The following is a 57,300-nucleotide window of genomic DNA, read 5'->3' as shown; positions in this document are numbered from 1 at the left end:
GCGCCAGGTCGTCGTTATTGAAGAAGATCGCATCGATGCCTGGCTGCTGGGCCAGTAGCCTGTTCAGCAGTTCGGCGCCAAGGCCGATGGAGGACACCTCCGGCGTCAGCAGTTCTAGCGCGGGGTCATAGCGGGACGCCTCGCGCATCACCTGCCGATAACCTTCGGCACGCTGCAGGGTACGCGGGTCGAGCTGCGCAGCGGCGAAGGCGATGGTGCGGTAACCGCGATCAAGCAGTTTGCGGGTCATGGCGGCGCCTGCCTCGAATTGCGAAAAACCGACGCAGTAGTCCTCTTGTGCATCGCTCAGCTCCATCAGCGTGACGATGGGGCTGGTGTAGCTGCCTAGCACTTCGCGCGCGGCATCGCTGCGCTGGAAGCCGGTGACCAGAAGCCCTGCCGGCTGATGGGCCAGATAGGCACGCAACAGACGCTCGTCTTCCTCCGGACGGTAGTGACTGACGCCGATCATCAGCTCATACCCGGCCGGCATCAGGACTCGCTGAACCGCCTCGACGGTATCGACGAATACGGCGTTCGACAGTGAAGGGATGATCACAGCTACGAGATTCGACCTTGCACTGGCAAGGCTTCGCGCCGCGGTATGCGGCACGTAGCCCAGCGCTTTGACCGCAGCCATGACACGCTCGCGCAGCGCATCGGACACCCGCTCCGGTTGCGACAGCGCACGCGAAGCGGACATCAAGGAACAACCAGCACTGCGAGCCACATCAGACAATGTGACCCGCTCCAGAGAGCGGCGACGGCGAGAGCTCATAGCGGGATCCAGCGGCGAGGGGCGGAAATTCTATACGGGAGGCGCCCCCGAATGGGGCGCGCCCGATCACTTCGGTGCTTTCGCTATTTCCGCCTGAACTTCGTTGAACAGCGGTTCGCCGACCGTATCAATCACGGTCTGAATCGCCGGCTTGGCCTGCTCGCGCATACGTTGGATTTCTTCAGGGCTGACCTTGTTGATCTCCATGCCGTGCTCTTCGATTTGCGCCAAGGCTTCGCGGGCTTCGGCACGAGTATCTTCGCGCTCCGAATCACGTGACTTCTTCGCCGCGTCCATGATGATGTTCTGCTCGGTCTCGGACAGGCCATCCCACCAGCGCTTGGATGCCGTAACGATCCATGGGCTGTAGACGTGATTGGTCACACTCAGGTACTTCTGCACCTCATAGAATTTCGAGGAGAGGATGGTGTTGTAGGGGTTTTCCTGACCGTCGACGGCCTTGGTCTCCAGCGCAGTGAACAGCTCGGAGAACGGCAGCGGAACCGCGTTGGCGCCCATTTGCTTGAAGGTGTCAATGAACACCGGGTTGGGCATCACGCGCAGCTTGATGCCATTGAAATCCTCCATTTTCTCAACCGCCCGCACGTTGTTGGTGAGGTTGCGGAAGCCGTTCTCCCAGTAGACCAGCCCAACCAGCCCTTTCTCTTCCAGCGCATCCATGACCTTCTGCCCGACCGGGCCATCGAGCACGTAATCCGCCTGCTTTTCGCTTTCGAAGAGGAACGGTGTATCCCATACCGCCATTTCCTCGGCGACGCCCACCAGGGTGGCGGTCGAGCCGACCATCATTTCCTGCGCCCCGCCCATCAGCGCGTTCTGCATCTGGTCGTCCGATCCCAGGCTGGCGGAGGCAAACGTCCGCATCTTGAGCTTGCCGTCGGACGCCTTGGCGATTTCTTCGGCAAGCAGCTTCGCCGCCCTGCCCTGGTTGCTGTCTTCGTTGAGGCCATAACCGAAGCGGATCATTCGTGAACGAACGTCGTCAGCCGCCTGCGCGCTGACCGCGGTGATGGCGCTACCGAGCGTGGTGGCCGCCAGAGCCGCTATGAGAAACCGTTTCATGCTGTCTTACCTTTTGTTGTTGTGGATGGAATGAAGATGAAGCTTTTCTCGCCAAGGCGAAACCTGAATGCCGCTGCGGTCAATTCGAGCGAGTTCCTGCCCCGATCAGCGCAACCATTGCAGCGGCACGGTGATGATCGACGGCACGGCAACCAGCAGTGCGACGATCAGCAAATAAATAACGAAGAATGGGATCACTCCGCGCACCAGTGTCTCCATGCGCAACCTGCCGATACCTCCGACAACGTTCAGCACAGTGCCCACTGGCGGCGTAATCAGACCGATGGAGCCGATCAATACGAACATCACGCCGAAGTACACCGGGTCGATACCGGCCTTGACCGCGATAGGCGCCAGCACAGGGCCAAGGATCAGAATGGTTGGTGTCAGATCGAGCACCATGCCGATCGCGATCATCAACACCATGATGGCAACCATCAGTAGCTTCGGATCTTGCGCCAGCGGGCCGAGCATCATGGCGATCTCGTCCGGCAACTGCGCCAGCGTGATCATGTAGCCGGAAACGATTGCCGCGGCGCAGAGAAACATCACTGACGCCGTGGTACGGCTCGCGCGAGTCAGCACTTCAATCACGCCGCGCCAGTTGAGTTCGCGATACAGCAAGGTCGAAACGGCAAGCGCATAAACCGCTGCCACTACTGCTGCCTCGGTTGGCGTGAACAACCCGCCACGCAAGCCGCCGACGATGATTACCGGGAGCATCAAGGCGGCTGCTCCGTCGACCAGCGCCTTGCGCCGCTCGGCACGGGTGGCTTTTTCCTGAGGGGGCTCTTCGATCTTGCGTGCGATCAGCGTCCAGGCCACCACAAGTCCAGCCCCCATGATCAAACCGGGCACCATACCGGCGAGGAACAGCTGACTGATTGATGTATTGGTCACCACGCCATAAATCACGAAAGGCATCGAGGGCGGAATGATCGGAGCGATAATGCCGCCAGCTGCTACCAGACCCGATGACGAACTCAGTGGATAACCGCGCTCGCGCATCATCGGCAGCAATAGCGTGGCCAGCGCCGCGGTGTCCGCCAGTGCCGAGCCGGACATACTTGCCAGCAGCACCGACGCAGCAATCGCAACATACCCAAGCCCACCGCGCTTGTGGCCGAAATAGGCCTGCGCCATGTTAATGATCCGGCGAGAAATGCCGCCAGCATTCATCAATTCACCGGCAAGAATGAAGAACGGCACGGCCAACAGTGGAAAGCTGTCAGCGCCGGCCTGAAGGTTCTGGGCCAGCAATTGCACATCCCAGAAATCCAGATACCACATCAACACCGCACCAGTGAGAATCAGCGCGAATGCGATCGGCATGCCGAAGGCCATGAAGCCAAACAGTGAAGAAAGGAAGACGACGACAGTCATGTACGGTCCTCAGGCGGGCATTGCCCATGTTGTTATCGAAAAGTCAGTCGGCCGTTACATTGGCGTCGGCGGCATGCGGCTGGGGCTGTCCGCGCCATACGTTGACGAGTTGCAAAAGCGCCAGGACCGTCAGTGCGATCATGCTGGCCATCACCGGTAGCATCGCTACTGCCAGCGGATAGCCCACTACCGGGCTATTGATGTTCCAGCCGAACTGCATCTGGTTCCATCCGCCCATAGCAGCCATGCCGCTGGCAACGGCCACCATCAGCCAGCTGACCGAATCGACCAAGCGGCGAAACAACTTTGGAAAACGATCACGGATCATGCTGAAAGCCATCAGCTCTCCGCGGCGCATGCTCGACGCGACGCCAACGAAGACCAGCCAGACGAAGGCCAATCGCGAAAGCTCCTCGGCGCCAGTCCAACCGGTACCGAAGGCATAACGCAGCACCACGCTGCTAAACACCACGATCACCATAAAAGCGAGCAAGCCCGCCATCAGCCAATCGGTGATCCGATCGAAGCTCTGCGCCATTTTTCCGCTGTATATGGGTGCGCTGGTCAACTCAGCGCCGCGCTCCAGCTCTGTGTTAGCGCTATCAAGCGGACGTGCGGAAAGATCCTCGCGATCGGCGATTTCAAGTCCAAAATCACGCTGCATCCAGCTGACGATTTCTCCGAGGACCTGCTCGCGCGACTGGCTGGCATCGACTACCAGCACACCGGGTTCGCCTTCCGGCGACTCGAGTGTGGCGAACTGGCTGTCCACCAAAGAAATCGGCATGAAATGCCCAGCACGGCCACCCACGCGCTGAACGGCCGTGTCGTAATCGATGGACAGATGCGCGAAACGCAAGGCCGGCACCGCGTCGCGTAATAGATCACGGTAGCGGCGCTTGAGCGCTGAACAGGCCAGCACGAAGCCGACGTCGTCTTCGATTGCCTTTTGCATCTCGATGATGAGCTTCTGCAGCCACTCGACACGATCAGCGTCGGATAGCGGCATGCCCGCGCGCATACGGGCAACGTTCTCTTCGGGATGGAAATTATCGGCTTCGATATGGCGAAAACCCAGTGCATCGGCAACGGCATGGCTGGTGTCGGTCTTACCCGAACCGCTGACACCCATAACTACCAGCGCGCGGCTGGCGAGGGGGATGTCGCTATTGGAGTGGAAATCCACTATCGGCTCTCCAGCAGCATCAATGTGCCGCGTTATGATTGTTGAGCCGGATGGTAGCGCTAACATACTTTTTACTATAACTACCGTTCGTCGCTTTTCGATTCAGCCGAACGGTAGTCTTGTTTGGTCTCGGTGCTTCGGTTTTTCCGACGAGCTAACTACAATCGCCGCCGCAACCCAGGAGACCTGTAATGCCCAAAGCCATGGCACGCCACATTCTGGTAAAAACCGAAGCGGAGGCCGCACAGCTGAAAAAGCGCATCGCCAATGGCGAAGCCTTCGACGTGCTGGCGAAAAAGTATTCGACCTGCCCGTCCGGCAAGAAAGGTGGCGACCTGGGCGAGGTGCGCCCCGGCCAGATGGTACGCAGCATCGATCAGGTGATTTTCAAGAAGCCGTTGCGTGAAGTGCATGGGCCAGTGAAAAGTCAGTTCGGCTATCACTTGGTGCAGGTCTTCTATCGCGACTGAGGCTCGTCAGCTCACGATGCCGAAGCGCTGCAGCTGCATCTCCCGCAGCCGGCTCAGCGTGCGGCGAACGAGAGATAGCACTGAATGTAAAGCTCTTTTCGGTGCGCTGGGTGGCGAGCTGACACAACGCACAGGCGAAACGGCCGCGCCAGCTGGTGCCCGTGACGCCGCCGCGTTGGCATTCTCTAATGACCATCCATATTACCCGCCTCGCTTTTATCTTCTCGCCGCGCGGCCTTGATGGCTGTTACGCAGGCGACCAAACGGACATGCGAAGCCCTGTCGAATCGCGGCCATCCGCACTACAATGCACGCCCTTTTACGCACCTCGTCTCTCGCACCGGTCGGATCGACCGGGCTTGGTCGCGTCTGTGCCGCACCCCGGCCCTTCTGAAACCCAGGACACCGCTTTGATCTCCACCGCTAACATCACCATGCAATTCGGCGCTAAACCGCTGTTCGAGAACGTTTCCGTCAAGTTCGGCAACGGCAATCGCTACGGCCTGATCGGCGCCAACGGCTGCGGCAAGTCGACGTTCATGAAAATCCTCGGCGGCGATCTGGAGCCTTCCGGCGGCCAGGTGATGCTCGAACCCAACGTGCGCCTCGGCAAGTTGCGTCAGGATCAGTTCGCCTACGAGGACTTCAATGTCATCGACACCGTGATCATGGGTCACGAGGAGCTGTGGAAGGTCAAGGCCGAGCGCGAGCGCATCTATTCGCTGCCGGAGATGAGCGAAGAAGACGGCATGGCCGTGGCCGAGCTGGAAACCGAGTTCGCCGAGCTGGACGGCTACACCGCCGAATCCCGCGCGGGTGAATTGCTGCTGGGCCTGGGCATTCCGCTGGAACAGCACTTCGGCCCGATGAGCGAAGTAGCACCCGGCTGGAAGCTGCGCGTGCTGCTGGCCCAGGCGCTGTTTTCCGACCCGGAAGTCCTGTTGCTGGACGAGCCGACCAACCACCTGGATATCAACACCATCCGCTGGCTGGAAGATGTTCTCAAGGTCCGCAACAGCACCATGATCATCATTTCCCACGACCGACACTTCCTCAACAGCGTGTGCACGCACATGGCCGACCTGGATTACGGTGAGCTGCGTCTATTCCCCGGCAACTACGACGAATACATGACCGCGGCCACCCAGAGCCGCGAGCGCCTGCTGTCAGACAACGCCAAGAAGAAAGCGCAGATTGCTGAACTGCAAACCTTCGTCAGCCGCTTCTCGGCAAACGCCTCAAAAGCCAAGCAGGCCACCTCGCGCGCCAAGCTGATCGACAAAATCCAGCTCGACGAAGTCAAGCCGTCCAGCCGCGTCAGCCCGTTCATCCGCTTCGAGCAAACCAAGAAGCTGCACCGTCAAGCCGTGACGGTGGAAAGCCTGGCGAAGGGCTTCGACGGCAAGCCGCTATTCAAGAACTTCAGTTTCACCGTCGAGGCTGGCGAACGCGTCGCTATCATCGGCCCCAACGGCATCGGCAAGACCACGCTGCTGCGTACTCTGGTCGGCGATCTGCAGCCGGATGCCGGTTCGGTGAAATGGACCGAAAGCGCTGACGTCGGTTATTACGCTCAAGATCATGCCGAGGATTTCGAAGATGACGCGACCCTGTTCGACTGGATGGGCCAGTGGACTCAGGGCGGCGAACAGCTGGTACGCGGCACCCTTGGCCGCATGCTGTTCTCCAACGATGAAATCCTGAAATCGGTGCGTGTAATTTCCGGTGGCGAGCAGGGCCGCATGCTGTTCGGCAAGCTGATCCTGCAAAAGCCCAACGTGCTGGTGATGGACGAACCGACTAACCACCTGGACATGGAATCCATCGAGGCGCTGAACCTGGCGCTAGAGAACTATCCGGGAACGCTAATCTTCGTCAGCCATGACCGCGAGTTCGTAGGCTCGCTGGCCACGCGCATCATCGAGCTGTCCGAGTCGGGCGTAACCGACTTCAGCGGCACCTATGACGATTACCTGCGCAGCCTCGGCGTGATCTAGGATCGCGCAGCGATAGAAGACGCCCCGCTAGTACGGGGCGTTTTTGCAACTACCCCCAGCTGACGCCTCCGACTTCGCCTGAGCCTGGATCAGATCTGCGGCAACAATCGATAGAGGCGCTGGAGATACAGATAGTCGAACCACGCAACCTGATGCGCGCTAACGATCAGCCAGAACACCAATTGGAACGAAAGCTTTCTGGTTTTGTGTCGCAACCATTGCTGGGCGATTAATGCGCCCGGCCAACCACCGAGCAATTCAACCAGATGCAGCCGCGCCTCGGGTATGCGCCAGCCACTGCGCAACGCGCTGCGTTTGTCATGCAGATACAGCCCAAATGCCAGCAAACTAGCCAGTACGTAAGCGAACAGCGGCCAGTTGCTGCCGTGTTCCGCCAATCGAAGGCTACCGAGCGCAGGCAGCAGACAGAGCAGGAAGAACCCTAGCGCTTTCAATAGCGGCTGCTGCAACGGACCGTTACGGCGTGCGCGCGGCGCGGGCTTCACAGACTGCGCGGGGCGGGATTTCGGCACGGACGGTTTGCGGCGTATGGCTGGTTCGTCGAGGGACAGCGGCGCATCAAGCCGGATATGCGTAGCACGCAGGCGCCCGGCCTTGTCGGGTTCGCTCAGATACAGCACCCGGTCGCCTTGCATAGGCCGACGCGCGCCACGCATGGCCGAGATATGGGCGAAGACATCACCACGACCCTGCTCCGGCCGGATGAAGCCAAATCCTTTTTGGTCATCCCAGCTTTTAAGCTGACCGCGTAATTCCATGACGGGTGATCCGGTTGGCAGGGACCGGGATTCTAATGCGTCGCTCGGTTCATGACGAGCCGCCCCAACCGCTTATCTAGGTGATGCGTAGCGGCGCTCAAGGAAGTCCAGCAACAGTCGGTTGACCTGTGCGGGCTGCTCGCTCTGTACCCAGTGGCCACAATCGCTGAGCACGTGCTGCTCGAGGTCTGGTACCCAGGAAGGCATCTTCTGCAGCGTATGCGCTTCGAGCGTGCCTACCGGGTCCTTGTCGCCCAGCAGGAAAAGTGCCGGTTGCTCGACCTTGCGCTCGGCCAGCGGCGCAGTTCGCTCCCAGTTACGTTCGAAATTCCGATACCAGTTCAGTGCACCGCGAAATCCGCGCCCCTCGAAGGTCCGTACGTAGACGGCAAAGGCTTCCGGATCACACCAGGCCGGCGGCGAGCTTGGGTCCTGCATGCCTAGATAGAGCGTGCTGTTGGCAGGTTTGTCTTGCAGGAAAAAGTCCTTCGGGACGGCCGCCGAGGTGTTATGCATCATCATTCGCAAGGTACGGGGGATGTCCTGATCCAGCTCGACCTCGGCAACGCCCGGCTGCTGAAAATAAAGGATGTAGTGGAAGCGATCGGAGAACTGGCTGCGGATAATGTCGATGGCAGGCTTCTTCGGACGGCCTCCATAGGGTACGGCCATGGCAGCGACGGCGCGGACACGCTCCGGCTCGAGGAGTGCCAGGTGCCATGCAACCGGTGCGCCCCAGTCATGCCCTATCACGGCCACCGAGCGGTGCCCGAGCTGGTCCATCGCTGCCTGGATATCGCTACATACGGTGATCAGGTCGTAACCCGCGACATCATTCGGAGCGCTGCTTTGGCCGTAGCCGCGCATCTCCGGAGCCACCACTCGATAGCCTGCGTCGGCCAACGCCTGAATCTGATGCCGCCACGAATACCAACTTTCCGGAAAGCCGTGCAGCAACCAGACCACGGCGCCCTCTACCGGCCCGGCGCTATAGACGCTAAGCGTAATGCCATTGACCGACAGCAGCTGGTGTTCGTATTCGTGCACGGGGCGCTCCTTCAACAATGGCCTCAAGGCGCTCAACCCGCCGCGGTGCTCCAGTCGATCAGGTTGAACTGCCAAGTCGCCAGAATGATGATGCCGAAGACGATTCGGTACCAGGCAAATGCCGCATAGCTATGGTTGCCTATGAATTTCAGCAATGCCCGTACCGCCAGCATCGCGAAGATGAATGATGTGACGAAGCCTATCGCGAACACCAGAAAGTCGCTCGGCTGGAACAGGTCGCGGTATTTATAGCCCGAGTACGCTGCGGCGCCAACCATGGTCGGCATCGCCAGAAAGAAAGAGAACTCGGTAGCTGCCTTGCGCGAAAGTCCGAAGAGCAGGCCACCGATGATGGTGGCGCCAGAGCGCGAGGTACCCGGAACCAGCGCAAGGCATTGAGCGAAACCGACCTTCAACGCATGGGTCCAGCGCATGTCGTCTACGGTTTCGGCTTGCACCTCGTGCTGGCGCTTTTCCGCCCAGAGCATCACCACGCCACCGATGACCAGCGCGGCTGCCACGGTGATCGGGTTGAACAGGTATTCGTGAATCAGGTCAGCGAAGGCCACACCCAGTACCACAGCCGGCATGAATGCCACCAGCAGATTGGCGGTGAACTTTTGCGCTTGCCGCTCTTTAGGCAAGCCGACCACGACGTCGATGATCTTTCGGCGGTATTCCCAAACCACAGCCAGAATCGCGCCCAGCTGAATGATGATGTTGAAAGCAAGCGCCCGTTCGCCACCAAACCCGATCAGGTCGGCAACGATGATCTGGTGTCCGGTACTGGAGACCGGCAGAAACTCCGTGATGCCCTCAACCACCCCTAGAAGCAACGCCTGAAAGGCAACCCAAAGATCCATCTACTCCTCAATAGCGGTGCAGACCACCGCGCTTGAATATGCAACGAAGGTATATGTCAATTAGCCACTCAGGGCGCTGTTCTGACTCGTTAGTGCCAAGTAAATTCAACACATCGACATGCGGCGCTCATCTTTTTTTTAGAGCAGCCGAAAAGCTATTCGATAGCCCAGCATCAGACGCTGGGTCTCGCGACCTCAACAGGCAGGCACGGCGCCAAGCTCCCTGCGAAGCAATACACGAATAATAATTAAGAAAAGTCTTCAACAGGAGCGTACAAGCCCATGAATCTGCTAAGAAATTTCCCGATCAGCAAACGCCTTTGGCTGATCCTGGTGTTAGCAATCGCCATGCTGTTCATCCTTGGCCTATTGATGATTCAGCAAGTGCGCACCGACCTGTACAAAGGCAAGCAGGTCATGACGCAAAACATCGTCGAGACCGCCAACGGCATTCTCAGCCATTACCAGCAACTCGAAGCGAACGGCTCGCTGAGTACTGCCGAGGCGCAAAAGGCGGCGATGGACCAGATTCGCCTGCTCCGCTATGGGCAGGACGATTACTTCTGGATCAACGACATGAAGCCGACAATGCTCATGCATCCGATGAAACCAGAGCTCGATGGCCAAGACCTGTCCAAGACCAAGGATCCGAACGGCAAGGAACTATTCAACGAAATGGTTCGGGTTGCACAGCGTCAGGGCGCGGGTCTGGTGGACTATCAATGGGCGAAGCCGGGAGAGGTAGATCCAGTACCGAAGATTTCCTATGTCGAACTGTTCAAGCCCTGGGGTTGGATCATCGGCACAGGCATTTATGTCGACGATGTCGAAGCAGAGTTCCAACGTTATGTGGTTCGTTTTTCGATCATTGGCCTAGTGATCGCCTCGTTGATGGCCGTGCTGGTCGCCATTCTGATTCGCAGCATCACCAAACCGCTGCGCGACTCCATGCAAGCCATGGCCAACATAGCCAGTGGCGAAGCCGACCTCACGCGTAGCCTCGACGTCTCGGGCAATGACGAGTTGACGACCTTGAGTCGTGACTTCAACAGCTTTACCCAAAAGCTCCGTACGGTCATAACCCAACTGTTCGAAACGTCGGGCTCGCTAGACCAGTCGTCCAACGCCCTCGGTGGGCTGGCCGGCCAGGCCCACAAACAAAGCCAACAGCAAGCCCAGCAGATGGAGCTGGTCGCCACGGCCATCAACGAAGTGACTTACGCTGTACAGGAAGTAGCAAAGAATGCCGAGCATGCGTCGAACGAGGTGAACGACGCAGAAAAGCAGGCCGATCTAGGGCAGCGCAATATCGACGCCAGCCTGCAACAAATCGATCAACTGTCGACGACGATCAACGAGGCGGTTGGGGTGATTCAATCGCTGGCCGAGGAAACCACCCAGATCGGCTCGGTTCTCGAAGTCATCGGATCGATTGCCGAACAAACCAATCTCCTCGCGCTGAACGCCGCAATCGAGGCGGCACGTGCCGGCGAACAGGGACGCGGTTTTGCCGTTGTGGCTGACGAGGTCCGCCTGTTGGCGCAGCGCACCCAGACATCGACGGCGGAAATCCACACGATGATCGAACGCCTGCAGAAGAATTCGGGAGCTGCGGTCACCGTCATCATGAATAGCAGCCGCGCCTCACAGGCTACAGTCGAACAAGCCAGTCAAGCCGGTGAGAGCCTTGGCCAGATTGCTCAGGCACTGCGCAATCTGTCAGGTCTGAATGCTTCGATTGCCAGTGCGACGTTACAGCAGAGCCACGTCGTCGAGGACATCAATCAGAACGTCACTCAGGCAGCAGGACTGGCACAGGAAAGCACCCTGGCTGCCGAGCAATCGAGCGCGGCAGGCAAACAACTTGGTGATTTGGCAGAACATTTGAATAGATTACTCAAGCAATTCAAAGTCTGACCGTAGATTTACCTCCGATTGTTCGTATAAGAATGGTCAGGTCCAAAAAAGGAGCTGGCCTTTTATTTCGTCCATCGACTGCGACTTTTCGCCACGCTCTCAAGTACTCAAAACGGATCGCCAAGCGTAAGGATGACTGCCCTTGAACGCTGCAGGCCAGGCAGCATCAGGCTTTCATGGCCGATTAATCCAAACCTCGCGCCCGCAACTAATCCTATACCTTCGGCTAATTGCAAAAATCCCCCACAATTACGAACTGTCCATGTGACTTATCAGTCCTCTGTGTACATCAATGGATATGTAAGCCAATGCCGGCAGCCTGGCGGCAGGCTCAATCCGAATTTTGGTATCACCTAGAGAGACATGCCCCCATGAACAGCCCCCTTCGTTTCAACGACGCCCTTCTTATTACTGACCGCGCCTTCAAGCCGTTCCAGTGCGTCGCCTGGACGCTGCTCGAAGGTAACGGCGACCTCAGTATCACCGTCGTGGATGGCAGCGAGTCTCGCGCTGTTGGTCATTGCAAACTTTCCAGCACTGTCTATTCCGATCCCGTCAAGCTTGGCGAATCCTTAGAGCAGGCACGGGCCGACCTGAGCCGTCAGGGCGTTCACTTCGCCCCCTGGCACATGCCCGAATAAGCATCGGTTTCGAAAGCAAAAGGCCCGGTTGCGCAAGCACCGGGTCTTTTGCGTTGTGTTCGCGGTACCGCCACGCATCGCCGCCCCGCTTGTTCGACTGATCCATTCGCCTGTTTCACGGTCCCAGCAATAAGTGAATCCAAAGGAGCGAGCCATGAAAGGTGCAGAAGCCTACGTCAATGATCAGTGGCATAGCAGCGGGTTGGCGAATCTGCCAGAAGGGCCCGAGGCGCATTGCATCACCTTGAAGTTCATCATTCCCCGCGATGCTCAATTCACCGGACTGATCAATCATGTATGCGAAGTCGCGCAGCAGCGACTTAGCGAAGTCTATGAAGGCCGCCAGGTGACGCACAAACCAGTGGTGGGCTCGGTCGTCGGGGACGGTAGCGGCGATGGCGTAGACCTCGTTTTCGACGTAGCCCCAGCAAACTGAGCATCTATCACGAGGGAGCGGAACCATGACCAGTCAACAGCTCACACTCGACGAAGCCATGCGGATCAGCGAGATGGCTTTTTTACCCTGCCATGTCACCACCGTGGCGGATAACGAGGACGTTAGCTTTTCGCTGCGAGTAACCAACGCGGCGGGCGATGTAGTTCTTTCCATTGCGCATATTGCGCGCTCCCAATACACGACCCCGCTGCACCTTGCCGGGCTGCTGGAACATGCGCGTCTGCAGCTCAGCAAGGACGGGATATCGCTGAGCCCATGGTCCATGCCTGAGCAACCGGGTATCGCCGGATGACCACCCTCACCTGCCGAGACTCTGAATGACTCCTTTCGATTGGCAGCGCATGCTGCTGGATAGCTTTCCTCCGATGTTTATCGCTGAAGTGGCGCTACGGGCGCTTTTTGCCTTCTGTGCAGTTTTTCTGTTTTTGAAGATCAGCGGGCGTCGCGGGATCAGGCAGCTGTCGCTGTTCGAACTGGTAGTGATCTTGACCCTCGGTTCCGCCGCTGGTGATGTGTCGTTTTATGAGGATGTACCGCTACTGCCCGTTGCCGCGGTGTTCGTTACTCTGCTGGGGCTTTACCGGCTCACGGTATGGGCGTCGGGCCACAGCGAGCGATTCTCAAACTGGATGGAAGGCAAGCCGGTAACGATCATCAAAGACGGGCTGTATGAGCTGAACAGCCTGGAAGGATTGAACATTTCGTCCGATGAATTCTTCATGGAGTTGCGCCAGCAAGGCGTCGAGCACCTGGGGCAGGTTCGCCTGGGCATTCTTGAAACCGACGGCGACGTGAGCCTTTTTTTCAACGACGACGACTCGATACGTCCCGGGTTATCGGTTCTACCCGCCGAGTACCGGCCTGCATATCAGCAGGCGCCCTCCAGCGGTCTATATGCCTGCACGCGCTGCGGATACCCGCAAGTAATCGGCGAACAGCAGCACGCGACTTGTCCTCGTTGCCAGAACCAGCACTGGTGCATTGCGCTTAGCAATCCGCGCTTGCGCTGACATGCGGCGCGAACCCCCTCCGCCCACATCGGTCACTTATAGAGACGGTCAGCGCGATGGGCCACCTCAGCGCGACTGCGCCTTTCACTCGCTATTCAGGAGCACACTTATGCTAGGCGACTATTCCTCGATAAATGAACATCTCGAAACCGCACGAAAGCACGCTGACCATGCTGAGACAAGCGCTGATCCGGCGATTTATCGCGAAGCGATCGACGAGCTAGTGGCCGCGATTCGGTTGTTGATGCGCAATAGTGAGGAAAAAGAAAGCTGATCAGACTACGCGCCGGCTTTCGCCGGCTACACCGCCGCCCCTGCCCCGACTGACGATTGCCGACCCCGCCGTCCGGGGCCAAATGACGTTTGAAGAGGAGTATCGAATGCTGGTCGATCAGAGCAGTGAGGCTCCTCTAGGCTCGGCGGAAGGCGTGCGTCCGGTGCCCGCGGACGAGCAACTCGATACGGGCACCGCCCTGTGCCCGCCGCTGCCTGCCGATCTTCATTACGTCGACGACCGCAGCCCCGGCATCAGTCGCCGCGTGTTGAGGGGCAAATTCGCGTACTTTTTGCCGAGCGGAGAACGTATACGTGATCCGGCAGAAATTTCGCGAATCAACAAGCTGGCTATCCCTCCGGCCTATGTTGATGTCTGGATCTGCCCAGACCCGCAAGGCCACATGCAGGCCACCGGGCGAGACGCACGCGGTCGCAAGCAATATCGCTATCACGTCCGCTGGCGAGAAATTCGCGACAGCGACAAGTACGAACGCATCCTGGCGTTCGGCGCGGCCCTGCCCAGGCTGCGGGCTCGCCTGGAGCAACACTTGGCACTGCGCGGCATGCCGCGGGAGAAGGTCATGGCACTTGTCGTGCAGTTGCTCGAATCGACTTTGATTCGTGTCGGCAACTCACGATACGCGCGTGAAAACCGATCCTACGGTCTGACGACATTGCGCACGCGCCATGTGGATGTACGAGGCGCGGCGATTCGCTTTCAATTTCGCGGCAAGAGTGGCGTGGAGCATCAGGTCACGCTGAAGAATCAGCGGCTGGCGCGCATCATGCGCCGTTGCATGGAGCTGCCCGGCCAGCATCTGTTCCAGTATCTGGATGAAGAAGGTCAGCGCCACCCGGTCAGTTCAGGCGACGTGAATCTGTTCCTTCAGGATATGACTGGCGGCGACTTCACGGCCAAGGACTATCGCACCTGGGCAGGCAGCGCGCTGGCCCTCGAATATTTGCGCAAATGTGATTGGCAACCGGAAGCGGTTGCGCGCAGCAACCTGGTCGAAACGGTCAAGAATGTGTCCCAGCAGCTCGGTAACACGCCGGCGGTCTGTCGCCAGTGCTACATCCATCCCGACGTGCTCGATGCCTTCGCAGCCGGTGAACTCGCGCGGCTGCCAAAGGCGCGAAAACGTAAATGGCTAAGCAGCGCGGAGGTCACGCTTTTGAATTTTCTTGCCGAACGCAATCCGCAGTAATGCCCACTTTCTGGTAAACCGTTACCCGGTTGCGCCCCGCCGATTTGGAGGCATACAGCGCGTTGTCGGCCCGTTCTATCAATTGTGCATAGCCGCTGATGGGCTGGCTGAGATCGGCGATGCCAAGGCTGACGGTGAAGCGAATGCTATGACCTTCGTAGTTGACTTCATGCGCCTCGATAGACTGACGAAGCCGTTCTGCGACTGATAGCGCACCCTCACTATCGGTATCAGGCAGCAACACCACGAATTCTTCGCCGCCGTAGCGCCCGGCGGTATCGGCGTCTCGCATACTCGTACGAATGATTTCAGCCGTCTGCTGGATGACGGCATCGCCAGCCTGATGGCCGTAGGTGTCGTTGATTTTCTTGAAATGGTCAATGTCGAACATCACCAGCGCCGCGTTGCGTTCGTAGCGGCAATGCCGTGCATATTCCTGACGCAGCATCTCTTCCCAATGGCCCCGGTTGAACAGACCTGTCAGACGGTCAGTGCTGGATAACCGTTGCAGCTCCTGGTTTGCCGCTTGCAGCTGACGGCGGTTGGTTGCGACATCGGTCACGTCGTAAATGATCAGGCAAATCTGCTCGATGCAGCCGCCGAGCCCCTTCAACGGCAGCAGTGTGGTGTTCTGATACATGAAGTCTTCCAGCCCGGTGATGGGCTGGTAATTCTTGAACCGTAACAGGTACGGACGCTGCTCCCAAACAGTGAATGAAGGCGTGCCGAGCGTTGCGACGTTTTCCACCTTGCGCCGGAACCACTGCTCGTCCACTTCCGGAAACAGCTCGAAGAACGATTTCTTTCGCGCTTCTTCAGGTAACCGCCCGGATCGGTTCTCCATGAACGTATTCCACACATCGATACGGTATTGGCGGTCCATTACTACGACACCGACATCAATGCTCTGAACGATCGCCAGCAGCCAGTGAAGTTCGCTCAGATTGTTCGAGTCGGACATTGCTTAGTCCATCAGGTACGCGAGTTTACGGGACAGCAGCTCAACCGAATCTTCGGTGAACAGCAACAGCAGGTCGAAATGTACATCGTGGGCTTCGATGCTGTAGCTGATTTCTACCGCAAGGGTATTTTTCCAGCGTTGGCGATTAACACGGATGAGCTCGTCGATCGATGCGTGCTGGCCAAGCACTTGCGGGTGTCCTTGGGAAAACACCAAGTCGATTTGTTCGGCGATGCCGCTGAGGCATGCACTGATCAACAGACTCGACAGATCGAGCAGCATCTCGAGTTCGCGGTAATCCTCAGCGCCCATTAAGACCGCCATATCGGCCATTTCCGAGTCATGAAAGATCAGCAGCGCCTCGCCTGCTATACCGCCACCAATATAGCCCTGGCAGACCGCTGTAAGCTTGTCGCCCTGGGCCGCATCGGCTAGTGCCATGTGCAGCTCGCCGACTTCGAAAATGTTCACATTGGGAATGGGCAGCTGAACAAAAACGCCGAGCACTCTCGCCAAGAGCGCTGCTGCACGCCCCATCGCGACGTTCACCACCTCGCGAAACGCGTCGCGAAACGGGATTTGTCCGGTATTCCGCTGACCAAGCAACGGCAATTCATCGCCTAATAACCCGAAGCTTGCCAGGGTCTGTTGCAAATGCACCGGATCGGCGGGTTTGCGAATGAATGCAAGCGCACCCAACTCCAGCACGCGTCGCACGGCCTCATCCTGGACGTCTGCCGAGATGACGATGACTTTGCATTCAAGGCATTCGTCACGCAGCGCGCCGAGCACCTGATAGCCGTCCATGTCCGGCATCGTCAGGTCGAGCAGTAGCACATCGACGACGCCCTCACGAATGCGTTCGAGTGCCTCACGGCCACTTGCCGCCTGGTGAATATCCAATGGCCAGGCAGCCGGAAGCGCGCGCAGCAACTGCTTGCGCGCCAGGCTCGAATCATCGCAAATCAATAGGGAAACGATAGACATGCAGCGCTCGCTCACGTGGTCAGCCTCCGGAATGTGGACAGCTTATCTCAGCAAACGAGCGCCGTGGAGGCGACACATAACGATAATGGCATTTCGCCATGAGGCTGGCGGGAATGCCTATTTTTAAGGCAGTTACGTCTTAATAGTAGGCGTTATCCCGATTGGTATGGTCAGTTACGTCACGCACGCCCTTGAGTTCGGGGATCCGCTCTAACAGCGTCTTCTCGATACCTTCCTTGAGCGTAACGTCAGCCTGTCCGCACCCTTGGCAACCACCACCGAACTGCAGCACAGCCACTCCTTCGTCGACTACATCGATCAAGGTGACCTGCCCACCATGGCTGGCAAGCCCCGGGTTGATTTCGGTTTGCAGGTAATAATTGATGCGCTCGTTTAGCGGGCTGTCTTCGTTAACCATGGGGACCTTGGCATTGGGTGCCTTGATGGTCAGCTGACCGCCCATGCGATCGGTGGCGTAATCCACCAAAGCATCTTCAAGAAAGGGCTCGCTGACGCCATCGATCCAGGCCGTGAAACGCTTTAGCGCAATCGCAACGTCATCCGGCTTTTCTTCCCCGGGCTTGCAATAAGCGATGCAGGTTTCGGCGTATGGCGTACCGGGCTGAGTAATGAAAACCCGGATGCCAATCCCGGTGGTGTTCTGCTTCTCGAGCAGCTCGGCCAGGTAATCGTGTGCAGCTTCGGTAATGGTAATGGCGCTCATGGGAACTCCTCTCATACATGGCCGGCAGTGTACGCCAACCAATGCGCGGGATAAAGTCCTAGTGTTTTAGTAGGAAATAGCATTTTCTGATTTCAGAATTCTGGTGTCTCCCAGTCCCTGGCAAACCAGTGGATTGCATTCCTATTTTTTGCGCAATCATTGCTCCGATTTCAGGCGCCTCGGTGACTTCGGCCGGCCCAACGTTTGTGCCCGCTCCGAACGAACATGAGCAAAACTCATTCAAACCGGCGAACGATCAAACAGCGTGCAGCTTTGTTATCATTCCCGGTCACGTAATCAACTCCCAGGTAGTCCCCCATGCTCGACCGCAACGCCCGTCTCCAGGCACTCCAGCAGGCGCTAAAAGAGCGCATCCTGATTCTCGACGGCGGCATGGGCACCATGATCCAGAGCTACAAACTGGAGGAGTCCGACTACCGCGGCGAGCGGTTCGCCGACTGGCCACAGGATCTCAAGGGCAACAATGACCTGTTGATCCTCACCCGTCCAGACGCCATCAGTTCGATCGAGAAAGCCTACTTCGACGCCGGGGCAGATATCGTCGAAACCAACACTTTCAATGCCACCCGCGTATCCCAGGCCGATTACGGCATGGAAGAGCTGGTTTACGAGCTGAACGTCGAAGGCGCCCGCCTCGCTCGTCAGGCCGCCGATGCCAAGACGGCCGAAACCCCTGACCGTCCACGCTTCGTTGCCGGCGTACTTGGTCCGACCAGCCGGACGTGCTCGCTGTCACCGGACGTGAACAACCCGGGATACCGCAACGTCACCTTCGACGAGTTGGTGGAGAATTACACCGAAGCCACCCGCGGCCTGATCGAAGGCGGCTCCGACCTGATCCTGATCGAAACCATCTTCGACACGCTCAATGCCAAAGCCGCGATATTTGCCGTGCAGGAAGTGTTCGAGGAAATCGGTTTCGAGTTGCCAATCATGATCTCCGGCACCATTACCGACGCCTCCGGCCGTACCCTGTCCGGGCAGACCACCGAGGCCTTCTGGAACTCTGTACGCCACGCTAAACCGATCTCCGTCGGGCTGAACTGCGCGCTGGGTGCCAAGGAGTTGCGGCCCTATCTGGAAGAACTGTCGAACAAGGCCGAGACCCATGTTTCGGCGCACCCCAACGCCGGCTTGCCAAACGCCTTCGGTGAGTACGATGAAAGTCCCGAGGAAATGGCCCGGGTCGTCGAGGAATTCGCCGCCAGCGGCTTTCTCAACATAGTCGGCGGTTGCTGCGGCACGACGCCCGGCCACATCGAGGCGATTGCTAAAGCAGTTGCCAAGTACGCGCCGCGGGTCATCCCGGACATTCCAAAGGCGTGCCGGCTGTCAGGCCTCGAGCCCTTCACCATCGACCGCAGTTCGCTGTTCGTCAACGTCGGTGAACGCACCAACATCACTGGCTCTGCCCGTTTTGCCCGCCTGATCCGCGAAGACAACTACACCGAGGCGCTGGAAGTTGCTCTGCAGCAGGTTGAAGCCGGCGCTCAGGTGATCGACATCAACATGGATGAGGGCATGTTGGATTCGAAGAAGGCGATGGTGACCTTCCTCAATCTGATCGCCGGCGAGCCCGACATCTCCCGCGTGCCGATTATGATCGACTCCTCCAAGTGGGAAGTGATCGAAGCCGGCCTTAAGTGCATCCAGGGCAAAGGCATCGTCAACTCGATCTCCATGAAGGAAGGCGTCGAGGCGTTCAAGCACCATGCGCGCTTGTGCAAGCGCTACGGCGCCGCTGTGGTGGTGATGGCCTTCGACGAAGCCGGCCAGGCCGACACTGCTGAGCGCAAACGCGAAATCTGCCAGCGCTCCTATGACATCCTGGTCAGTGAAGTTGGCTTCCCGCCGGAAGACATCATCTTCGACCCGAACATCTTCGCCGTCGCCACGGGCATCGAAGAGCACAACAACTACGCCGTCGACTTCATCGAAGCTTGCGCCTATATCCGCGACAACCTCCCCCACGCCCTGACCTCGGGCGGCGTATCCAACGTGTCGTTCTCGTTTCGCGGCAACAACCCGGTGCGCGAGGCGATTCACTCGGTCTTTCTCTACTATGCCATCCAGAATGGCCTGACCATGGGTATCGTCAACGCTGGCCAGCTGGAGATCTACGACGAGATCCCGAAGAAGCTGCGCGATGCGGTCGAGGATGTGGTGCTCAACCGGACGCCTAATGGTACCGAGGCGCTGCTGGCCATCGCAGACGAGTTCAAGGGCGACGGCAGCGTCAAGGAAGCGGAAACCGAAGAGTGGCGCGGCTACACCGTTGAGAAGCGGTTGGAGCATGCGCTGGTCAAAGGCATCACCACCCATATCGTTCAGGACACCGAAGAGTTCCGCCAGCAATGTGCGCGGCCCATCGAGGTCATTGAGGGCCCACTCATGTCGGGCATGAACGTTGTTGGCGACCTGTTCGGCTCGGGCAAGATGTTTTTGCCACAGGTGGTCAAGTCCGCCCGCGTAATGAAGCAGGCCGTGGCGCACCTGATTCCCTTCATCGAAGCGGAAAAAGGCGACAAGCCGGAAGCCAAGGGCAAGATCCTCATGGCCACAGTCAAGGGCGACGTGCATGACATCGGCAAGAACATAGTCGGCGTGGTGCTCGGTTGTAACGGTTACGACGTGGTCGACATGGGCGTCATGGTGCCGGCGGAAAAAATCCTGCAGACGGCTATCGCCGAGAAGTGCGACATCATCGGCCTGTCCGGCCTGATCACCCCGTCCCTGGACGAGATGGTGCACGTTGCGCGCGAGATGCAGCGTCAGGACTTCCATCTCCCGCTGATGATCGGCGGCGCGACCACATCCAAGGCCCACACCGCGGTGAAGATCGATCCGCACTACAAGAACGATGCGGTGGTGTACGTCACCGATGCCTCGCGTGCGGTCGGTGTAGCCACGACGCTTCTGTCGAAAGAACTGAAGCCGGCTTTCGCGCAGAAAACCCGGGAAGAGTACGCGATGATCCGTGAGCGCACCGCCAATCGTAGCGCCCGCACCGAACGCCTGACCTATGCCGAGGCTGTTGCGGTCAAACCCAAGTTCGATTGGGCCAGCTATTTGCCCGTCAAACCGACCTTCACCGGCCGCAAAGTATTGGAAGACATCGACCTGCGCACGCTGGTCGATTACATCGACTGGACGCCATTCTTCATCTCCTGGGATCTGGCCGGCAAATACCCGCGCATCCTGGAGGACGAGATCGTCGGTGAAGCCGCCACGTCACTGTTCAACGATGCCCAAGCGATGCTTAACAAGCTGGTCGATGAAAAACTGATCAAGGCCCGTGCCGTCTTCGGCTTTTGGCCGGCCAATCAGGTCGACGAAGACGATATCCAGGTCTATGGTGACAATGGCGAAGCCCTCGCTACCCTGCATCACTTGCGTCAACAAACGGTGAAGACTGACGGCAAGCCGAACTTCTCCCTCGCCGACTTTGTTGCGCCGAAGGACAGCGGTGTCACCGATTATGTGGGCGGCTTCATCACTACGGCTGGCATCGGCGCTGAGGAAGTTGCCAAGGCCTATCAGGACGCCGGGGACGACTACAACTCGATCATGGTGAAGGCACTCGCCGATCGCCTCGCTGAAGCCTGCGCAGAGTGGCTGCACCAGCAGGTGCGTAAGCAATGGTGGGGCTACGATCCTGAGGAGCAGCTCAGCAATGAAGAGCTGATCAGGGAGCAATACAAGGGCATCCGCCCTGCCCCCGGCTATCCGGCTTGCCCCGATCACACCGAAAAAGGCACGTTGTTCCAGTTACTTGATGCCGATGGCGTCAGTCAGGTGACCCTGACGGAACACTATGCGATGTTCCCAACAGCAGCGGTCAGCGGCTGGTATTTTGCACATCCGCAAGCGCAATACTTCGCAGTCGGCAAGATCGACAAGGATCAGGTCGAACGCTACAGCAAACGCAAAGGTCAGGAGCTGGCCGTGACCGAGCGCTGGTTGATGCCTAACCTAGGATACGACGACTAACGAGGCAATGTCGGCCTGTAGAGCGGGAGTAACGCGTGGCTCTCGCTCGTGAAGGCACATATTGACGGGCGTCCTGCTGTGCAGTTTGCGAGCCGCTCCTACCTATCTATCCTGTCGACTACCTGGACGCCAACCATGCCCACCTCGCCACTCTATCTGCTTGACCAGCTCGAAACTGCCGACATGCTCGAAATCGATGGGCTGCACGCATTCGAATTCAATCTCAACGACGATCTGCTGGATCGCGCCGAGGCAGCAGCGCTCGCCAACGAGTCTTTCTCCAGCGAAGAGATAGTGCTGCGTATAGAGTCGCTGGACGGGCGTGAACGGCGCCGGTGGTCGTTCAGCTATAACGCCGTGATGGAAGCGCAACACGATGTCGAAGACGACAGCTGGGCGCTCGGCGAACCTCCTCAACATCGCCTCAAATGCCTGGGCGCGATCAGCGCTTGCAACGAAGACGAATGAGAGCGGGTCAGACGGCTTCTGCGCGTCAGGAAATTCTGCCTCAAGCAGACGTTGCGCGCATCTGATCGATTTCCACGGTCCCGATAAGCCGGCCTGTGGGCACTTCGGGACCTCCATGCAACTTCGCTTGCTCAGATACTTGGAGCATCTTTTTTCGCGACCCGGCTTCTGAGGAATGCTGTATTGAGCCTAACGAGACGGCGCTTTATCTCAGCTGCAGCCAGCCTCGCCGCCGGTAGCGTTTGCGCGTCCATGCTTTCGGGTGGCGGTACGAACGATGCCTCGGAAAACGTCTTCATCGGTAAGGCAAAGGAGCTGGAAGCCAGACTCGGCGCACGCATCGGCGCGGTAGTCAGAAGCTCTGACGCTGAAATGCACTGGGCGTACCGGGCAGATGAACGCTTCCCCATGTGCAGTACCTTCAAGCTGCTCGCCTCGGGCAGCCTACTGACGCACGTTGATGCGGGTCGCGATCAACTCGATCGAATCGTCCGCTTCGAGATTGCCGATGTCGTCGACTACTCACCGGTTACGAAAAGTCAGGCCGGTGGTGATGGTATGACCCTCGCGCAGCTGTGCAAGGCTGCGCTGACGCACAGCGACAACACGGCGGGCAACCTCATACTCGAACAGCTCGGCGGGCCAGGCGGGGTCACCGAATTTGCCCGGTCGCTCGGCGACACGAAGACCCGGCTCGATCGCTGGGAAACCGAGCTAAACGCAGCGACACCCGGCGATCCGCGAGATACCACGACGCCTGCCGCCATGGCGCACTGCGTCGATGTCATGATGTTCGGCGATGCTCTCTCCGCTTCATCACAACGGCAGCTGAATGATTGGCTGATAGCCAACAAGACTGGCGATGCCAAGTTGCGGGCCGGCATACCAGCCAGTTGGAGGATCGGCGACAAAACCGGTGGAGGCGATCATGGCACCATGAACGACGTGGCCGTCATCTGGCCGCCTCAACAGCACCCCTTGATCGTCAGCATTTATATGACCGATACGGTCGCCTCGTTCGACGACCGCAACGCGGCGTTCGCCGAGCTGGGTAGGACGATTTACGAACTGTTAGTGGAGTAAGCCTGTACAAGGCGGCGTCGCGATCCGGCTCAACTAACGTCGCGGCATTCCATCAAAAAGCGAAGGCAAACCATGCAACCTGAAATCCTGCGAGCCGAGCATGACGATGTAGGGCGCGTTGCCCTGCTATTCGATGCCTATCGGATGTTCTACGGGCAACCCTCCGATCTCGCGCTAGCCCGCGACTTTCTCGCCGAGCGCATCCGTAATGAAGAGTCAACGATCTTCTACGCGAGGGACGCAGCAGGAAGTTATATAGGCTTCACTCAGCTTTACCCCGTCTTCTCGTCCATCTCCGCTCAGCGCTCGTGGATATTGAATGATCTCTACGTGGCCGAAAGCGCCCGAGGCAGCGGCATCGGGCGGATGCTAATGAACCGCGCCCATGAACATGCACTAGCAACCGGCGCCAAGGGCCTGTCGCTTGAAACAGCCAAGACCAATACCACTGCTCAACGTCTCTATGAGTCGTTGGGATATGTCAGGGACAACGAATTTCACAGTTACTTTCTCGACCTGAGCGATGGTTAATTCATTCGACATCGTTCGGTCAGGCAGTCAGAAGGCGTCACGGGCTTTGCCGGTGGCTTAGAGCGATACCGAAATTTCAGGCATAGCAAGTTGCGGTCTTTCGGCCTGTCCGGACAGAGCCTGCTGGTCAACTCCGCAACCAAGGAGCTTCAATGAATATCCACGAATGTAACTCGATTGAAGACGTCCGAGACAATATCGATCGTATCGACCGAAGGATCGTTACGCTGCTAGCCGAACGCGGCAGCTACGTGAAGCGCGCCGCAGCGTTCAAAAAGACTACCGCTGATGTAAGAGCACCCCAGCGCGTCGAACAGGTGATTGCAAAGGTCAAGGCGCTGGCAGCGGAGTTGCATGCCGACCAGACGGTTACTGAACAAGTCTATCGAGCCATGATCGCTGGCTTCATTGAGGCAGAACTAATTGAACACACATCGCCTATGAACTGATTCAGTTATTCATGACCTTCGCCACGCCGCAGCAATAGCGCGATAGCCAGAACCACCATCAGGCTGCCCGGTAGCCAATGCCAGCCGATTCGTTGTGGTTGGGCGACAAACAGCAGCACCATCGACACGAACGGGACCAGATAGCTGTAAGCAGTGACCGCGCCTGGAGTCAGCACCGCCGTGGCCCGCTGCTGCAGAAAAAAGGTCATGCCGCTCGAGAACACGCCAAGATAGATGACCAAGGCCGTATCCCTCAAATCCATCCGCATCAATGCAGCCGGCTGCTCCCAGATCAGCCCCAGCATGCCGATCAGTATCGCGCCCATGAACAGACTCCAGAAAGTCCGTAATCCTGCCTGCCGGGCCAGTACGCCGCGATGCAAGCCCCACTTGCTCAACACCGGGTACAACGCCGAGGCGATGCAGCCGAAAAAGAATGCCAGTTCGCCAAAGCCGAATTTCAGCTCGGAAAGATCCCCGTTGTTTTCAGCGATAGCTAGACCAAGTGCGCCGAACGCACCCAACGTGAGAATCGCCAGTAACCGCCCCGCTGCTTGCTCGACACCCAAACCACGGCCAATGCAGTAGGCCAGCAGGGGCACACTGACGAACAGCGTGGCCATCGACAACGCGCTGACACGGTGCGCGGCCCAAAACATCGTGCCGAAAAAGCCAGCCAGACTCAGGCCCATCAACGCATACAGCAGCAGCCCTGGAACGCTCGGCCAGCGCTCCTCCTGTCGCCACAACAACGGGAGCAGTGCCAACGCAGCAATGCTGAAGCGGATGGCGGTCAATAGCAGCGGCGGTAGCCCTTCGCTCATCAGCCCCACCGCGGGAAAGGACAGGCCAACAAACAACGCCCAGAGCACCATGCCCAAATGCGCGCGGGTAACGCCACGGGTTATTTTAGTCATCGCCCTGCTCCTCCAGCGTCAGCAGCAGCGCGCGCAATCCATTCGCCAGGGCCCGCTTCTGTTCCTCATCGAGTGGCGCCTGCATGCGATGCAGGGTAGCCAGGTACTCATCGAGACAGCCGAGCAGCACGGCCTGCCCTTCGTCGCTGAGGCGGATCAACAGACTGCGGCGGTCTGCCGGATTGGCGACACGCTGAATCAGCCCCGCGGCTTCAAGTCGATCGAGCCGATTGGTCATCGCACCAGAGCTGAGCACTGCGGCGTGGCGAAGCGCGTTTGGGGTCAGCCCCTGTGGCTGACCCGCACGGTACAGCGTCGCGAGCAAATCGAACTCGCCGTCATGGAGGCCGTACGTACGGAACACGGCGGCAATGCTGCGGTTGAGGTACTTGGAAAGCCGAAATACGCGCGTGAATATCGCCATCGGCGATGTGTCGCTTTCAGGACGCACGTTGCGCCACTGGGCCAATACGTCGTCGACATGGTCACCAGCCTCGGGCTTGTACATGAATAACTCCAGGGAAAGAATCTTTACCTAAAGCTAAATAGACGAGACAAGGAAGGCAAGCGATAACACGGCTTACGTGAGCGCGGCGACGAATGACACTTGCCCGGCAATCGAGCGCGCAGCCAGGTGCACGCATCCGAACTGGATTGGTTACTTCAGCTGAGAGGGCGAATTGCGGACGATTTTGATCGAATGCGTGAGTGCCGGCTTGCGAGTAACACTAATAGCTCTGCGCGTTACCGTGTCGATGGTGATATTCCAGAATCCGGTGTTGGGTACTTTGATCTTCGCCGGAAACTTGTCGAAGGCACCACCATGGTAGGTATGTCTGCCGCCATTTCTAAAACTGCGGAAATTCTTGTCGTTCATCAGACGGATGTTGCAGGGCTGCGAACATTCGATAATCACGAAGTCGTCTTCGTTGAGGTGTTCGCGCTGGTGTATGAACTTCATGTACCGCTCCGGACCGCGTTACTGGCAAAGGCGCAGATTACCACGGCCGCATCCACCACTGGCGAGTCGAGCGCTGGCTCGCATTGCCCCGCTACCGCGTCTGCAACGATATTTTCCACTGTCCTTTGACACCAAGCCGCCTGCACAATCGGCTCTGGCGCCCAGCGTCTGAAATCACCTGCTTATCAAGGATACCCGTGCATGTCTGCGGCAAGCCTCTCCGTCGATGCCGCTTCGCCCGTTGCTCGCCGCGCCGCCCGCGTCGGCTTTTTCATGGCCGGGTTCGGCCTGTCCATCTGGGCGCCGCTGGTGCCTTATGTACGTGAGCGCATCGAGATGAGCGATGCGCTTTTCGGCACCCTACTGCTGTGCATCGGTATCGGTTCGCTGACCTGGATGCCGCTGTCCGGGTTGCTGGTAACCCGCTACGGGATTCGCCCGGTCGTGCTGTCCAGCGTGGCGTTATTACTCGTCGCACTGGGCGGCATGGCCATGACCGAATCGATCTGGTTGCTGGCACTTTCGCTGTTCTTTTTCGGTGGCAGTCTCGGCGTCATCGATGTGGTGCTCAACATTCAAGGCGTGATGATCGAGCGCGACACCGGTAAGCGGCATATGTCGAACTTTCACGGCATGTTCAGCCTGGGCTCAATCTGCGGTGCGCTGGCACTCACCGTCGCACTGACGCTGGGTCTCGCACCGCTAACCGGCACTTTGCTGATGATCGCCGTCATCGCAGTGGCGAACCTTGTCGTGACTCCCGGATTTCTACGGGACAAAGCGCCGGCCGGCGGGGTCGCCTTCATTCGCCCCACCGGCATGGTGCTGCTGGTCGGCGCCCTGTGCTTCGTCGTTTACTTGGCCGAGGGCGCGATACTGGACTGGAGCGCCCTCTACCTCACCGAACAAAAGTCATTAGAGACGGCCAAGGGCGGCCTGGGCTACGCGAGCTTCGCATTGATGGTCACGATTGGCCGTTTCGCCGGTGGGCCTATCGTGAACGCGCTGGGGACGGCGCGCGTGATTGGTTTTGGGGGGCTGTTGGCAGCGATCGGCGTCGGCCTGAGCCTCGTGACCGAGCACTGGGCGCTGGCGCTCATCGGTTATGGCTTTTGTGGGCTGGGCTGCGCCAATGTCTCGCCCGTGCTCATCTCCTCCCTGAGCCGCCAGCGCAGCATGCCGGTGCATCAGGCCATTACTGCCGCAACCACCATCGGCTTCGCTGGGGTGCTTGCCGGTCCAGCTCTGATTGGGGTCATAGCTCACTATGGATCACTTACCCTCGCCTTTGGCCTTCTTGCTGTGCTGCTAGCCAGCCTTGCATTGGGTGGTCGTCGCTTCAACGAATAATCTCGCGACGCAGAGCTGCTTACCCCACTACAGACCCGCTCGCGCCCTTTGGCTAGAATGCGCGCCCTATGCGCATCCACGATATCCATCAACAGCTCGCCGAAATTGGTGCAAAGCCCGTCCACATCGGTCGGGTCACGCGTGCTTGGCTCAAAGGCCAGGCGCTGGACGTCGGTACCCGGCATCAGAAAACCGAAGACTTTCTGCCACTATCGGTACGCACCGGCCTCCCCGCCGTCAGCGAAACCATTGAACGCCTGGCCCGGCTGCGCTCCGAGCATCCAGGTAATGACGGTTCCGCGCGTTTGCTGGTGGAACTGGCTGACGGTCAGATGGTGGAAAGCGTACTCCTGCCTCGCGATGGTCTATGCGTCTCCAGCCAGGTCGGTTGTGCGGTCGGCTGCGTGTTCTGCATGACGGGCAAAAGCGGCCTGCTGCGCCAGCTAGGCAGTGCCGAGATCGTCGCCCAGATCGCCCTTGCGCGGCGCTTCCGCCCGGTAAAGAAGGTCGTGTTCATGGGCATGGGCGAGCCGGCCCATAACCTCGATAACGTGCTCGAGGCCATCGACCTGCTTGGCACCGACGGCGGCATTGGGCACAAGAATCTGGTGTTTTCCACCGTAGGCGATCCACGTGTATTCGAGCGTTTGCCCCAGCAGAAGATACGTCCCGCGCTGGCGCTATCGCTGCACAGTACCGATGCGGCGCTACGCCGCGAGTTGCTGCCCCGAGCACCGGTGTTCGACCCTGCTGAGCTAGTCGAACTGGGTGAAGCCTATGCGCGCCTGGTCGACTATCCGATTCAGTACCAGTGGACGTTGCTCAAGGGCATCAACGATAGCCAGGAGGAAATGGACGGCCTCATCCGGCTGCTCAAGGGGAAGTTCGCGATCATGAATGTGATTCCCTATAACAGCCTCGACGATGATGAATTCCAGCGTCCTAGCGCTGATCGCATCCATCAGATCATGCGTTACCTGCACCAAAACGGCGTTTTGACCAAGGTACGTAACTCTGCCGGCCAGGACATCGATGGCGGCTGCGGGCAACTTCGCGCTCGCGCTGAGCGAGTCATCCGTCAGCGGCAAGAACCGATGGAAGAGCCTGCATCAAAGGGCTGACGGAACGCCGGGGATTCTTCAGTGTCGTAGCGCACTGACCCGCTGGCCGCCTTGGCAGCAACAACCATATCTTTTGCCACGACAGTCAGCTCGCACGGAAACAGCATGCACACACTGGCACAACTGAAAAGCGGCGAGCTGACAGGCGCCACGCGACTGGATCTGTCGGAACAGCTTGAAATCTTTCCCCGTGAGATTTTCGACCTGGCCGATAGCTTGGAAGTACTCAACCTTTCGGGCAACCGACTCAGCAGCCTGCCGCCTGATCTATGGCGGCTACGCAAGCTGCGCATTCTGTTTTGCTCGGACAATGCATTCACGGAGGTTCCGGCGGCGCTCGGCAAGTGCCCGAATCTGGAGATGATCGGTTTCAAGGCCAACCGTATCCGGCGCCTGCCCGCCGAGGCGCTGCCACCCAAGCTCCGCTGGCTGATTCTCACCGACAATCAGCTCGAATCCCTGCCCGATGAGATAGGTCGCTGCGCGCGGCTGCAAAAACTGATGCTCGCCGGCAATCGGCTGCAAGCACTGCCCGAGGGCCTGTCCCGCTGTCTCAATCTGGAGTTGCTGCGCATTGCCGCAAACCAACTGCCTGCACTGCCCGACTGGCTGCTAACCATGCCTCGGCTCGCCTGGCTCGCCTTTGCCGGCAATCCATTCAGCGACACGATCGAGGCAGAGACGCTGGCGCAACATCCGCTGCCACCCATCGGCCGTGACGAAATCACGCTGGGTGACATGCTCGGCCAGGGGGCTTCCGGCGTTATTCATCAGGCCAATTGGCAATACGACGACCAGGTGCCACGGGCCATGGCCGTCAAATTGTTTAAAGGCACTGTAACCAGCGACGGCCTGCCGCACAGCGAGATGGCCGCATGCATCGCAGCCGGCGAGCATCCCAGTCTGATTGGTATCGCCGGACCGCTGGCCGAAGGCCTCGATACGCTGCCGGGTTTGCTCATGGAGCTCATTGCATCGTCCTACCGGCCACTGGCTGGACCACCATCGCTCGCCAGCTGCACCCGCGACTGCTACGAAGCGGAGCGACGTTTTTCAGTCGGCCAGGTGTTACGCATCGCCACTAGCGTGACCTCGGTGGTCAGCCATCTTCATCAGCGTGGCATTCTTCACGGTGATCTCTATGGCCATAACCTGTTAGTCGATCCAAACGGAGATACCTTGCTAAGCGACTTCGGCGCAGCCTCCTTCTATTCACCGCAAAGCGTTCAGGGCCAGTCTCTCGAACGACTTGAAGTACGAGCATTTGGCTGCTTGCTCGAAGAATTGCTGGAACGCTGTGACGTTAGCGATGGCCATCTGCAGGTTCAACGACTCCACACGCTGCAGCGCCGATGCCTGCTCGACAACCCAGCGCATAGGCCTCGTTTCAGCGAGCTGCAGCGCGAACTGAAAAAATTTGACCAAGTTAGCCTCATCCCGGCCAGTTAGTTGCATGAGGTTGCGCCTAATCCCTGTACTGACGGCAACCTGACGCTATGCTTCCTTCCGACTCTGACAACGAAAGCTCCGCCCGTTACCCGGCCACTGAAAACGCCGCTGCGCTAAAGCATGATCCGTTCATCATTGGCCTGAAGCAGCGCCTACCCGAAGCGCTTCGCGAGAGCTTCACCGAACAGCAATTGTTAGGACTTCGTAGCGCCTTCGCCACACGCTCATGGGCACGACATAAAATCGACCTACGCGGCACCTTCAGTATTTGGAACAACCAGTACTATTTCGTCCTGGTCGGAGGGCGTAACAAGCGCGGCCTGACGCGGGGCCAGCGCAACCTGTCATTGATAACCAAGGCCATTGCGATCACCTTGTTCCTGTTCTTTTCCGTATTGGTGGGACTGGTCGTGCTGTACTTGCTCAAGTCGGCACTTGGCATCAACCTGCTGCCGAATCACTCCGTTGGCCTTTGGGACTGGTTCAAGGGTCACTGAATCCAGGCCCTGACCATAAGATTTGCGGATGCCGTCCACATCGCTGAATACTGACTAGACTCCTGGCAGACCATAGCTTCGAGGTGTCTATGAGCGACGAGCAAGAGCGCAAATCTCTGACCCTGCGGCAAATGCTGCAAAGCATTCTGGCCGGAGCACTGGGCGTGCAAAGCGGCAAGAATCGCGCTCGCGACTTCAGTCACGGCAAGCCCAGCCACTTCATCCTGTTGGGTCTGGGTTTCACCGTAGTGTTCGTCTTGGTGATTCTCGGCGTAGTCAAACTAGTGCTCTATCTCGTGGGGCTGTAAATCGGCGCGCTGCCGTTTACTGATGGCTGACCCAGAAAATCGCTGTCGCTACCGCCAGAAGAATCAGAACGAAGATGGCGGCAGCGTCTGCTCTACTGTCATTACCACGTTGGTTGGAAGGCTCCGACATAGCTGTTTCCCCTTGTTGTTGAGAGCTCGTCTGCTTGCAGTTAAGACCACGCAAGCGAGGCGCTCAAGGTGAGGGGTTTAAATGCTCAATAAGCGGCGTTTCGTTCTAAACATATTCCCAAACATCACTTTTGCGTATAACCGCTAGCTGGTATCTTGCTGCCTCCCTGATGGGTGCGCGGCCGTGCGCGCGACAAGCTGTAGACAGCCTGAACAGGACACTCAATGTACGTTTACGACCAGTACGATCACCAGATCGTCAAAGAACGCGTCAACCAGTTCCGCGAACAGACCCGCCGTTACCTGGCCGGCGAGCTGACTGACGCTGAATTCCTGCCGCTGCGCCTGCAGAACGGTCTGTATATCCAGCGTTACGCACCTATGCTACGCATCGCGGTGCCCTATGGCCTACTTTCCTCGATGCAAATTCGCAAACTGGCCGAGATCACTCGCAAGTACGACAAGGGTTACGCCCACATCAGTACCCGTACCAACGTCCAGCTGAACTGGCCGGATCTCGAAGACGTCCCGGAGATACTTGCCGAACTCGCCACAGTGCAGATGCACGCTATCCAAACCAGCGGCAACTGCATTCGCAACACCACCACAGACCAGTTCGCTGGCGTGGCCAAGGATGAGCTGATCGATCCACGCCCATGGTGCGAAATCATCCGCCAGTGGTCGACCTTCCATCCCGAATTTGCTCGCCTGCCACGCAAGTTCAAAATCGCCATCAACGGCGCGGCAAGCGATCGCGCGGCGATCGGCGTACACGATATCGGCCTCGAAGCGGTGAAGAACGCCGAAGGCGAACTGGGCTTCCGCGTCGCTGTCGGTGGTGGTTTGGGGCGTACCCCCATCGTCGGCAGCTTCATCAATGAATTCCTGCCCTGGAAGCACCTGCTTACCTATCTCGAAGCCATCCTGCGTGTGTACAACCGCTATGGCCGTCGTGACAACAAGTTCAAGGCGCGCATCAAGATCCTGGTCAAGGCTCTGACGCCGGCAGTGTTCGCTGAACGTGTCGATGCTGAATGGGAACATCTCAAGGACGGTCCCAGCACCTTGAACGATGAGGAAGTCCAACGGGTCAGCCAGTATTTCGTCGATCCTCCATACAAGACCCTGGATGATCAGGACGATGCCCTCCGCCAGCTAGACACCGAGCACGCCGGCTTTGCGCGCTGGCGCGAGCGCAACGTGGTCGCGCACAAGAAACCCGGTTACGCGGCGGTAACGCTGTCGCTGAAGAGCACCGGCGTTGCGCCCGGCGACGTCACCGACAAGCAGCTGGACATGATCGCCGATCTCGCCGACCGCTACAGCTTCGGCGAAGTACGCAACTCGCACGAACAGAACATGATCCTCGCCGACGTCGAGCAATCGCGCCTGTTCGAGCTATGGCACGAGCTGCGTGAATTGGGCGTCGCCACGCCGAACATCGGCTTGCTCACTGACATCATTTGCTGCCCAGGCGGTGACTTCTGTTCGCTGGCCAATGCCAAGTCGCTCCCGATTGCCGACGCCATCCAGCGTCGCTTCGATGACCTTGATTATCTGTTCGACATCGGCGATCTGGACCTGAACATATCTGGCTGCATGAATGCCTGCGGCCACCATCATGTCGGTCACATCGGCATCCTTGGCGTCGACAAGAAGGGCGCCGAGTTCTACCAGGTTTCGGTTGGCGGCAGCTCGGGGCGCGATACCACCCTTGGCCAGATCCTCGGCCCGTCCTTCGCCCAGGACGCGATGCCCGACGTCATCGAAAAAATCATTGCCGTCTACGTGGAGCAACGTAACGAAGATGAACAGTTTCTCGACACCTTCCGCCGCATCGGCATCGATCCTTTCAAGGAGCGCGTCTATGCAGCGAATCATTAAGCACGATCAGGTCGTCGACGAGACCTGGCACCTGCTGCCCAGTGACGCCGCCCTGACGGACGTGCCGAACAGCGACGATGTAATCGTGCCGATGCGGCTTTGGACCGATCACGCCCATGCCCTCAAGGTGCGTGATGGCGGCCTGGGCATCTGGCTGGAGGCCGACGAAGCCATCGAGGACATCGTCGACGATCTCGAACACTTCCAGGTCGTGGCGCTGAATTTCCCGGTGTTTACTGACGGTCGTCATTTCTCCAGTGCGCGCCTGTTACGTGAACGCTACGGCTACAAAGGGGAAATTCGTGCCATTGGCGACGTGCTGCGCGATCAGCTGTTTCTCATGCGCCGCTGTGGTTTCGATGCCTATGCCGTACGCGCCGATCGCGACCCCTACGATGCATTGGAAGGTCTGAAGGATTTCTCGGTGACGTACCAGTCCGCCGTGGATGAGCCGCTGCCACTGTTCCGTCGCCGACAGGGCTGATTCAGCTGTACAAAAAACCCGCCGTTTGGCGGGTTTTTTTGTCACTGATACATCCAGAAGTTGGGATGTTCGATTTGGGCGACTTTGGCTGGCTGCTTCCTGCCGAACGTTTCCATGATTTTTTCTGCCAGTGCTTTCATGACCAATTCCTGTTGCGTTGAAGTGGCGCTAGCTTCTCGCAAACAACTGCCGCAACGAAATCGGTTCTGGCTATACAGCCAATAGCGTTCAGTCGAGCCGCACCAGCATTCGTCCTGTTTGTTGGCCCGCCAGCATTCGCTCGATCGCCTGTGGCAGTTCTTCCATGGAAATTTCCTGCACCAGTTCATTCAGGTTCGGTAGCTTCCATTGGGTCGACAACTTGTCCCACATCGAAGCCTTCGTGCTTCTTGGAATCTCGACCGAGTCGACGCCAAGCAGATTCACGCCGCGAAGGATGAACGGCAGTACATTGGCTTGGAAATTCGTTCCAGCGGTCAGGCCACAGCAAGCGACACTGGCACCGCGCTGCAGGGACTTGATGACGTTGAACAGAATGTCGCCACCCACGGTATCGACAGCACCCGCCCATTGCTCCTTGAGCATCGGTTTTTCGGTGCCGGATTGCAGCACGCTACGCTCGATCACCTGCGTGGCGCCAAGGCTGGTCAGAAACTGCGTCTGTTCGACTTTGCCCGTCACGGCGGCCACGTTGTAGCCGAGCCGGGACAGCAATGCGACCGCGATACTGCCAACGCCTCCGGTCGCGCCAGTCACCAGAACTGGCGCGTCGCCCGGCACGAGGCCCGCCCGCTCAAGCTTGTCCACGCAAAGCGCAGCGGTCAGGCCTGCGGTTCCGAGGGCCATCGCTTCACGCAAGGAGAGTCCGGACGGACGCTTGATCACCCACGTCGCCGGCACACGAATGAGCTGGCCGAAGCCGCCTGCTGTGTTCATTCCCAGGTCATAACCGGTAACGATCACCTCGTCACCTTCGGAGTAGCCCGAGGCACTCGACTCGACGACGATGCCTGCTGCGTCGATGCCTGGCGTATGCGGGTAGTTACGAGTGACGCCGCGATTGCCGCTGGCGGACAGGGCATCTTTGTAGTTCAGCGATGAGTAGCTGACGCGAATCAGCACCTCGCCAGCGGGCAGTTCGCTAACCTCCCGCTCGATGATGCGCGTTTCGAAACGACCCTCTGCGCTTTCGCTGGTTTGCAGTGCCTTGAAGCTACTCATCAGTTACCCCTCATTGCCAGAATCGTTGTTCATTGAGTCGTGTCCAGCCCTTTAGCAGGCCGTGCTCAAGGGTAGCGCTGGCGGCCATGCCGAACCGCTCGGGTAGGCTCTTCTTCTCCGCGTAATGCAGTTGGAATAAGTCCGCTTCGCGAGCCCGGGCAGCCAGGTATTCATCGCTGGTCTTCAACTCGTCAACCAACCGCTTGCCGAGGGCCGCGATACCGAGCCAGACCTCGCCAGTGGCGACATCATCGATCGACACTTGCTGGCGATACCGCGCGACAAAATTCTTGAACAGTTCGTGTGTCGTTTCCAAATCGTCCTGGAACTTCTCCCGCCCTTTCTCGGTGTTTTCGCCAAAAATCGTCAGAGTTCGCTTGTATTCACCAGCGGTCAGCACCTCGACATCGACATCGTGCTTCTTCAGTAGCCGATGCACGTTCGGCAACTGGGCGACAACACCGATGGAGCCAAGGATTGCAAAAGGTGCGCTGAGAATTTTCTGGCCGATGCACGCCATCATGTACCCGCCGCTTGCGGCGACCTTGTCGACGCACACCGTCAGCGGAACGCCCGCATCACGGATGCGAACCAGCTGCGAGGCAGCGAGCCCATAACCGTGAACCATGCCGCCGCCGCTTTCCAGGCGGAGAACGACCTCGTCCTGCGGCGTAGCGAGGGTCAGCAGTGCGGTAATTTCATGACGAAGGTTGTCGACCGCCGACGCCTTGATGTCTCCATCGAAATCGAGCACAAACACCCGCGGACGGCTCTCCAGATTTTTCTTTGCCAGCTTGGCGGCTTTGGCCTCACGCTTGCGCTGCAGCTTGAGCTGATCCTTGTCGACCAACGATTGCTCGAGGCGCTCACGCATCGATTTGTAAAAGTCGTTCAACTTATGGACTTCGAGGTGGCCGCCCGAATGCCGAGACCGCCCACGCCGCAACGAGGCGAGCGCAATAAGCACCACCAGCACAGCAACCACCAAGGTTACGGTCTTCGCCAGAAAGCTTGCATAGTCAGCAAGAAAGTCCACAGATCCTCCTAGGATTAAAGGGTCGCCAGCAGAGACGCAGCGTGGCACAAACCGGCCAAGCATACCGAGTACTCGTCTATCTGAGCCAGCAGAGCTCAATTCAAACAAACGTATGATTTATCGTTGACACTCCAGAACGATCCCCCTACCCTCGCGAAAACAGGGGACCTGGAGCGGAGCATGGGTAGTATCTACCTGATCAGACATGGTCAGGCGTCGTTTGGCGCGGACAACTACGATGTGCTCTCACCGCTCGGCTTTCAGCAATCAGCTGCGTTGGGCAATTATTTCAACCAACTGGATATTCGCTTCGACCGCTGCTTGAGTGGAGAGTTGGAGCGTCAGCAGGACACGGCGAAGACGACTCTTGAGCGCATGAGTTCTTGCCAAGACAGGCCGTTGCCGCCACTGGAAATAGATCCAGCCTTCAATGAGTTTCATGCCGACGAGGTGATTCGTGCGCACATGGCCGATCTGCTGGCCTTCGAACCCAAGGCTATGCAAATCCTTGCCAACGCAGCCGATCACCGGGCCGAATTTCAACGCCTGTTTCAGTACGTCATTCAGCGCTGGGTGTCTGGCGAACATGAAAAGGACGACCTGGAAAGCTGGCAGTGTTTCATCGACCGCGTTCAGGACGGCCTGAACCGGCTACTCGACCAGGCAGACAAAAAAGACCGTATCGCCGTCTTCACATCTGGCGGCACCATTACGGCACTGCTTCAATTGGTCATCGGTGTGCCGCCCATCAAGGCGTTCGAATTGAACTGGCAGATCGTCAACACCTCACTCAGTCGACTCAGATTCCGTGATCGTGATGTCGCGCTGGCGACGTTCAATAGTCATGTACATCTGGATCTGATGAAAAATCCGGAGCTCGTCACCTACCGATAAGCTCCAGCCGCCTGCAGCCCGAGGCTGCATGTTTATTCCACGACAACAAAGGGACATATCCGATGAGCAACGTCGACGAAACCATTCAGGGCATGAAGGCCAAGTTCAATCCCAGCGCTGCGGCCGGCCTGGATCTGGTTTTCCAGTTCAACATTACCGATGCAGAGAACTACTACCTCGTCGTCAAAGACGGCACCTGCGACTTCCACAAAGGTGAGTCTGCCGACGCCAACGTAACGCTGATCATGGATAGCGAAACCATGCAGGGCGTCATCAGCGGCGAAACCGACGGCATGCAGGCATTCATGGCCGGCAAGCTGCGCGCCGAGGGCGACATGATGCTTGCTCTGAAGCTGAGCGAACTGTTCCCGGCCTGATCAGCCGTTGCGTAAAAAGCCGAAGTCGCATGACTTCGGCTTTTTTATGCGCTTTTTACGGACGTTCATGCATTAAGCAGCTTGATTACACGGCAACACCCCGGCCAATAACAACGCACTTTGCTTGGTGATGCCCGTACCGCACATTAGATTACGAACGCCGAATGGTCAGAGGGTATCGAATGCGCGCCTGCCAATGACCTGCTCATCGGCATCGATTATAAAAAGGGACAAGCATGGCATTAACAGATCAGACCAGCCGCATACGAGACGGTGAAGAGCTGCCTACCGACGTCATCGACCAGTACCTGAAAGGCCAGATTTCTGGTCTGGAAGGCACACCGGATATCACGCAGTTCCCAGGGGGCGCGTCCAACCTGACTTATCTGCTGGAATATCCGAAGCAGGAGTTCGTGCTACGTCGCCCTCCGTTTGGCCACAAGGCCAAGTCGGCACACGACATGGGCCGCGAGTATCGGATTCTCAATCAGCTAAACGCTGGTTTTCCATACTGTCCCAAAGCCTATGCGTATTGCACTGACGAGACGCTTATAGGTGCCGAGTTCTATGTCATGGAGCGCGTCAAGGGCATCATCTTGCGAGAGGATATTCCCGCCGAGCTGGGCTTCACCCCAGACCAAACGACCGCGCTGTGCAAAAGCTTCGTCGACAAGTTCGTCGAGCTCCACAACGTCGATTACAACAGCTGCGGCCTGGGCGACCTAGGCAAACCCGAAGGTTACGTGCAACGTCAGATCAACGGCTGGATCGACCGTTACGAGCGGGCGATCACGCCTGACGCACCCGCCTGGGGACAGGTAAAGGCCTGGCTGCGCGATAAGATGCCAGCGGATCATCACAAGCCGGCAATCGTTCACAACGACTACCGATTCGACAATGTGATTCTCAGCCCAGATAACCCAATGGAGATCATCGGCGTCCTGGACTGGGAAATGACTACCCTTGGTGACCCACTGATGGATCTGGGTAATACGCTCGCTTATTGGATCGAAGCGACGGATCCGCCTCCTATGCAGTTGATCCGCAAGCAGCCCAGCAACGCTCCAGGCATGCTGACTCGCCAGCAATTCGTCGATTACTACGCCGAGCGTGCTGGCATTCGCATCGACAACTTCGACTACTACTACACCTACGGCCTGTTCCGCCTCGCCGCTATCGTGCAGCAGATCTACTACCGGTATTTCCACGGCCAGACGCAGGACAAGCGATTCGCGAGGTTCGTTCAGATGAACGCCCTGCTCGAGCATGTGAGTCTGCAAGTCATTAACAAATCGAAGCTGTAACACAGCTCCCCAAGAGGAAACACTCCATGAGCAAAACCACTCTGTTCGATCTGGACGGCAAGATCGCGTTCGTATCAGGCGCCAGCCGCGGTATCGGCGAGGCGATTGCCAAGCTTCTGGCTCAGCAAGGTGCCCACGTCATTGTTTCCAGCCGCAAGATCGAAGGCTGCCAGGCTGTCGCGGATGCAATCGTTGCCGCGGGTGGCAAGGCGACACCGGTGGCCTGCCACATTGGTGAGCTGGAGCAGATCCAGGCCGTCTTCGCTCAGATTCGGGAGCAGTTTGGCCGGCTGGATATTCTGGTCAACAACGCAGCGACCAACCCGCAGTTCTGTCACATCCTCGATACCGACGTCTCGGCATTCCAAAAGACCGTCGACGTGAACATTCGCGGTTATTTCTTCATGTCCGTCGAGGCTGGTAAGTTGATGCGCGAGCATGGTGGCGGCAGCATCATCAACGTTGCGTCCATCAACGGCGTGACACCGGGCAATTTCCAGGGGATCTATTCGGTCACCAAGGCCGCGGTCATCAACATGACCAAGGCTTTTGCCAAGGAATGCGCACCGCAGGGCATTCGCTGCAACGCTTTGCTACCAGGCCTGACTGACACCAAGTTCGCCTCGGCACTGGTCAAGAACGACTCGATCCGTGAAGAAGCGCTGCGTCATATCCCGCTGCATCGCGTCGCCGACCCAAGTGAAATGGCCGGTGCCGTCCTGTATCTGGCCAGCGATGCATCGAGCTACACCACCGGCTTGTCGCTCAACGTGGACGGCGGCTACCTTGCCTGATCAGGCTTAAACGACGAAAGGGAACCTAGGGTTCCCTTTTTTCTGAGTCCTCGACGTCACCAATTCTTCATTGCCTGCTCGGCAGCGGTATTCGCCGGCTTCGCCCGCAATCCGGTGGGAGCCATCTCCAATGTATAGACAGCGCCATCAGCGATTGGCAGATAGCTGATTCGCCGGGCCTGCGCCTCGAACATCAGTGATGCGCAGCGACAACGCTGCAGCCAGTTCCAGAAATCCACTCCGCTCCAGCTATGTCCGAGCTCGACGTACGGATGACGAGCCTGATTCTGCTGCTCGACGGCCAGGTAACGCCCCGAAAGCTTCTCAAGTCGGTAGCCGGGCTTCAAACCAATCAATGCCGCCAAACTCTTCCAGTGAAGCGCCCGCAAATCGAGTTGCCAGAGATCGCCTTCCAGCGTGACAAAGCGGACATGCTTATCTTCCTCGATCCTGACTTGGTAGCGCTGTTGACCATCGGCCTGAAATGACAGCGAAGCCAGCGGCTTGCCCTGGGCGAGGGGCTGATAAGTTTTGACGTCCCAGGCAATCAGGCCGATCAGCCCAGCCAGCGCGAGGACCAGCATACCGAAGGTGCCGCGCAACCAGCCAAGCAGCCAATTTCCGCCAAACAGCATGCGTACCGCTATCAGTGCAATGATGAACGCGACTAGCGCGACAACCACTGCCAGCCCCAGATATTGCATGACCCGCCTTCCCTACAAACCTGACGGGGCATTATCCGCAGCCCCACATCATGCATCCAGCGACAGATCGGAACAGTGGCAACGAGTCGACATTCTGCTGCCTTTCTCTTGGTGAACAGCAAGGAAGCCGTGTTGAACGGCATGCCATTGGCTTATCACGATGCAAACGGCATCATGCATCGCCTGTGATCTCCTTGTTCGCTTACGAGAACCCATACCGATGCTTGAATTCGCTGCGGACCCTCTGGTGCTGGCCGCCCTCATGGCCGTAGCCTTTCTAGCAGGGTTCATCGATGCGATTGCCGGTGGGGGTGGGCTATTGACGCTACCCGCATTGCTGACTGCGGGCCTGCCGCCGCATCTGGTTCTCGGCACCAACAAACTGTCTGCGACATTCGGCTCGGCCATGGCGAGCTACACCTTTTATCGCCGCAAGCTGTTCGATCCGGCGCAATGGCGATTCGCGCTCGTGGCCACCGCCATCGGAGCAGCGCTGGGTGCTGGACTGGCACATTTGATCCCGGCTCACTGGCTTAATCAACTACTGCCCCTGGTGGTTTTCGGCTGCGGACTGTATCTGCTTTTTGGTCGTGTTCCGACCACGCCACGAGCCGACGCTGCGCCAATCGGCAAGCGCCGCCAATGGCCACAGGGCCTGACGCTGGGCTTCTACGATGGCATAGCCGGCCCCGGTACTGGGGCATTCTGGACGGTCAGCAACATGCTTCTTTACCCACTCGACCTGCTCAGGGCCAGCGGCGTGGCACGCAGCATGAACTTCGTTAGCAACGGTGTCGCACTCGCCGTGTTCATCATCAGCGGCCACGTTGCCTGGGCGTTGGGTATCGGGATGGGTATCGCCTTGATGGGCGGCGCCTACCTTGGCGCACGCACGGCGATCCAGGGCGGATCAAGGTTCATCCGGCCGATCTTCATTTCGGTCGTACTGGTGCTGAGCCTGCGGTTAGCCTGGCAGCATTGGTTCGGGGCGGCCTAGCCGTTGCGCCAGATACAGCTCGATCAGGTAACGTGCTATGGATTTGTGGGCCGGGAGTGCGGGCAGATCATGGATGGAGAACCAGCCGGCATCTTCGATCTCTTCAGGTTGCATCACGATTTCACCTGACGCGTAGTCGGCATGAAACCCCAGCATGAGCGAGTGCGGAAACGGCCAGCCCTGGCTGCAAATGTACCGAGGCTCTTGGATCGAAACGCCTACCTCTTCATGCACTTCGCGTCGAACACATTGCTCAACCGATTCGCCCGGCTCAACGAAGCCTGCCAGCGTACTGTAGACACCCGGAGCGAACCGCGGTGAACGAGCCAGCAGCAGTTCATCGCCACGGGTGACAAGGACGATCATGCTCGGGGAGATGCGCGGGTAATGATGAATACCGCAGGTCTCACATTGCATCGCCCGCTCCGTCGGATGCTGACGCATCGGGTTGCCGCAACTGCCGCAGAAACGATGATGATTGGCCCAAGTGCCGATCTGTGCCGCGAAGCCCAGCATGCGGAATCTGTCGGTATCGTCATCCTGCATCATGAGTTGCCGCAGACTTTGCCAGGCCGCACCGGGCACCTCGACCGGATGCGCCAATTCCAGCAAAAACACCTGGTCACCGTCGAAATAGCCCAAGCCCTGCTCGCTGAGCAGCGGTAGCTCGAGGCGTTTGAGCCAGCCTCTCGGAAACAGCACGCCATTGGCGTCGAAAAGAAAGCCATGCTGGCAATGTACGACCGCCCACCCGCCTTCGCCCGCAGGGTCAAGCAATGCCGGCTGCCAGCGCAAGCTCATCAGGCCGCCACCGGAAGACCCAATGCCTTGACGCTCTCGGTCGCGAGGTCCAGCACGCTGGCACGTGAATCGTCACGCCGCAGTATCGCTCCGCCGTCGAGGTAGTACTCAAGGCTGGTCAGCGCATCAGCCAGTGTCTCGAGCGTTTGCTCAGAGGGCATCTGCACGCCTTCGAGCATCTGTTTCTGAATGAAGTCAGCGCATGCACCGATCAGCTCGGCGGCGCGATTCTGCTCCAAGAAGTGCAGCCCGCCACGAACCGCCATCAGACTGAAGGGGACGTTAGCCAGATGCAGCTTCTCTCCGTTGGATTCCAGATAGGCAGTAATGGCGCGCTTGGCCAATGCCAGGCCTGCGGTCGCTTCTCCGATGACAACGATGCAAGCTTCGGTGAGTTGGTGATTGGCGAACGCTTCGGCCTCATGACCTGGCTGTGCAATTTGCGGACGCGTATCACGACGCTCGCCGCGCTCCAGGCTTGCAACCATGCTTTCGACGTATAGCACCGCATCGGCCAATTTGAGCAAAGCCGGCGAATCCGGTGCCTCCCCCGCGCTCCAGCTCGACACTGTCGCGAGCTGTGCATGCAAGGTGCTTGATGCCGAAGACAGACCGACCATTCCCAGGGTCTTTGCCAGTTTGCCCAGCAGGCTGTGCAGAGTGGCATAGGATTCGGCCGGAGCCGTTTGTCTTTCGATGAGGTCGAGCAGATCCTTGAGGCTTGCCAGTTCCTCGCGAATCGCCGATGACAACGAGCGCATCACTGCCTGACCGGGACCGGCAAGACGCTGGGACTCGTCCTCGAGAAGGTGATCGGTAAAGGGAAGCGGGCCAAGAGAAAAGATTTCCCGAACCTGGGTAGCCATGGGTCCGTTACTTTCTGCCAGTGCAACCAGATACAGCAGCTCTTTGAGCAGAACACGCGGCGGCTCGTAGGTAGCATTGCCGCTGAGCTGTCGAAGCTCACGGTCGAGCCTGGAGAACAACTGTTTGCGCGATTGACGCGGGAGCAGCTGACCATCCAGCTGCGCCTCCACAGCTGCGCTACCCAGCCAGCACAGACGCCCTGCAGGCGTACTGGCGAACAGTAGATCCAAGCGGCTAAGCGCCCGTGCCATAAGCTTGAGGCTCGCCGCAGCGTTGTCTTCGCGAATGAAGCCAAGCAGACCGACTTGATACATCTGGCGCAAACGCCGAGCTTCGGTCGCTCGTACGGCAGGCTCCCGCACCGCTGCAACCACCGGAGGCCGGGCATGGTCTAGCCGAGCGCTGAAGAAAAAGCTTTCGGGCAACGGTGATTGCTCGCTGGCAAGGCGCAACGCATTGATCGCCGGGAGTAACAGTTCAGGCATTTCCTGACGAGTCGCGTCGACGCTTTCCAGGTAGCGCTCCAGCACGTACAGCGCGTTGCTCAGCGCGGCCAGCTGCGTATCGCGCTCGCCGCCCGCGCCAACCGGAATATCGGTTGCCAGCTGAAGCATTTCCTGTGCGAGCAGCTCGGCTCCGGTCAACTCGATGAGTTTCAGGGTTCCGCGAACCTGCTTGAGATTTTCGACAGCCTGTTGCAGAAGGCTGCCGTTATTACGATCGATGATGAAATGCTCGAGGCTCTGCTCGGCCTCCTCCATGGTGGCGAATAACTCATCGCGAACCAGGCTGAGTGAAGTAGCTCCGGTAACCATGCTTAGCGCGCCTCCCGCGCAACGTTTAGATGGTTCATCAGTCGGCAAAATCCGGTTTCTGTTTGCTCATATGAGCGGCCATGGCCACTTTGAGATCGGCCGACTGAAGCATTGCCGCATTCCAGGTAGCGATGTACTCGAGGCCATCGTCGACACGGTGGTCTCGCATATAACGGATCATTTGTTTGGTGCCGCGAATGGCGACCGGCGACTTCGTGGCGATCTGAGCCGCGAGTGCGAATACGGCAGCCATGAGGGCGGGTTGGTCGACATAGGTCCGATTGACCAAACCAATGCCCTGCGCTTCCTGGCCATCCACGCTTCGTCCGGTATAGGCGAGTTCGCGCATCATTCCGTCGCCAATGATTCGCGGTAGGCGCTGCAGCGTGCCGACGTCAGCAGCCATGCCCATATCGATTTCCTTGATGGAAAATTGCGCATCGAGCGTGCTGTAACGCATATCGCATGCCGCGATGAGATCTATTGCACCGCCGATGCAATAACCCTGGATGGCTGCGATAACCGGCTTGCGGCAGTTATCCACTGCATTGAACGAAGCCTGAAGCTTGAGTATCTGGCGGCGCAGTCTTTCTGCGTTGCGCCCGATATCCGTGCCCATCTGCATGGCGGCCTGTGCCAGCAGCTGCAGATCGATACCGGCCGAAAAATGTTTGCCCTCACCGGACAACACCACCACCCGAACCTCATCCGTATCGTCAATCCATTGAAATATGTCGACGATTTCGCTCCAGAACGCAGCGTTCATGGCGTTGAGTTTGTCCGGCCGGTTGATCGCTACATGAGCGACTTTGTCCTTCAACTCCACATGGAAGGCTTGGTATTCAGTCACGCTATCATCCTCGACAGCCGAGGCACCTCAGTGCCTGAAACAGGTTGAACAGTCCCTGCGCAGGGACTGTTCTCAGCCGAACAACTATAACAACAGCCGGGTGAAAGTCGATGGAGGAGGTTGTGATCCAGCCCACGGCCTTGCGCATCATCAGCTTTGACATTCGGCGACACCGACAAGGCGACCAATCATCCCTCCAGGATGCAATCGACTGTATAGCGCGTGCCGCCCGGATAGTCCTCTAGCTGCAACCCGTGGACATCGGCATCGAAGCCCGGAAAGCGCGCAGCGAAACGTTGCGCGAACTGGAGGTAGTCGAGTATCGAGCGCGTCTCGGCGGTGAACCGCTCGCCCGGCATGATCAGCGGAATGCCAGGCGGATACGGCACCAGCATCACGGCGGCGATACGGCCTTCCAGCGCTTCGATGGGCACCGCCTCGACCTCCCCTCGGACCAGCTTGTCATAGGCATCGGCGGGTTTCATCGCCAACGCAGGCAATGCCGTATACATCCGCCGCATCGCTTTGGCGGTGGCATTTTCCCGATAGCAGTCATGCAGCGAATCGCAAAGATCCTGCAGTCCCATGCCGAGGTACTGGCTGCCGCCGGCCTGCACCACGGTGGGTAACGCATCGCACAGCGGTACGTTGCTGTCGTAGTGCCGTTTGAACTCCAGCAGCTCGGTCAGCAAAGTGCTCCACTTGCCTTTGGTGATTCCCATGGAAAACAAAACAAGGATCGAGTAAAGACCAGTTTTCTCCACCACCAAGCCTCGCTCCCAGAGGAATTTACTGACGACGGCCGCGGGAATACCCCGCTCGCTCAGCTTGCCACCCGCGGTAAGCCCGGGGGTGACCAACGTGACTTTGATCGGATCGAGCAGCACGTAGTCGTTCGCGACGTCGCCGAAACCATGCCAGTCCGCTTCAGGCTCCAGCAACCAGTCCGCCGTAACCAGCTCGTCGGCTCCGTCCGCCGCCGTGGGCTGCCAGATGCTGAACCACCAGTCGCCGTCAGGTAGATGCTGTCGAAGATTGGCCAGCGCGCGCCGAAAGCTCAGCGCCTCGTCGAAGGTTTCCTGAATCAACGAACGGCCAGCAGGGCCTTCCATCATGGCCGAAGCCACATCGAGCGATGCAAGAATGCCGTACTGTGGCGACGTCGAGATATGCATCATGAAGGCTTCATTGAAGCGATCTCGATCCAGCTGTCGCTGCTCGCTGTCGAGCACATGGATCATCGAGGCCTGGCTGAAAGCCGCCAGCACCTTGTGCGTCGAGTGGGTGGTGAACACCAGGGGCCCTTGCTCACGCGTGTCCATTCCATAGCGGCCGTCATAGAACTCGTGAAACGCGGCATAGGCGTACCAAGCCTCGTCGAAATGCAGCACATCGACGCTGTTCCCGAGGGTTCGCTTGATCAGGTTTGCGTTATAACAGAGGCCGTCGTAGGTGGAGTTGGTCACGACAGCCAGCTTCACCCTCGGCGCACGCCCCCGGGTCAGCGGGTTGGCGTCAATCTTGGCTTGAATCGACGTTGGAGAAAACTCGTCGAGCGGGATGGGGCCGATGATGCCGAGTTCGTTGCGTGACGGTGTCAGATAAAGCGGAATCGCGCCGGTCATGATGATCGAGTGCAGTATCGACTTGTGGCAGTTACGGTCCACCAGTACGAGGTCGTCGCGCGCCACCATCGAGTGCCAGACGATCTTGTTGGCAGTCGATGTGCCATTAATGACGAAAAACGTATGATCGGCGCCAAAATTGCGCGCCGCACGCGCCTCGGCCGCCGCCAGCGGACCTGTGTGATCGAGTAGCGAGCCGAGCTCGGGCACGGAAACCGACAGGTCGGAACGCAGCGTGTTTTCGCCGAAAAACTGGTGAAACGCCTGACCGACCGGGCTCTTGCGAAAAGCAACCCCACCGCCATGACCCGGCGTGTGCCACGAATAATTCGAGTCGCCCGTATGCTGAACCAGCGCGCGGAAAAACGGGGGCAGCAGGCCTTCCAGATAGGCGCGTGTGGCTCGTGCCACCTGCCGCGCCAGGAAGGGCACCGTATCCTCGAAGAGATACAGCAGCCCACGCAGCTCATTCAGATCGGCCATCGCTTCGGCCGGCGCGTTCTCGATGGTGATCTGCTCGCCCAACGCAAATATAGGAAGCTGTGGAGCACGACGCCGGGCAACGCGGATCAACCCTACGACGTCCTGCAGCAGTCGCTGATTCTCACCCGCACCTTCGGCAGCGACCAATATGCAGGCCAAGCCATGGTGCGTCGAAGCGACGATACGGCCTTCAGCAGCGCTTGCGGTAGGAAGAATATGAAAGCCGTCGCGCTCGAGCTCAGTCGCGATCTCGCGAACCCGCTCGCCGGCGACGGTATCAGCCTTGATGTCGCGATGAACGATAAGGATGGGAAATTTCAGATCTTTGTACATGAGTGCTTCCTGAGAGCGTTCCCCTTCAGCGTAGAAGGTCCGCCCCCAAGCACCAAGCGTGAAATGCGATTGCACCAGGCTGACGCGGCAAAGCCTACGTCAGCGCTAAAGCTTCAAGCAGGCAAGGCTTCCGCCTCGATGTCGGCGGGGTGTTCCAGCTGAACCCAGAGCGGTGCTGCCCCCGAAGCTTTTTCAATCGCCTGCATGCGCGCCGCATGTGCAGCGACTTCTTCAGCGCTGGCGCGAATGACCAAGGTTCCAGCTCTATCGGCATGCAGACGCCGAATCGGCGTCGCCTGTTGGCGGCCGCCGTTTTCAGAATCGGCGCCGTCCCCGGCCAGGGACAGATTGGTCTGCCCGCCCGTCATCGTCAGGAAGACGTCGGCGAGAATTTCCGCATCGAGCAAAGCGCCGTGCAGATCGCGACCGGAGTTGTCTACCCCGTAACGCTTGCACAACGCATCGAGGCTGTTGCGCTGCCCTGGATGACGCTCCCGGGCCATCAGCAGGGTGTCGAGAATGCCGCAGTGATCGCTCAGCTCGGCGCGATCCTGCTGCCCGAGCAGGGCGAATTCATTGTTGATGAAGCCGACGTCGAACGCTGCGTTGTGAATGATCAGCTGGGCGCCCTTGATGAATTCGAAGAACTCATCGGCGACATCCCTAAACCTTGGCTTGTCAGTCAGGAACTCATTGGTAATGCCGTGGACCGCGATTGCACCCTCGTCCACTTCGCGATCCGGCTGCAGGTACACGTGATAATGCCGGCCGGTCAGGCGACGATCGATGACTTCGACACAGCCGATTTCGATGATCCGGTGGCCGTCGGTCACCGGCATGCCGGTGGTTTCGGTATCCAGCACTACGCTACGCATATTTCAACTCACTCAAGCAGTTTGTCGTTTCGCCTGTACTACGCCGCGATTGGCCAGCAAATCGGCGCGTTCGTTACCCGGGTGGCCGGTATGGCCGCGAACCCACTGCCAGCTCACCTGATGGCGATTGACTTGCTCATCCAGCAGCCGCCATAAATCAGCATTCTTTACCGGCTGCTTGGTAGCTGTCTTCCAGCCGCGCTTCTTCCAGTTGGGCATCCAATCGTTGATGCCCTGCATGACATATTGGGAGTCGGTTACCAATCGCACCGGGCATGACCTTTTCAGCTCCTCCAATGCGCGAATCGCCGCCATCAACTCCATACGGTTGTTGGTAGTGTCCGCTTCGCCCCCCCAAAGTTCGCGCTCTACACCTTTATAGATAAGCAGCGCGCCCCAGCCACCGGGACCAGGATTACCCTTGCAGGCGCCATCGGTGTATATCTCGACTATGTCATCACTCATGAAGGATGTTCGACCTTACTGTTCGGCATCGCGGCGGCTGACTTTCGCCACCGGCATTGGTAACAGCTGACCCATGCGCTCCCGACGACTTTGCCGCAGAGGACGCAGCCCCACCATCAGCTTTCGCGCCACCAGCAGGTAGAAACCGCCAGTAGGCATTTGCAGCCGTTGGCCGGCGATCTCCATACCGGACAATCGCGCCTGCCAAGCGCTCGAAGAAAGCGGCGGACAATAGCACCCGAACCGACGTTTCTCCAGTGCGAATCCGAGCAGGTTCAGCCAATCGCCGACGCGTGTGGGGCGGATGCAGCGAGCGTGGCGAAAGGCCTTGCGTGACAGCAAACGCGCCGCCCCCCAGGCACTCCACGGATTGACCCCGACGATCACCAGATGGCCGCCCGGCCGAACGCTACGAGCTGCTTCGCGCAGCAAGGCATGCGGTGACAGGCTGAAGTCGAGGCCATGCTGAACCACGACGACATCAGCGGCATGTTCACCGATCGGCCAAGATTGCTCTTCGCAAACGATCTCGACTCCGGGAAGCGGCGGCCCCAACCGGACACTGCGCTTGATTTTTTGCGACTCGATCGGAGCGCTTGCAAAAGGGCCGTAGTGCACCAGATAACTGCCAAAACAACGCGACAGCTGTAGATCGATCGCCTGCTGCTCCTGCGTCAGCAATTGATGGCCCGACGGGCTGTCGAACCAGGCGCTGGCATCGTTCATCAGCGACAGCCAGCGATCATCCGACTTGGTACAAGACTCACTCATGGTTAGCCTCCGTTCATCGGTTCGGCCGAACCGATAAATGCTACCGGTCGGTTCAACTTTCCAGTTCGACTGCTAGGATGCGCCTTTGCTAATGACTTGGCGACCGGTCCCATGTTGAAAATCGAAGCACTGCCCGCGTTCATCGACAACTACATATGGCTGCTCCTGGATCCTGAGCAACGTCGCTGCGTAGCGGTGGACCCAGGCGATGCCGCCCCCGTTCAGACGTGGCTGGACGCGCATCCCGACTGGCGTCTGACCGATATATTGATAACCCATCACCACCACGATCATGTGGGCGGGGTGCAGCAACTCAAGACCCGACATGAAGCCAGGATCTACGGCCCGGCCGCAGAGAATATTCCTGCCCGGGACGAAGCCCTAGTCGACGGACAACGCATCCGCATTCTCGATCACGATCTGGACGTCATCGAGGTACCCGGCCATACCAGCGGCCATATCGCCTACTATCATGACAACCCTCAGGATCCTTGGCTGCTGAGTGGCGACACCCTCTTTGCCGCAGGCTGCGGCCGCCTGTTCGAGGGGACCGCAGCCCAGATGTTCAACTCACTAGGACGGCTGGCAGCGCTGCCGGCGCAAACACGCGTTTATTGCACGCACGAATACACCTTGAGCAATTTGCGTTTTGCCCAAGCGGTCGAGCCGGGCAACCCGGCGATTGCCGAGCGCCTCGAACGAGTCGTCCAGATGCGTGAGGCGAAACGCATCACCCTCCCCTCCGATCTACGCACCGAGCTGGCCACAAATCCCTTTCTGCGTAGCACCGAGCCGGTCGTGGCCGCTGCGGCAAGCCGGCACGCAGGGCGCGAACTTGCCACAGCGGAAGCCGTTTTCGCGGCCCTGCGTGCCTGGAAAGATAGCTTCTGACGGAGTCGACCATTCCCCAAAAACAGGCTCGTCGGGTTGACCCACCGGAACGGCATTCCTACACTCCCTCGAATTTGCGCCAAGGGAACCCTTCAGCCAATGCCGTCTGACTCTTCGAACAGCCCTCATCCGGACGCCTTGGCAGCCTCCGGCCGGGCCCTGGCGCTAGCAATCTGTCTCGCTATTACGGGCTGCCAGAGCACCGCGCCGCGTGCGCCGACCGGCAGCGATATCCAGACGCGAGCGGTGCCACAGGTACAAGAAACACTGTGGCTCACCCAGGCACCTGCCGTACCGACGCATTCCGACGTTTGGGATCGCATCAGACATGGATTCAAGCTCCAGGATTATCTGGGCAGCAATCCGCGTATCGAGCAGCAGCGCCTCCTGTTCTCCAGCCGGACGAACTCCATCGAGATCGCTAGCGAGCGAGGCAGTCCTTACATCCACTACATCGTCGAGCAGCTGGAAGAGCGCGACATGCCGCTCGAGCTGGCACTGCTGCCGATAATCGAGAGCGCCTATAACCCGTTCGCGTACTCCCCAGCCAAGGCCATGGGTCTATGGCAGTTCATTCCCGCTACTGGCCGGCACTTCAACCTGCAGCAAACCAGCTGGTATGACGGCAGGCGCGACATTACCGCCTCCACCGCCGCAGCGTTGCGCTACCTGACCTATCTGCATGGCCTGTTCAACGACGACTGGCTGCTGGCCCTTGCGGCCTACAACGCAGGCGAAGGAACCGTCAGCCGAGCGATCGAGCGCAACCAGAAACTCGGCTTGCCGACCGACTACTGGAATCTGCCCCTGCCCCAAGAAACGCGCGATTACGTGCCAAAACTGCTGGCGCTTTCGCAGATGGTGCAGAGCCCCGAAGCATACGGCCTCAATCTGAACCCGATCGCCAACGAACCCTACTTCGAAGTCGTCGCACTCAAGCAACGCATGGATCTCGCGAGAGTCGCCGAAATGGCGAACATGGAGGAAGACGAGATCTACCAGTTGAACCCGGCGTTTACCCGCCGCATCACACTGGATGGTCCGCAGCACCTCCTGGTCCCGAGTGACAAGGTCGAGATGTTCTCGGCCAACCTGGCATTGATGAAGCCACAGGATTTGGTTGACTGGCAGCAATACAAGGTGCGCCCCGGCGACACGCTCGGAGCGATCGCCAACAGGCATCGCCTCTCGGTCAATATCATTCGTGACATCAACCGCCTTCGAAGTGATCGCTTGCAAATCGGGCAAGTGCTGAGCATTCCTCAATCGGTTGGTACAGGACAGTCTCGAGAACTGCTGCATGCCGTTGCGAGAAGCCAGCCAGCTCCGCGCAGCTACCGAGTCCGCAAGGGCGACAATCTCTGGGATATCGCCAAGACACAGAACGTCTCGGTAGGTGACCTGCAGCGCTGGAACAACCTATCGGGAAGTAATATCAAAGTGGGCCAGGCGCTATTTCTTCAGGCAGCCGGTAGCAATCAGCGTGCTAAATCCGCACCGACTTATTACAAAGTCAAGAAAGGTGATTCGCTTTACGAGATTGCCAAGCGTTTCAACGTTCAGATCAATAATCTGAAGATTTGGAATCCCAGGGATAGCGCGATGCTCAAACCGGGGCAAACCCTGACCTTGTACCTCTCTCAATAAGGCATGGCAGGCGCGCCTTTTCAGCCGCGCCTGCTCAGCGCCTCGAGACAGCGTCCGGCCAGTTGGGCGAATCGTTGAAAAGCCACGAACTGCTCATGTTTCAACGCTCGGCCGGTTATCCGGCTATCAGCGTAGAGCACACCGATTTCACGCGTACCCGCCATGATCGGTGCAATGAAGAACATGCCTTTGCCCAACTGCTGCCGAAGCGGCAATGTGACCAATTCATCGAGTTTGTAGCTTGCCGGCACGCCCATCCATAGCGGCTGACGTTGGCGAAGCACGTAACTGAATATGTGCGTCTGGCTCGACGGCTCGATAGGCAGGACGAAGGTTTCGAGCCAAGGCTGTGTCTGTTCCCCAACGACGCATTTGGCACGAAACGTCGTTTGTCGATCCGCAAGAACAGTCAGCATCACGCGCTCCAACCCGGCGCCCTCATGCAAGCCTTTGAGTAAAGCGTCGAGGATCAACGCGACGTCGCCCTGGCCGGACGCCATCATTCCGAGATCCTGCATGGTCTGTTGCATCAACAACAGATTGGGTTGCAAGTGGCTCGTTCTACGCTGCGCCTGCTGCAGCCGCACTTGTTCGGGGTCGGTTGATGGGATCAGCTTGCTTAGTCGACTGGCGCCGAAAGTCGTCGCGATCTTGACTGCTTCATCGGCGCTCGCAAAGATTTGCTGCATCGCATCCGCCTCGGATATGCCGCAAAACTCGGCCAGCTCACTGACCAATTCATCCATTCTGGGACTGCCCCATCCGTCCAGCGCAGCCCCGCCAATGCGCACCCCCAGGCTGATCGAATGCACAGCTGGATCCCGCAGATTAGTTGAACCATGAGCCAGGCTGGCGAGCTCTCCGATATTCCAGCTTTTGATCATTCCGAGATTCAACTGGCGGAAACTGGTGCCGAGCACGCCTTCAACCGCCTGCTCATGATCAGTGTCGCGGGCCGCCAGAGCCTCTGCGAGCTCATCGGCCTGCACACCACCGCAACCCCAAAAGGCAAGCTCGCCGACCTCATGCAGTAACGCCGCGATGAACACTTCTTCCTCATGTTTCGCCAGTACGTAACCGGCTATATTGCGCGCCTGCACCGCAGCGTGAAACGACCGTGCCAACAGTTCCTTCAGCTGCTGGCGCGGCGCGCGATCCATTAGCCCATCGATGAGACTGACTGAAAGACTGATCGAACGGACATTATCGAAGCCGATCATGACGATCGCGCGAGAAATGGTCTTGATGGTTTCCTGGGACGGGTTGTAATAGCTGCTATTGCCAACCCGAAGCACCTTGGCCGTCAGCGCGGCGTCGCGCAGCAGGACGTCGGCAAGTTGTTGCACAGAGGCATGCTGCTGCCCCGTGAGGCGCTGCAGCTCCTGCACGACCGTCGCCAGTGCCGGTAACTCGGACTGGTTCAAGCGGTCTATCCACGCCTGCAAACCGTAGCTAGTTTCACTCAAGATTTTGCGACCTCACCGAGGGGTCTGTTGACGTTTCGTCGCGAGCCGCGTTGCTGCGCCAAATGGCGCAAGGCCAGGCGCGGGACGCAGGTAATGGATGCTCCCTTTCCAAGTCCCGCAACGCCGCATGGCGCCATTTGCGGCGTTTCTCGTCGCTTATTTGGAACGACCAAACTTCACTCCTCGTGCCTTGCCTCGCGCAAAAACTGGCTTCGGCGCGGCCGCGAACGAAACGTCAACAGCGCCTGACGCCACGGCAGCTAATAGCGGGCAGTGTGCCCAGATGGCCGGCCTTTTTCCAGCGGATACAAGCTGTTACTGTACCCGGCCGAAAAGACCGAAAGCGCCATGGATCGGATTCACCGTTTGATGCGACCCATCCTATTGTTATTGAGCTGCCTGGGATTTAGCTTTCCGTCGTTCGCGACCATCAGCGAAAGCCACGGTTATGCCCAGTTCGGCACCCTCAAGTATGCGAAAGACTTCACCCACTTCGACTGGGTGAATCCCGATGCCCCTAAGGGGGGCCATGTACGTTTGATGGCCTCGGGCACGTTCGACACGCTCAACCCCTACACTTTCAAAGGGACCAGCCCGACCGCGACGCCAGGGTTCTTCCAATATGGCATTAGTGAGCTGAACGAACCGTTAATGGTCGGAACGGGCATTTATGATCCTTCCGGCGATGAGTCTGCTTCGGCCTACGGGCTTATCGCCGAAACCATCGAGTACAGCGACAACCATAGCTGGGTGGTATTCAATCTGCGCGACTCGGCTCGCTTTCATGATGGCCAACCGATCACAGCTTATGACGTAGCCTTTTCCTATCGTTTGCTGATCAAGGATGGTCATCCGCGCTTTCGCACCGATCTGCAAGGCATCGCGCGCGTCGACATACTCAACCGCCACCGGATTCGCTTTGTATTCGACAGGCCCGGCAATCCGCTGCTGATCATGCGCCTCGGCGAATTACCGATACTGCCGCAACATTATTGGAAAGACCGCGACTTCCGCGCCACGACATTCGAGCCACCACTGGGTAGCGGCCCGTACCGCATCAGCGACGTGCAACCGGGACGCCGAGTGACCTTCGAGCGAGTGAAGAACTGGTGGGGGGCAGAACTTCCAGCCAACCGCGGCAAGTACAATTTCGATCGGGTCGACATCGAGTTCTATCGCGACAGCACGGTGGCATTCGAAGCATTCAAGGTCGGCGAATTCGACTTCTACATCGAACACCAGGCGAAGAACTGGGCCAACGGCTATCAGTTTCCTGCTGTTCTGCGCGGTGACGTGATCCGCGCCGAAATCCCGCATCAGATCCCCACCCAGACGCAGGCGCTGTTCATGAACGGGCGCAGGCAGAGCTTTGCCGACATCAGGGTTCGTCAGGCCTTGGGCATGATGTTCGATTTTGAATGGACCAACCGCGCGCTGTTCTATGGCGCTTATCAGCGCAGCGAGAGCTACTATCCGAACAGCGACTTCGCGGCGACCGGCACACCGAAAGGAGGTGAATGGTTGCTGTTGTCGCCTTTCCGCGACCAGTTGCCCGCCGAACTATTCACCGAACCCTTCGAACTGCCAAAAACGGACGGGCGCGGTATTCCACGCGACACCTTGCGCGAAGCGCTCAACCTACTCGATCAAGCTGGCTGGAAACTGACGGCTGATGGTCTTCACGACCACTCAGGCCGCGCTTTCCGGTTCGAGATTCTGCTCGTCAATCCGCGACTCGAGCGCATTCTTCAGCCCTACGTGGAAAATCTAGCTCGCATTGGCGTACAGGCTCGCTTGCGTACCGTTGATAGCGCGCAGTATAAGCAGCGCCTGGATCAGTACGACTACGACATGATTTTGACAACGCTGGGCCAGAGCCTCAGCCCTGGGCTGGAGCAGTGGCTGTATTTCCATTCCAGCCAGATGAACGTCAAAGGAGGCCGCAATTACGCCGGCATCGCCAACCCGATGGTCGATGATCTGATCGCCAAATTGCTAACGGCCAAAACCCGGGAAGAGCAGATCGCCGCCGCGCGCGCCATCGACCGCGTTTTGCTCTGGAATCACTACACCATCCCCAACTGGTACATCAGTTACCACCGCCTGGCGTATCGCAATCGGTTCGCCCATGTCACCACCCCGCCCTACACTCTCGGGTTGCGTGCCTGGTGGCTGAAGGATCTGGAGAAGGCTCAATGACAAGAAACACGCGATTATCGATCCTGCATGCAGGAGTCCTTGCCGCGCTATGTCTTCTGGGCGTTGCGCAAGCGGCGCCCCGACACGCGCTGACGCTATATGATGAGCCGCCCAAGTATCCTGCGGACTTCTCCCATTTCGACTACGTCAATCCCGACGCCCCCAAGGGCGGCACCCTTCGGCAGGCCGGCTTCGGCGGCTTCGACTCGCTCAACCCCTTCATCAATAAAGGAGTCGCCGCGGACGACATCGGGCTCATCTACGACACTCTGACGACCAACAGCCTGGATGAGCCCTTCACGGTTTATGGCCTGCTTGCCGAAAGGATCGAGAAGGGTCCGAACAACGAGTGGGTTCGCTTCCATCTGCGGCCCGAAGCGCGCTTTCACGACGGCGAGCCGGTTGAGGCGGAAGATGTCGTATTCACCTTCGAGACGCTGATCAGCCAGGGCGCGCCGCACTACCGTGGCTACTACGCCGACGTTGAGAAAGCCGTGGTAGAAAGCCCACGTCGCGTGCGTTTCGACTTCAAGCATGGCGGCAACCGCGAACTGCCGCTGATTCTCGGACAACTCCCGGTCCTGCCGAAGCACTGGTGGGCCGAACGGGACTTCACCTCCGGCAGTATGGAGCCGCCGCTAGGCAGTGGCCCCTATCGAATCGAACGCGCGGAAGCTGGGCGCTCGGTGCGCTATGCCCGTGTCGAGGACTATTGGGGCAAGGACCTGGGCGTCAACCGCGGCCTCTACAACTTCGACCATGTGCACCACGATTACTACCGCGACAACACCGTAGCGCTGCAGGCCTTCAAGGCCGGACATTTCGATTACTGGCTGGAAACCAGCGCGAAGAACTGGGCGACCGCCTACGATACCGACGCAGTCCGAGACGGGCGGATCATCAAGGACGAGATCGCCAATCACAATCCGCAAGGCATGCAGGGCTTCATCTTCAATACCCGCCGACAACACCTTCAGGACATCAGGGTTCGAGAAGCCCTGGCGCTGCTGTTCGATTTTGAATGGACCAATCGCCAGCTGTTCAACGGCGCCTATACCCGCACGACCAGCTACTTCGACAATTCGGAGCTCGCCTCCTCGGGCATGCCGAGCGAGAACGAGCTGAGCATTCTCGAACCCCTGCGTGGCCAGATACCCGAAGAGGTGTTCGAAAAACCCTTCGAGCTGCCCCAGACCAACGCCGACGGCATGATCCGAGAGCAGCAGCGCCGCGCATACGAGCTGCTCACTGATGCAGGCTGGAAAATTGAAAACGATCGTATGGTGGATGCCGAGGGCAAGCCGGTAAAGCTGGAGTTTCTGCTGGTACAGGCCGACTTCGAACGGGTGCTGCTTCCGTACAAGCGCAACCTTGCCGGTCTGGGGATCGAGCTAGAGATCCGCCGGGTCGACGTATCGCAATACATCAACCGGTTGCGCTCGCGCGACTACGACATGATCGTAAGCGGTTTCGGCCAGTCCAGCTCTCCGGGTAACGAACAGCGCGAGTATTGGCATTCAGCGAGTGCGGACAATCCCGGCAGCCGCAACTTCATTGGGCTGAAGGACCCAGCCATCGATACTCTGGTGGATAAGCTGATCGCCGCCGACTCGCGTGAAGAGCTGATCACCCGCACCCGCGCATTGGATCGCGTACTGCTTTGGGGGCACTACGTGATTCCGAACTGGCACATCAAGACCTGGCGCGTGGCGTACTGGAATCATCTGGCTCACCCGGAAACGACACCTCGTTACGATATCGGCCTGATGACATGGTGGCACAAGCCCAACGTCGACAGTCCCGATCCGCAAGAGCCAATCACAGAATCAGACGCCAGCGACTCCACCCGTGCGGCGGAGCGATAGGCATGCTGGCGTACATTTTCCGGCGTCTGCTGCTGATCATTCCCACCCTGTTCGGCATCCTGCTGATTAACTTCATCATCATCCAGGCTGCGCCTGGGGGGCCGGTCGAGCAGGCGATCGCCAAACTCGAAGGGTTCGAAGGCGCGACGAGCCGCATTGCAGGCGGTGGCTCTGAAGTGGCTACCGGCAGCAATAGCTATCGGGGTGCACAAGGACTGGACCCCGACCTGATCGCTGAGATCGAACGTCTGTACGGCTTCGACAAACCGGCACCGGAACGTTTCTGGATCATGCTCAGCAACTATCTGCGCCTGGATTTCGGCGAAAGCTTCTTCCGTGACGCCAAGGTGACCGATCTGATCATCGAAAAGATGCCGGTGTCGATCTCGCTGGGGCTATGGAGCACGCTGATCATGTATCTGGCGTCGATACCGCTGGGTATCGCCAAGGCGACTCGTCATGGCAGCCCGTTCGATGTCTGGACCAGTTCGGCGATCATCATTGGCTATGCGATACCGGCATTTCTGTTCGCCATCCTGCTGATCGTGCTGTTTGCCGGTGGCAGCTACTGGAACTGGTTTCCGTTGCGAGGACTGTCTTCGGGCAATTTC

Annotated in this window: 55 protein-coding genes (2 of these 55 running past the window's edge); 31 read left to right on the top strand and 24 right to left on the bottom strand. The window is 58.6% G+C overall.

Annotation, left to right across the window (positions count from 1 at the left end; genetic code table 11):
* The 4 genes from NA647_RS13520 to NA647_RS13505 form a co-directional block, all read right to left on the bottom strand.
* On the bottom strand, positions 1-778 hold the 5' portion of the coding sequence (locus NA647_RS13520) for a LacI family DNA-binding transcriptional regulator (RefSeq protein WP_256058129.1). It extends 242 nt beyond the left edge of the window; the window shows 778 of its 1,020 coding nt (coding positions 1-778); it begins with the start codon at positions 776-778; the stop codon falls past the left edge of the window.
* A 66-nt stretch (positions 779-844) separates the two neighbouring features.
* Positions 845-1,861 carry a TRAP transporter substrate-binding protein gene (locus NA647_RS13515; RefSeq protein ID WP_256058128.1) on the bottom strand — a complete coding sequence of 339 codons (1,017 nt, stop codon included), beginning with the start codon at positions 1,859-1,861 and terminating at the stop codon, positions 845-847.
* 105 nt (positions 1,862-1,966) lie between these two features.
* Positions 1,967-3,244 carry a TRAP transporter large permease gene (locus NA647_RS13510; RefSeq protein WP_256058127.1) on the bottom strand — a complete coding sequence of 426 codons (1,278 nt, stop codon included), beginning with the start codon at positions 3,242-3,244 and terminating at the stop codon, positions 1,967-1,969.
* Positions 3,245-3,287: 43 nt separating this feature from the next.
* Positions 3,288-4,376, bottom strand: a complete 1,089-nt coding sequence (locus NA647_RS13505) for a gluconokinase, GntK/IdnK-type (RefSeq protein WP_256058144.1) — start codon at positions 4,374-4,376, stop codon at positions 3,288-3,290.
* A gap of 245 nt (positions 4,377-4,621) precedes the next feature.
* On the opposite strand from NA647_RS13505, the gene NA647_RS13500 reads away from it, so the two are divergent.
* Both NA647_RS13500 and NA647_RS13495 read left to right on the top strand, forming a co-directional pair.
* A complete protein-coding gene (locus NA647_RS13500; RefSeq protein WP_014852742.1) occupies positions 4,622-4,900 on the top strand; it encodes a peptidylprolyl isomerase in 279 nt (92 codons plus the stop codon).
* Positions 4,901-5,310: 410 nt separating this feature from the next.
* Positions 5,311-6,897: an ABC-F family ATPase gene (locus NA647_RS13495; RefSeq protein ID WP_256058126.1), complete on the top strand. Its 1,587-nt coding sequence runs from the start codon at positions 5,311-5,313 to the stop codon at positions 6,895-6,897.
* 89 nt (positions 6,898-6,986) lie between these two features.
* On the opposite strand, the gene NA647_RS13490 is transcribed toward NA647_RS13495, so the two are convergent.
* The 3 genes from NA647_RS13490 to NA647_RS13480 all read right to left on the bottom strand — a co-directional run bounded on the left by NA647_RS13490 (position 6,987) and on the right by NA647_RS13480 (position 9,586).
* A complete protein-coding gene (locus NA647_RS13490) occupies positions 6,987-7,676 on the bottom strand; it encodes a DUF1294 domain-containing protein (RefSeq protein WP_256058125.1) in 690 nt (229 codons plus the stop codon).
* A 72-nt stretch (positions 7,677-7,748) separates the two neighbouring features.
* Positions 7,749-8,723, bottom strand: coding sequence for an alpha/beta fold hydrolase (locus tag NA647_RS13485; protein ID WP_256058124.1), 975 nt, complete (start codon positions 8,721-8,723; stop codon positions 7,749-7,751).
* A 32-nt stretch (positions 8,724-8,755) separates the two neighbouring features.
* Positions 8,756-9,586: an undecaprenyl-diphosphate phosphatase gene (locus tag NA647_RS13480; protein ID WP_256058123.1), complete on the bottom strand. Its 831-nt coding sequence runs from the start codon at positions 9,584-9,586 to the stop codon at positions 8,756-8,758.
* A gap of 282 nt (positions 9,587-9,868) precedes the next feature.
* Between NA647_RS13480 and NA647_RS13475 the strand changes: the two genes are divergently transcribed.
* The 7 genes from NA647_RS13475 to NA647_RS13445 all read left to right on the top strand — a co-directional run bounded on the left by NA647_RS13475 (position 9,869) and on the right by NA647_RS13445 (position 15,095).
* Positions 9,869-11,503, top strand: a complete 1,635-nt coding sequence (locus NA647_RS13475) for a methyl-accepting chemotaxis protein (RefSeq protein WP_256058122.1) — start codon at positions 9,869-9,871, stop codon at positions 11,501-11,503.
* Between the two features lie 371 nt (positions 11,504-11,874).
* Complete coding sequence (locus NA647_RS13470) at positions 11,875-12,144, top strand: hypothetical protein (protein WP_256058121.1); 270 nt, start codon at positions 11,875-11,877, stop codon at positions 12,142-12,144.
* 154 nt (positions 12,145-12,298) lie between these two features.
* The gene (locus NA647_RS13465; RefSeq protein WP_197444746.1) at positions 12,299-12,580 is read left to right on the top strand and encodes a hypothetical protein; all 282 of its coding nucleotides are present in this window, start codon (positions 12,299-12,301) and stop codon (positions 12,578-12,580) included.
* 25 nt (positions 12,581-12,605) lie between these two features.
* Positions 12,606-12,893 carry a hypothetical protein gene (locus tag NA647_RS13460; protein WP_256058120.1) on the top strand — a complete coding sequence of 96 codons (288 nt, stop codon included), beginning with the start codon at positions 12,606-12,608 and terminating at the stop codon, positions 12,891-12,893.
* Between the two features lie 25 nt (positions 12,894-12,918).
* Entirely contained in the window at positions 12,919-13,611 is a 693-nt protein-coding gene (locus NA647_RS13455) for a DUF421 domain-containing protein (RefSeq protein ID WP_256058119.1), read from the top strand.
* Positions 13,612-13,720: 109 nt separating this feature from the next.
* Positions 13,721-13,885, top strand: a complete 165-nt coding sequence (locus NA647_RS13450) for a hypothetical protein (RefSeq protein ID WP_168423712.1) — start codon at positions 13,721-13,723, stop codon at positions 13,883-13,885.
* A gap of 106 nt (positions 13,886-13,991) precedes the next feature.
* Positions 13,992-15,095 carry a DNA topoisomerase IB gene (locus tag NA647_RS13445; protein WP_256058118.1) on the top strand — a complete coding sequence of 368 codons (1,104 nt, stop codon included), beginning with the start codon at positions 13,992-13,994 and terminating at the stop codon, positions 15,093-15,095.
* Here NA647_RS13445 and NA647_RS13440 read toward each other — a convergent pair.
* The 3 genes from NA647_RS13440 to nfuA form a co-directional block, all read right to left on the bottom strand.
* Positions 15,055-16,056: a sensor domain-containing diguanylate cyclase gene (locus tag NA647_RS13440; RefSeq protein ID WP_256058117.1), complete on the bottom strand. Its 1,002-nt coding sequence runs from the start codon at positions 16,054-16,056 to the stop codon at positions 15,055-15,057. The genes NA647_RS13445 and NA647_RS13440 overlap by 41 nt on opposite strands.
* A 3-nt stretch (positions 16,057-16,059) precedes the next feature.
* Entirely contained in the window at positions 16,060-17,043 is a 984-nt protein-coding gene (locus NA647_RS13435; RefSeq protein ID WP_256058116.1) for a response regulator, read from the bottom strand.
* 139 nt (positions 17,044-17,182) lie between these two features.
* The gene (nfuA, locus tag NA647_RS13430; RefSeq protein WP_131648677.1) at positions 17,183-17,767 is read right to left on the bottom strand and encodes a Fe-S biogenesis protein NfuA; all 585 of its coding nucleotides are present in this window, start codon (positions 17,765-17,767) and stop codon (positions 17,183-17,185) included.
* A 318-nt stretch (positions 17,768-18,085) separates the two neighbouring features.
* On the opposite strand from nfuA, the gene metH reads away from it, so the two are divergent.
* The 5 genes from metH to NA647_RS13405 all read left to right on the top strand — a co-directional run bounded on the left by metH (position 18,086) and on the right by NA647_RS13405 (position 24,309).
* The gene (gene metH / locus NA647_RS13425; RefSeq protein WP_256058115.1) at positions 18,086-21,778 is read left to right on the top strand and encodes a methionine synthase; all 3,693 of its coding nucleotides are present in this window, start codon (positions 18,086-18,088) and stop codon (positions 21,776-21,778) included.
* A gap of 135 nt (positions 21,779-21,913) precedes the next feature.
* Positions 21,914-22,246, top strand: a complete 333-nt coding sequence (locus NA647_RS13420) for a DUF5629 family protein (RefSeq protein ID WP_256058114.1) — start codon at positions 21,914-21,916, stop codon at positions 22,244-22,246.
* A 183-nt stretch (positions 22,247-22,429) separates the two neighbouring features.
* Positions 22,430-23,329: a class A beta-lactamase gene (gene bla / locus NA647_RS13415; protein WP_256058113.1), complete on the top strand. Its 900-nt coding sequence runs from the start codon at positions 22,430-22,432 to the stop codon at positions 23,327-23,329.
* 72 nt (positions 23,330-23,401) lie between these two features.
* Positions 23,402-23,860, top strand: coding sequence for a GNAT family N-acetyltransferase (locus NA647_RS13410; RefSeq protein ID WP_256058112.1), 459 nt, complete (start codon positions 23,402-23,404; stop codon positions 23,858-23,860).
* A 152-nt stretch (positions 23,861-24,012) separates the two neighbouring features.
* The gene (locus NA647_RS13405; protein WP_256058111.1) at positions 24,013-24,309 is read left to right on the top strand and encodes a chorismate mutase; all 297 of its coding nucleotides are present in this window, start codon (positions 24,013-24,015) and stop codon (positions 24,307-24,309) included.
* A 5-nt stretch (positions 24,310-24,314) separates the two neighbouring features.
* Here the strand turns inward: NA647_RS13405 and NA647_RS13400 are convergent, their stop codons facing one another.
* The 3 genes from NA647_RS13400 to NA647_RS13390 form a co-directional block, all read right to left on the bottom strand.
* Positions 24,315-25,226: a DMT family transporter gene (locus NA647_RS13400; protein WP_256058110.1), complete on the bottom strand. Its 912-nt coding sequence runs from the start codon at positions 25,224-25,226 to the stop codon at positions 24,315-24,317.
* Entirely contained in the window at positions 25,219-25,734 is a 516-nt protein-coding gene (locus NA647_RS13395) for a MarR family winged helix-turn-helix transcriptional regulator (RefSeq protein WP_256058109.1), read from the bottom strand. The genes NA647_RS13400 and NA647_RS13395 overlap by 8 nt, the downstream gene beginning before the upstream one ends.
* A gap of 150 nt (positions 25,735-25,884) precedes the next feature.
* Positions 25,885-26,187 carry a DUF1883 domain-containing protein gene (locus tag NA647_RS13390; RefSeq protein WP_256058108.1) on the bottom strand — a complete coding sequence of 101 codons (303 nt, stop codon included), beginning with the start codon at positions 26,185-26,187 and terminating at the stop codon, positions 25,885-25,887.
* Between the two features lie 201 nt (positions 26,188-26,388).
* Here NA647_RS13390 and NA647_RS13385 point away from each other — a divergent pair, with 201 nt between their 5' ends.
* From NA647_RS13385 to NA647_RS13355, 7 genes are all read left to right on the top strand, one after another.
* Positions 26,389-27,537 (top strand): MFS transporter, encoded by a 1,149-nt coding sequence (locus tag NA647_RS13385; protein ID WP_256058107.1) that lies wholly within the window; start codon positions 26,389-26,391, stop codon positions 27,535-27,537.
* A gap of 68 nt (positions 27,538-27,605) precedes the next feature.
* Positions 27,606-28,658: an RNA methyltransferase gene (locus tag NA647_RS13380; RefSeq protein ID WP_256058106.1), complete on the top strand. Its 1,053-nt coding sequence runs from the start codon at positions 27,606-27,608 to the stop codon at positions 28,656-28,658.
* 105 nt (positions 28,659-28,763) lie between these two features.
* The gene (locus NA647_RS13375; RefSeq protein ID WP_256058105.1) at positions 28,764-30,107 is read left to right on the top strand and encodes a leucine-rich repeat-containing protein kinase family protein; all 1,344 of its coding nucleotides are present in this window, start codon (positions 28,764-28,766) and stop codon (positions 30,105-30,107) included.
* A 47-nt stretch (positions 30,108-30,154) separates the two neighbouring features.
* A complete protein-coding gene (locus NA647_RS13370; protein WP_256058104.1) occupies positions 30,155-30,604 on the top strand; it encodes a 3-phosphoshikimate 1-carboxyvinyltransferase in 450 nt (149 codons plus the stop codon).
* 89 nt (positions 30,605-30,693) lie between these two features.
* On the top strand, positions 30,694-30,912 hold the full coding sequence (locus NA647_RS13365; protein WP_131648666.1) for a DUF2970 domain-containing protein: 219 nt from the start codon (positions 30,694-30,696) through the stop codon (positions 30,910-30,912).
* Positions 30,913-31,266: 354 nt separating this feature from the next.
* A complete protein-coding gene (locus NA647_RS13360) occupies positions 31,267-32,925 on the top strand; it encodes a nitrite/sulfite reductase (protein ID WP_256058103.1) in 1,659 nt (552 codons plus the stop codon).
* Positions 32,909-33,409, top strand: coding sequence for a DUF934 domain-containing protein (locus NA647_RS13355; RefSeq protein ID WP_256048641.1), 501 nt, complete (start codon positions 32,909-32,911; stop codon positions 33,407-33,409). Before NA647_RS13360 ends, NA647_RS13355 begins: the two co-directional genes overlap by 17 nt.
* Before the next feature lie 228 nt (positions 33,410-33,637).
* Here NA647_RS13355 and NA647_RS13350 read toward each other — a convergent pair whose 3' ends face one another.
* A complete protein-coding gene (locus NA647_RS13350) occupies positions 33,638-34,630 on the bottom strand; it encodes a YhdH/YhfP family quinone oxidoreductase (RefSeq protein WP_256048642.1) in 993 nt (330 codons plus the stop codon).
* Between the two features lie 10 nt (positions 34,631-34,640).
* Positions 34,641-35,666, bottom strand: a complete 1,026-nt coding sequence (gene sohB / locus NA647_RS13345; RefSeq protein WP_256048688.1) for a protease SohB — start codon at positions 35,664-35,666, stop codon at positions 34,641-34,643.
* 180 nt (positions 35,667-35,846) lie between these two features.
* Between sohB and NA647_RS13340 the strand changes: the two genes are divergently transcribed.
* The 4 genes from NA647_RS13340 to NA647_RS13325 all read left to right on the top strand — a co-directional run bounded on the left by NA647_RS13340 (position 35,847) and on the right by NA647_RS13325 (position 39,035).
* Positions 35,847-36,560 carry a histidine phosphatase family protein gene (locus NA647_RS13340; protein ID WP_256048643.1) on the top strand — a complete coding sequence of 238 codons (714 nt, stop codon included), beginning with the start codon at positions 35,847-35,849 and terminating at the stop codon, positions 36,558-36,560.
* Between the two features lie 62 nt (positions 36,561-36,622).
* Positions 36,623-36,937, top strand: a complete 315-nt coding sequence (locus NA647_RS13335; RefSeq protein ID WP_045427587.1) for an SCP2 sterol-binding domain-containing protein — start codon at positions 36,623-36,625, stop codon at positions 36,935-36,937.
* Positions 36,938-37,173: 236 nt separating this feature from the next.
* A complete protein-coding gene (locus NA647_RS13330; RefSeq protein WP_256048644.1) occupies positions 37,174-38,241 on the top strand; it encodes a phosphotransferase family protein in 1,068 nt (355 codons plus the stop codon).
* Between the two features lie 26 nt (positions 38,242-38,267).
* Positions 38,268-39,035 (top strand): SDR family oxidoreductase, encoded by a 768-nt coding sequence (locus NA647_RS13325; protein ID WP_131648659.1) that lies wholly within the window; start codon positions 38,268-38,270, stop codon positions 39,033-39,035.
* A 56-nt stretch (positions 39,036-39,091) separates the two neighbouring features.
* On the opposite strand, the gene NA647_RS13320 is transcribed toward NA647_RS13325, so the two are convergent.
* Entirely contained in the window at positions 39,092-39,739 is a 648-nt protein-coding gene (locus NA647_RS13320; protein ID WP_256058102.1) for a hypothetical protein, read from the bottom strand.
* Positions 39,740-39,959: 220 nt separating this feature from the next.
* Between NA647_RS13320 and NA647_RS13315 the strand changes: the two genes are divergently transcribed.
* Positions 39,960-40,736, top strand: coding sequence for a TSUP family transporter (locus tag NA647_RS13315; protein ID WP_256058101.1), 777 nt, complete (start codon positions 39,960-39,962; stop codon positions 40,734-40,736).
* On the opposite strand, the gene nudC is transcribed toward NA647_RS13315, so the two are convergent.
* From nudC to NA647_RS13280, 7 genes are all read right to left on the bottom strand, one after another.
* Complete coding sequence (nudC, locus tag NA647_RS13310; RefSeq protein ID WP_256058100.1) at positions 40,704-41,537, bottom strand: NAD(+) diphosphatase; 834 nt, start codon at positions 41,535-41,537, stop codon at positions 40,704-40,706. The genes NA647_RS13315 and nudC overlap by 33 nt on opposite strands.
* The gene (locus tag NA647_RS13305) at positions 41,537-43,219 is read right to left on the bottom strand and encodes a ferrous iron transporter B (protein ID WP_256058099.1); all 1,683 of its coding nucleotides are present in this window, start codon (positions 43,217-43,219) and stop codon (positions 41,537-41,539) included. Before NA647_RS13305 ends, nudC begins: the two co-directional genes overlap by 1 nt.
* A 37-nt stretch (positions 43,220-43,256) precedes the next feature.
* Complete coding sequence (locus NA647_RS13300) at positions 43,257-44,069, bottom strand: crotonase/enoyl-CoA hydratase family protein (RefSeq protein ID WP_256058098.1); 813 nt, start codon at positions 44,067-44,069, stop codon at positions 43,257-43,259.
* A gap of 188 nt (positions 44,070-44,257) precedes the next feature.
* Entirely contained in the window at positions 44,258-46,510 is a 2,253-nt protein-coding gene (locus tag NA647_RS13295) for an Orn/Lys/Arg decarboxylase N-terminal domain-containing protein (RefSeq protein ID WP_256058097.1), read from the bottom strand.
* A 113-nt stretch (positions 46,511-46,623) separates the two neighbouring features.
* On the bottom strand, positions 46,624-47,385 hold the full coding sequence (gene dnaQ / locus NA647_RS13290) for a DNA polymerase III subunit epsilon (RefSeq protein WP_256058096.1): 762 nt from the start codon (positions 47,383-47,385) through the stop codon (positions 46,624-46,626).
* Positions 47,386-47,397: 12 nt separating this feature from the next.
* Positions 47,398-47,850, bottom strand: a complete 453-nt coding sequence (gene rnhA / locus NA647_RS13285; RefSeq protein ID WP_256058095.1) for a ribonuclease HI — start codon at positions 47,848-47,850, stop codon at positions 47,398-47,400.
* A gap of 15 nt (positions 47,851-47,865) precedes the next feature.
* Positions 47,866-48,621, bottom strand: a complete 756-nt coding sequence (locus tag NA647_RS13280) for a class I SAM-dependent methyltransferase (protein ID WP_256058094.1) — start codon at positions 48,619-48,621, stop codon at positions 47,866-47,868.
* A 111-nt stretch (positions 48,622-48,732) separates the two neighbouring features.
* Here NA647_RS13280 and gloB point away from each other — a divergent pair, with 111 nt between their 5' ends.
* Positions 48,733-49,512, top strand: a complete 780-nt coding sequence (gene gloB / locus NA647_RS13275) for a hydroxyacylglutathione hydrolase (RefSeq protein ID WP_256058093.1) — start codon at positions 48,733-48,735, stop codon at positions 49,510-49,512.
* Positions 49,513-49,611: 99 nt separating this feature from the next.
* Positions 49,612-51,159: a LysM peptidoglycan-binding domain-containing protein gene (locus NA647_RS13270; RefSeq protein ID WP_256058092.1), complete on the top strand. Its 1,548-nt coding sequence runs from the start codon at positions 49,612-49,614 to the stop codon at positions 51,157-51,159.
* 20 nt (positions 51,160-51,179) lie between these two features.
* On the opposite strand, the gene NA647_RS13265 is transcribed toward NA647_RS13270, so the two are convergent.
* On the bottom strand, positions 51,180-52,625 hold the full coding sequence (locus NA647_RS13265; protein ID WP_423836477.1) for an HDOD domain-containing protein: 1,446 nt from the start codon (positions 52,623-52,625) through the stop codon (positions 51,180-51,182).
* A gap of 369 nt (positions 52,626-52,994) precedes the next feature.
* Between NA647_RS13265 and NA647_RS13260 the strand changes: the two genes are divergently transcribed.
* The 3 genes in view from NA647_RS13260 to NA647_RS13250 are tightly spaced (at most 2 nt apart) and all read left to right on the top strand, a layout consistent with a single transcriptional unit that may run on beyond the window.
* On the top strand, positions 52,995-54,824 hold the full coding sequence (locus NA647_RS13260; RefSeq protein WP_256058142.1) for an extracellular solute-binding protein: 1,830 nt from the start codon (positions 52,995-52,997) through the stop codon (positions 54,822-54,824).
* Entirely contained in the window at positions 54,821-56,689 is a 1,869-nt protein-coding gene (locus NA647_RS13255; protein WP_256058091.1) for an extracellular solute-binding protein, read from the top strand. Before NA647_RS13260 ends, NA647_RS13255 begins: the two co-directional genes overlap by 4 nt.
* A 2-nt stretch (positions 56,690-56,691) precedes the next feature.
* Positions 56,692-57,300, top strand: the 5' portion of a protein-coding gene (locus tag NA647_RS13250) for a microcin C ABC transporter permease YejB (protein ID WP_181103783.1). It continues 465 nt past the right edge of the window; only the first 609 of its 1,074 coding nucleotides appear in the window; the start codon lies at positions 56,692-56,694; its stop codon lies beyond the right edge, outside the window.

This window comes from Stutzerimonas stutzeri, assembly GCF_024448985.1.
Lineage (GTDB): Bacteria > Pseudomonadota > Gammaproteobacteria > Pseudomonadales > Pseudomonadaceae > Stutzerimonas > Stutzerimonas stutzeri_AP.
The sequence above is the reverse complement of the archived record's forward strand: the minus strand, read 5'-3'. Positions and strand labels throughout refer to the sequence as shown.

Bases quoted from the DNA above. Each gene is read 5' to 3' on its own strand.
- NA647_RS13420 (WP_256058114.1), top strand. From the start codon at position 21,914: ATGCCCACCTCGCCACTCTATCTGCTTGACCAGCTCGAAACTGCCGAC.
- rnhA (WP_256058095.1), bottom strand. From the start codon at position 47,850: ATGAGTGATGACATAGTCGAGATATACACCGATGGCGCCTGCAAGGGT.
- NA647_RS13305 (WP_256058099.1), bottom strand. From the start codon at position 43,219: ATGGTTACCGGAGCTACTTCACTCAGCCTGGTTCGCGATGAGTTATTC.
- NA647_RS13440 (WP_256058117.1), bottom strand. From the start codon at position 16,056: ATGTCCGACTCGAACAATCTGAGCGAACTTCACTGGCTGCTGGCGATC.
- NA647_RS13255 (WP_256058091.1), top strand. From the start codon at position 54,821: ATGACAAGAAACACGCGATTATCGATCCTGCATGCAGGAGTCCTTGCC.
- NA647_RS13465 (WP_197444746.1), top strand. From the start codon at position 12,299: ATGAAAGGTGCAGAAGCCTACGTCAATGATCAGTGGCATAGCAGCGGG.
- NA647_RS13270 (WP_256058092.1), top strand. From the start codon at position 49,612: ATGCCGTCTGACTCTTCGAACAGCCCTCATCCGGACGCCTTGGCAGCC.
- nfuA (WP_131648677.1), bottom strand. From the start codon at position 17,767: ATGAGCGCCATTACCATTACCGAAGCTGCACACGATTACCTGGCCGAG.
- NA647_RS13370 (WP_256058104.1), top strand. From the start codon at position 30,155: ATGCTTCCTTCCGACTCTGACAACGAAAGCTCCGCCCGTTACCCGGCC.
- NA647_RS13410 (WP_256058112.1), top strand. From the start codon at position 23,402: ATGCAACCTGAAATCCTGCGAGCCGAGCATGACGATGTAGGGCGCGTT.
- NA647_RS13325 (WP_131648659.1), top strand. From the start codon at position 38,268: ATGAGCAAAACCACTCTGTTCGATCTGGACGGCAAGATCGCGTTCGTA.
- NA647_RS13510 (WP_256058127.1), bottom strand. From the start codon at position 3,244: ATGACTGTCGTCGTCTTCCTTTCTTCACTGTTTGGCTTCATGGCCTTC.
- NA647_RS13260 (WP_256058142.1), top strand. From the start codon at position 52,995: ATGCGACCCATCCTATTGTTATTGAGCTGCCTGGGATTTAGCTTTCCG.
- NA647_RS13365 (WP_131648666.1), top strand. From the start codon at position 30,694: ATGAGCGACGAGCAAGAGCGCAAATCTCTGACCCTGCGGCAAATGCTG.
- NA647_RS13455 (WP_256058119.1), top strand. From the start codon at position 12,919: ATGACTCCTTTCGATTGGCAGCGCATGCTGCTGGATAGCTTTCCTCCG.
- NA647_RS13350 (WP_256048642.1), bottom strand. From the start codon at position 34,630: ATGAGTAGCTTCAAGGCACTGCAAACCAGCGAAAGCGCAGAGGGTCGT.
- NA647_RS13490 (WP_256058125.1), bottom strand. From the start codon at position 7,676: ATGGAATTACGCGGTCAGCTTAAAAGCTGGGATGACCAAAAAGGATTT.
- dnaQ (WP_256058096.1), bottom strand. From the start codon at position 47,385: ATGCGTAGCGTAGTGCTGGATACCGAAACCACCGGCATGCCGGTGACC.
- NA647_RS13395 (WP_256058109.1), bottom strand. From the start codon at position 25,734: ATGTACAAGCCCGAGGCTGGTGACCATGTCGACGACGTATTGGCCCAG.
- NA647_RS13340 (WP_256048643.1), top strand. From the start codon at position 35,847: ATGGGTAGTATCTACCTGATCAGACATGGTCAGGCGTCGTTTGGCGCG.
- NA647_RS13475 (WP_256058122.1), top strand. From the start codon at position 9,869: ATGAATCTGCTAAGAAATTTCCCGATCAGCAAACGCCTTTGGCTGATC.
- NA647_RS13315 (WP_256058101.1), top strand. From the start codon at position 39,960: ATGCTTGAATTCGCTGCGGACCCTCTGGTGCTGGCCGCCCTCATGGCC.
- NA647_RS13400 (WP_256058110.1), bottom strand. From the start codon at position 25,226: ATGACTAAAATAACCCGTGGCGTTACCCGCGCGCATTTGGGCATGGTG.
- NA647_RS13505 (WP_256058144.1), bottom strand. From the start codon at position 4,376: ATGGGTGTCAGCGGTTCGGGTAAGACCGACACCAGCCATGCCGTTGCC.
- NA647_RS13335 (WP_045427587.1), top strand. From the start codon at position 36,623: ATGAGCAACGTCGACGAAACCATTCAGGGCATGAAGGCCAAGTTCAAT.
- NA647_RS13330 (WP_256048644.1), top strand. From the start codon at position 37,174: ATGGCATTAACAGATCAGACCAGCCGCATACGAGACGGTGAAGAGCTG.
- NA647_RS13460 (WP_256058120.1), top strand. From the start codon at position 12,606: ATGACCAGTCAACAGCTCACACTCGACGAAGCCATGCGGATCAGCGAG.
- NA647_RS13435 (WP_256058116.1), bottom strand. From the start codon at position 17,043: ATGTCTATCGTTTCCCTATTGATTTGCGATGATTCGAGCCTGGCGCGC.
- metH (WP_256058115.1), top strand. From the start codon at position 18,086: ATGCTCGACCGCAACGCCCGTCTCCAGGCACTCCAGCAGGCGCTAAAA.
- NA647_RS13450 (WP_168423712.1), top strand. From the start codon at position 13,721: ATGCTAGGCGACTATTCCTCGATAAATGAACATCTCGAAACCGCACGA.
- NA647_RS13385 (WP_256058107.1), top strand. From the start codon at position 26,389: ATGTCTGCGGCAAGCCTCTCCGTCGATGCCGCTTCGCCCGTTGCTCGC.
- NA647_RS13380 (WP_256058106.1), top strand. From the start codon at position 27,606: ATGCGCATCCACGATATCCATCAACAGCTCGCCGAAATTGGTGCAAAG.
- NA647_RS13405 (WP_256058111.1), top strand. From the start codon at position 24,013: ATGAATATCCACGAATGTAACTCGATTGAAGACGTCCGAGACAATATC.
- NA647_RS13480 (WP_256058123.1), bottom strand. From the start codon at position 9,586: ATGGATCTTTGGGTTGCCTTTCAGGCGTTGCTTCTAGGGGTGGTTGAG.
- NA647_RS13280 (WP_256058094.1), bottom strand. From the start codon at position 48,621: ATGAGTGAGTCTTGTACCAAGTCGGATGATCGCTGGCTGTCGCTGATG.
- nudC (WP_256058100.1), bottom strand. From the start codon at position 41,537: ATGAGCTTGCGCTGGCAGCCGGCATTGCTTGACCCTGCGGGCGAAGGC.
- NA647_RS13360 (WP_256058103.1), top strand. From the start codon at position 31,267: ATGTACGTTTACGACCAGTACGATCACCAGATCGTCAAAGAACGCGTC.
- NA647_RS13470 (WP_256058121.1), top strand. From the start codon at position 11,875: ATGAACAGCCCCCTTCGTTTCAACGACGCCCTTCTTATTACTGACCGC.
- NA647_RS13445 (WP_256058118.1), top strand. From the start codon at position 13,992: ATGCTGGTCGATCAGAGCAGTGAGGCTCCTCTAGGCTCGGCGGAAGGC.
- NA647_RS13355 (WP_256048641.1), top strand. From the start codon at position 32,909: ATGCAGCGAATCATTAAGCACGATCAGGTCGTCGACGAGACCTGGCAC.
- NA647_RS13375 (WP_256058105.1), top strand. From the start codon at position 28,764: ATGCACACACTGGCACAACTGAAAAGCGGCGAGCTGACAGGCGCCACG.
- NA647_RS13390 (WP_256058108.1), bottom strand. From the start codon at position 26,187: ATGAAGTTCATACACCAGCGCGAACACCTCAACGAAGACGACTTCGTG.
- NA647_RS13500 (WP_014852742.1), top strand. From the start codon at position 4,622: ATGCCCAAAGCCATGGCACGCCACATTCTGGTAAAAACCGAAGCGGAG.
- NA647_RS13295 (WP_256058097.1), bottom strand. From the start codon at position 46,510: ATGTACAAAGATCTGAAATTTCCCATCCTTATCGTTCATCGCGACATC.
- NA647_RS13515 (WP_256058128.1), bottom strand. From the start codon at position 1,861: ATGAAACGGTTTCTCATAGCGGCTCTGGCGGCCACCACGCTCGGTAGC.
- NA647_RS13320 (WP_256058102.1), bottom strand. From the start codon at position 39,739: ATGCAATATCTGGGGCTGGCAGTGGTTGTCGCGCTAGTCGCGTTCATC.
- gloB (WP_256058093.1), top strand. From the start codon at position 48,733: ATGTTGAAAATCGAAGCACTGCCCGCGTTCATCGACAACTACATATGG.